Origin of the sequence: Xenorhabdus griffiniae (genome assembly GCF_001028135.1) — a bacterium.
Taxonomy (GTDB): domain Bacteria; phylum Pseudomonadota; class Gammaproteobacteria; order Enterobacterales; family Enterobacteriaceae; genus Xenorhabdus; species Xenorhabdus bakwenae.
This window is the reverse complement of sequence record NZ_LDNM01000004.1, coordinates 1-57,671: the sequence shown is the minus strand read 5'-3', so window position 1 is coordinate 57,671 and position 57,671 is coordinate 1. Positions and strand designations below refer to the sequence as shown.

The window sequence follows — 57,671 nt, the reverse complement described above, 5'->3', positions numbered from 1 at the left end:
GTATCACGCCCATTTTATCGATCATCAAAAGTACGCTGGCATTAGAGCCTAATAGCACTTTTACACTTATTTATGGCAATCGCACCAGTCGCTCTGCCATGTTCAAAGAAGCGCTGGCCGATCTCAAAAATGGCTACCTGAGCCGTTTTCAGGTGCTGTACTTATTCAGTCAGGAAACCACTGATAGCCCATTGTTTAACGGACGTATTGATACTGAGCACCTAAACCACATCGGCAAAACCCTGCTCAATTTTACCCAATTTGACCATGCTTTTCTCTGTGGGCCGGAAGCCATGTTGGATGAGGCCCACTCTGCGCTGGAGCAGGCGGGGATACCGGTTGAACGCATCCATAGTGAACGTTTCAATACCGGACAAGCCACGGTAAATTCCCGCCCTGCCAATCTGGCAGAACGCAGTGAAGCCCGCGTTGAGATCCACCTGGATGGCCGTATCCTCAACATTGCCATGAACGCCGACGATGACAGCATCCTCGATGCCGCATTACGTCAGGGCGCAGATTTGCCCTACGCCTGCAAAGGCGGAGTATGCGCTACCTGTAAATGCCAGCTTAAAGCCGGCGAAGTAGATATGAGGGTGAACTACAGCCTTGAACCCGATCAATTGGCTGCCGGTTATATCTTGAGCTGCCAGTCATGGCCGAAAGGCGATGATGTCGTTGTCGATTTTGATGTCTGAGGAGCCACCATGAGTCAGGAATGGATTTTATGCCACCAGCAGCAAAGGGTGTGCACATTGACCCTAAACCGGCCAGAAGTGCGCAATGCCCTCAGTAATGATTGTCTGGAACAGCTCGTGCAGCAATTGGAACTTGCGGAGGCAGATAACGGTACAGGTGCCATTGTTATGACGGGAGCCGGGCGCTGTTTCGCGGCAGGTGCCGATCTGAGAGAACTACAACAACAAAACGTTGCTACAGCCATGACGGATCGCCGTCCACAGCTATGGCAACGTTTAAATAATATCAGCAAGCCCCTGATCGCGGCCGTCAATGGCTACGCACTTGGCGCTGGCTGCGAACTGGCATTGGCTTGTGATTTGGTGATTTGCGGAGAAAGCGCCCGTTTTGGCCTGCCAGAAATCACATTGGGGCTGATTCCGGGGGCGGGAGGAACACAACGGCTCATCCGCAGCGTCGGCAAAGCATTGGCTTACCAGATGGTCTTGACCGGCGAAGCTATCGATGCCCATCGCGCCTTGAGCGCGGGGCTGGTCAGCGAAGTGTGCCCTGATGCCCTGACACGAGAACGTGCAGAGCAGATCGCGCAGCGCATCAGCGAATTTTCCCCTCTGGCCTTGCGGGCGGCCAAAGCAGCCCTCAAGTCCGCCCAAGAAACCAGCCTGTCACAAGGGCTACTCGCCGAACGCCAGCATTTTGTTACGTTGGCCGGCACAACCGATCGTCAGGAAGGCATCTCCGCCTTTTTGGAAAAACGTAAACCAACATTTAAAGGGTTCTGATCGATGGAAAACATGTCAACGGTACTGACTGATATACAAGCAGGTGTCCTTAGCATTACTCTCAACCGTCCAGAATGCCTCAATAGTTTTAACGAGGAGCTGCACCAACAATTAAGTCAGGCAATGGATATTGCTGAACAGGATGAGTCCGTACGCTGTGTCCGGCTCACCGGAGCCGGACGCGGCTTCTGTGCCGGACAAGATTTAAATGATCGCAATGTCGTTATCTCTGATGGCGGTATCCCTGATCTCGGCCTATCGGTTGAACGCTACTACAACCCGCTAATCCGGCGTATGACTTCTCTGCCTAAGCCCATTATCTGCGCCGTCAACGGTGTCGCGGCGGGGGCTGGTGTCTCCCTTGCTCTGGCCTGTGACATCGTTATCGCTTCCCGTACCGCTAGCTTTATTCAGGCTTTCTGCCGTATTGGCCTGACACCTGATTCTGGCGGTAGCTACTTCCTGCCTCATAAGATTGGGCAGGCGCGGGCGATGGGGATGGCGCTGTTGGGCGACAAAATCAGCGCCGAACAAGCCCTGGATTGGGGAATGATCTGGCAAGTTGTTGAGCCAGAAGAGTTGGAAGATACAACCCAGAAACTCGCCCGACACCTTGCTACCCAACCTACCCTGGCCCTTAGCTGCATCAAGCAAGCCACCTATGCCACCGCAACCAATACGCTGGAACAACAGCTTGCTCTCGAACGAGATTTACAACGCCGGTGCGGGCATAGCGAAGATTTCCGTGAAGGCGTTAATGCATTCATTGAAAAACGCCAGCCAATGTTCAAGGGGAAATGATTATGAACACGCCTCACCTCCACGGTCCCATAGCCGTTATCGGTGCGGGAACAATGGGCATCGGCATTGCCCAGATTGCGGCGCAGGCAGGGCATTCCGTCCTGCTGTTTGACAGCAACGACGAAACAGCCAGTCAGGCGCTGGATAGTTTACGCACCCGCCTGCATCAACGTGTCGCAGCAGGCAAAGCCGAAGCCAGCGCAACAGAAACCCTGTTACAACGCATCACTCAGGCGAATTCGTTACAGGCGTTGGCACCGTGTGGGCTGGTGATTGAAGCCATTATCGAACAACTGGCAGCTAAACAGGATCTCTTCCAGCAACTGGAATCCATTTGTTCACACCAAACCCTGTTTACCAGCAATACTTCATCATTGTCGATTACCGCCATTGCCCGTGTCCTGTCTGCGCCACAGCGCATGGCAGGACTACATTTTTTCAACCCAGCCCCCCTAATGAAGCTGGTGGAAATCGTGCAGGGTCTGGAAACTTCCCCCCAAACCATGGCAACACTCAAAAACTTCGTAACTGGCTGGAAAAAACAACCGGTAATTTGCCATTCTACGCCGGGGTTTATCGTCAATCGCATCGCCCGCCCATTCTATGCTGAAACCCTGCGTGCACTGGAAGAGCAGATTGCGACTCCCGCCACATTAGATGCCGTTCTCAAAGAATCGGGCGGTTTCGCTATGGGACCATTACAACTGATGGATTTGATCGGCCATGATATTAATTACGCCGTGACTGAATCCCTGTTTCATGCTTTCCACTGTGATCCCCGTTTCCAACCTTCACTGCGACAAAAAGAGCTGGTGGATGCCAATCATCTTGGGCGTAAACGCGGTCGTGGTTTTTACGCCTATGACATAACAGGAAGCGGCGGAAAAAAAGAGACCCAGCCGCAACCCAAACTAGAACCGAAACACACCAAAGCACAAAAACAGCCAGTGCGGATCAAGGCGACAGGAAATTGGGCGGCATTGCCACACTTTGTTGCCCTGTTACAACACCCTAAGTTACAGCACTATGGAATCATCTTCGAAGAAAGCAAAAATGACCGATTCCACTCCCCGACCTTGCAGATTGATGACATTCTCTTGATTCTGACCAAAGGGAGAACCTGCGCCCAGATTGCCGATGAAGTCAGGGCACCCGTGGTGCAATTTGACCTTTCCGCCAATCACCAATCGGCTTCTGTCATGACACTCAGTGCTGCTTGCCAGAATACGCCTCAGCAAACCGCAAAGGTGATCGGTTTTCTGCAATCCCTCGGTAAGCAGGTCATTCTCCTGCCGGATTATCCCGCCCTGCTAACCATGCGTACCGTTGCCATGCTGTGCAACGAGGCACTGGATGCCATTAATAAAGGTATCGCCAACGCTGAAGATATCGATCTGGCGATGCGCTACGGTGTGAATTATCCCATCGGCCCGCTGGCATGGAGTGAACAGTTGGGTTGGAAACATATTCTCAGTACGCTGGAAAACTTGCAGAAGTTTTATGGGGAACCCCGTTACCGCCCAGCCCCCTTACTGCGCCAACTCGCGGCAGGGCATACCCAACTCCCCTACCAACAGGCTCAAAAACGCAAGAAAGGGGATGACCATGCAAAATAACGTTAACGCGGCTCGCCATCACATTGAAACTCTTTATGCCCAAGATGTCTGCGCCCAAAATATGGGAATACAGATTGAACATATCGATATCGGGTTGGCCCGACTCAGTATGAAAATCGTGCCTCACATGCTCAACGGTCATCACCGTTGTCACGGTGGTATTCTGTTCAGTCTGGCGGATACGGCTTTCGCCTATGCCTGTAACAGTGAAGGGCTGGCTGCGGTCGCTTCCAGAGGCAGCATTGATTTTATCCGGCCGGCATTAGTGGGTGATCAACTGACCGCCACCGCTTCCGTTCGGCATCAAGGTAAAAATACAGGCCTGTACGACGTGGAGATCATCAACCAGAACGGCAACGTTGTGGCTTTTTTCCGTGGTTACTCCCATCGCCTCAGCCCCCCTATTTCGGACAATACGCTGAAAAAAAACCAGCCAAACCGTCAGGGAGAGTAATCATGAACCATGCATTTATCTGTGATGGTATCCGCACACCTATCGGCCGTTATGGGGGGGCGCTATCCGGCCTGCGGGCTGATGATCTGGCTGCCCTGCCGCTACGGGCATTGATGACGCGTTATCCGGCATTGGATTGGCAACAAATCGATGATGTGATCCTCGGCTGCGCCAATCAGGCAGGAGAAGATAATCGCAACGTCGCACGTATGGCGCTATTGTTAGCGGGATTGCCAAATTCGGTTTCTGGTACAACAGTCAATCGGTTATGTGGCTCAGGCCTTGATGCGTTGGCCTTCGCCGCTCGCAGTATTAAATCCGGCGACGCCCAATTGATATTGGCGGGGGGCGTTGAATCGATGACCCGTGCCCCTTTCGTGGTGGGCAAAGCAGACAGTGCTTTCAGCCGGCAGACGGAGATCTTTGATACCACTCTGGGCTGGCGCTTTATTAACCCCCTGATGCAACAGCAATTCGGCACAGACTCCATGCCAGAAACGGCAGAAAATATTGCCGCCCAGTTTCACATTAGCCGCGATGATCAGGATGCCTTCGCCCTGCGCAGCCAGCAACGTGTCGCCAGAGCGCAACAACGTGGCGTACTGGCCGAGGAAATCATCCCTGTGACTCTGCCTCCCGCCAATAAAAAAGGCGTAGCTACGGTTATTTCACAGGATGAACATCCACGACCAGAAACGACGCTCGAACAATTACAACGGCTCAAAACCCCATTCCGTGCAGACGGCACCATCACCGCCGGTAACGCTTCCGGTGTCAATGATGGTGCGGCAGCAGTGATCATCGCCTCAGAAACAGCAGCCTTGTGCCGGGGGCTGACACCACGGGCACGCATTGTCGCAACGGCAACATGTGGTGTGGAGCCACGCATCATGGGGATCGGGCCACTGTCTGCGACTCGCAAGGTACTGGAACTCACCGGCTTAACCCTGAATCAAATGGATGTTATTGAACTGAATGAGGCTTTCGCTGCACAAGCACTGGCGGTGATACGCCAACTGGGATTACCGGATGACGCAGAACACATCAACCCAAATGGCGGGGCAATTGCACTGGGGCATCCTCTGGGGATGAGCGGTGCCCGCCTTGCGCTGACAGCTGCCCTTGAACTGGAGCGACGGGCCGGACGTTACGCCTTATGCACCATGTGTATTGGCGTCGGGCAAGGCATCGCCATGATTATTGAACGTATTGCATAGCCGCTATTTACCTGACTTAACCAACACCTGCGTATCACGACGTGCACATAACTACATGCAAGTAAATAACCATAAAAAATAACCTGTTACAAACAAATCAACAAAAGGACAGGCAACAATGAGCAACAACGTACAAAACCTGAAGAATCCGCTGGATCCTATCGAATTTGCTTCACGTGATGAGATTCAGGCATGGCAATTTAACCAGTTAAAATGGACCCTCAACCACGCCTATAACAACGTTCCCATGTACCGCCGCAAATTTGATGCAACCGGTATTCATCCGAGTGATTTCAAGCAACTTAGTGATATCGCCCAATTTCCTTACACCACCAAGCAAGATCTGCGGGAACACTATCCTTTTGGTGCTTTTGCTGTCCCAATGGAACAGATAGTTCGCATTCATGCTTCATCCGGCACAACGGGACGCCCAACGGTGGTGGGTTATACCCAACAGGACATCGATAATTGGTCAGAGCTGGTCGCCCGCAGCCTGCGATTTGCCGGGGCAAGTGCCAAAGACAAAGTTCACGTCGCCTACGGTTACGGCCTGTTCACCGGAGGATTGGGTGCGCACTATGGCGCCGAACGACTGGGAGCAACCGTCATTCCGGTATCTGGCGGTAACACCACCAGACAAGCGCAACTGATTGTGGATTTCAAGCCTGACATCATTATGATGACGCCTTCTTACTGCCTGACTTTACTGGATGAGCTGGAGCGCCAAATGGGTGGGGGTGCCAGCACATGCTCCTTACGTGTTGGTATTTTTGGCGCAGAACCGTGGACAACCACCTTACGTACTGAAATTGAAACACGCATGGGTATCAAAGCACTCGACATCTATGGCTTGTCCGAAGTGATGGGTCCAGGCGTTGCCATGGAATCACTGGAATACGCCGACGGCTCTACCATCTGGGAAGATCATTTCTACCCGGAAGTCATTGATCCTGATAACCTAAATAACCTGGCAGATGGCGAAACCGGAGAACTCCTTCTCACTACCTTAAGCAAAGAAGCCATGCCCGTGATCCGCTATCGCACCCGCGACCTGACACGCTTATTGCCCGGTACGGCGCGTAATATGCGTCGCATGGACAGGATCACCGGCCGTTCCGATGACATGCTGATTATTCGTGGCATCAACGTCTTTCCATCACAAATAGAAGAACAGATCATGTGCTTTAAGGCGCTTTCTCCCCACTATCAGTTGGAAGTCAACCGCGAAAGTAACTATGATTGCCTGACAGTCAAAGTTGAACTAAAAGAACCCGATCTGCTGAACCATGAACAACGTTGCAACCTCTGTCATCAGTTGCGCCAGCATATAAAATCAACGGTAGGACTCAGCATCGATGTCAGCATTGTCAACTGTGGTGCTATTCCACGCTCAGAAGGCAAAGCGGTACGGGTGATCGACAACCGGCCACACGAATAACCTTTTGCCACCGCAAGTTAAATGCTATGAAACGGCGGTGGCACCCTTTTTAAGGGTATTTTTCCCAACAGTATGTTGCTCCGAGGGGTTTTCTTTGAGCTTACCGATACAGTTATGACACACTTTTGAGCAGATCACAGAAACTATGGCACATAAACTTGATGATTTTATCCAACACGCTCTCAATGCACAGCCTGTCAGCGGAACATCGCTGATTATCTCCTTATATGGGGATGCCCTGAGTCACCGTGGCGGTGAAGTCTGGCTTGGCAGTTTGAGCCTCTTGCTGGAACCGATGGGGTTTAGTGACCGTTTCGTGAGAACATCCGTATTCAGGCTGCAAAAAGAGGGGTGGCTCACAGTAGAAAAACTCGGGCGACGCAGTTATTACCGCATCGCCGAACGGGGAATGCATCAATTTCGTCATGCCGAGGATAAAATCTACCTCTATGAGCAGCCAGAATGGGATGGCAAGTGGGATCTGCTGCTACTGGAAGGCACTACCAAAAACGAGCGCACCCGCCTGAAAAAAGCGCTGGGCTGGCTCGGATTCGCGCAATTTAACAGTACCCTGATGGCTGCACCAAGCCACTCCCAAAGAGACATTCCCTCTCTGTTGGGCGAACTCAACGCCAGCGATTCTGTCATCTATTTCCGGGCTGATTATCCTTACCCGCGTTCGGAACAGAGCCTGAAAGAACTTGTCTCTCTCAATTGGTCACTGGAGCAGATATCACAGCATTATCACGAATTTATTGTTTCCTTCCGTCCGTTGATGACACTGCTACGGGATTGCCATGAGGCTGACCTGACCCCAGAACGCTGTTTCCAGTTGCGTCTGCTGCTGATCCACTTTTATCGCCGCATCGTCCTGCGCGATCCACTGCTGCCGAATGCATTGCTGCCCGTACAATGGGAAGGGCAAATTGCCCGTAATTTGTGTATCAATATTTATCAGCGCCTTGGCCTGGCTGCGACACGCTACGTCAGTGAACATTGCGAAACAACCATTGGCCAATTACCTCAACCTACCGCCGCGTATTACCAACGTTTTGGCGGGTTATATAATTAAATCAATACCCTATGAAAAACTATTTCGATAGCCCCTTTAAGGGCAAAACATTAGCGGAACAGGTCACCAATCCCAATATTCAGGTTGGCCGTTTCAGTTACTATTCCGGTTACTATCACGGTCATTCATTTGACGAATGCGCCCGTTACTTATCACCTGATTTAACCCATGTCGATAAGCTCATCATCGGCAGCTTCTGTTCCATTGGTACAGGTGTCGCCTTTATGATGGCAGTGTACAAAAATGAGGAAATACTATGTCAAAACTCATCTATTATGTCGCCGCTACAATGGATGGTTACATTGCTACTAAAAACCATGAATTAGGTTGGTTATATGATTGTCCTCCAGGTGATGATGCCACTCCTTATGATGAGTTTTATCAAAATATCGGTGCCACAATTATGGGTGCTGGAACCTATGAGTGGATTATGAAAAACGCCGCAGGTGAATGGCCGTATCAAAATATTCCTTCCTTTATTAATTCATTTTGGTCAAAAATAAAGCTAAAATTATCCCTCCAAGTTGTGACTCAATAGGGTATGGATCTTGCTTTATTTTACCAATCGATAACATAAACCCATAACCCATATCTATTAATTACCAAAAAAACTAAAAATCCGATAATGATAAGCATCACGAATATAAAAAACCCTTTAATTTCAAATCAATGGCCTAAAATGTGATCTAAAACTCAAACAAAACATCTTTTCATATTCAAAATACAAAAATCTGTCTAGGATCAACCTGCTATTATTTCAGTCTATTCATTATCTCATCACGAGCGTAATCATTCTGTTAATCGCAAAACTCCATTATTTATCACTCCTGCCACACCAAGGAGCAAAGGCATGAAGAAAAAACAAATAAATCAAAAGGATATTGATAATCTTATTACCTTGATTGGTGGTAAAGAAAATATCGCTTCCGTCAGTCATTGTATCACCCGCCTCAGATTCGTTCTTAATACACCAGAAAATGCCGATGCCAAAGCCATTGAAGAGTTACCAATGGTCAAGGGATGCTTCACTAATGCCGGACAATTTCAGGTTGTGATTGGGACGAATGTGGATGTCTATTACAAAGCTCTGCTTGAAACCACGGGGAAACAATCCGTTAATAAAGAAGAGGTTAAGCAAGCAGCTCGCCAAAATATGAAATGGTATGAAAATGCAATTTCACATTTTGCTGAGATCTTCTTCCCATTACTCCCAGCCCTGATCAGCGGCGGTTTAATCCTCGGTTTTCGTAACCTGATCGGCGATATCCCGTTTAGTGAAGGCAAATCGCTCGCGCAACTCTACCCTGTCTGGCAGAGTGTCTATGATTTTCTCTGGCTAATTGGTGAAGCGGTATTCTTCTACCTCCCTGTGGGTATCTGTTGGTCTGCCGTCAGAAAAATGGGCGGAACACCCATTCTGGGGATTATTCTCGGCATTACCCTGGTTTCCCCACAATTGATGAATGCTTACCTGCTTGGGCAACAAACGCCCGAAGTCTGGAATTTCGGCTGGTTTACCATTTCTAAAGTCGGTTATCAGGCACAGGTTATTCCTTCCCTATTAGCTGGCCTAACGTTGGGGTGGATTGAAACGCGGCTGAAAAAATGGGTCCCAGACTATCTCTATCTTGTGATTGTCCCTGTGACTTCTCTGATACTGGCCGTCCTCCTTGCCCATGCCCTGATAGGCCCTGCCGGACGTGCTATCGGTGATGGTGTTGCCTGGGTTGTTAAAAGTCTAATGACGGGGAGTTTTGCGCCTATTGGAGCCGCCTTGTTTGGTTTCTTCTATGCCCCGCTGGTGATCACCGGTGTACACCAAACCACCCTGGCAATCGATCTGCAAATGATCCAAAGCACCGGAGGCACCCCTATCTGGCCGATTATTGCGCTATCTAATATCGCTCAAGGTTCTGCCGTTGTCGGCATTGTCTGGGCAAGCAAGAAACAAAAAGAGCGCGAAATTTCTGTTCCTGCGGCGATTTCAGCCTATCTGGGTGTCACCGAACCCGCTATGTATGGAATCAACCTGAAATACCGTTACCCCATGTTCTGTGCGATGATTGGGGCGGCCATAGCCGGGCTGATTTGTGGACTCAACCATGTCACGGCCAATGGTATCGGCGTTGGCGGAATACCGGGAATTCTGTCTATCAAGCCGCAGTTCTGGATGGTTTATCTGCTTGCTATGATCGTCGCAATTATTGTGCCATTCCTGCTGACCGTTCTGGCTTATCGTAGAAATGAACGCAAAGCGACCTTACCCAATGCTGATCTTACCCAATAAACAGGCCAATTAATTTTATAGGTATCTATTTATGACGGAACAAAAACCCTGGTGGATGGATAGCGTTATCTACCAAATTTATCCCAAAAGTTTTCAGGATAGTACCGGTAGTGGCACAGGAGATATCAACGGGATCACCCAGCGGCTGGATTATCTACAGCGACTTGGCGTTGAAGCCATTTGGATCACGCCAATTTATCCCTCTCCACAAGTTGATAATGGTTATGACGTCGCTGATTACTGTGCCATCAATCCTGATTATGGCTCGATGGAGGACTTTGATAATTTGGTGCAAAATGCCCATCGCCGTGGCATTCGCATTATTTTGGATATGGTTTTCAATCACACCTCAACCCAACACCCGTGGTTCCAGGCGGCGCAGGATATTAACAGCCCCTACCGCCAGTTTTATATCTGGCGGGATGGTTCTGAAGGTTCCCTGCCCAATAACTGGAAATCCAAATTCGGTGGTCATGCGTGGCAATGGCATACAGAGAGCCAACAATATTACCTCCATCTGTTTGCGGTTGAACAAGCCGATTTGAATTGGGAGCATGAACCGGTTCGCACTGAGCTGAAGAAAATCTGTGAATTCTGGGCTGATCGTGGCGTTGATGGCTTGCGTCTGGATGTCATTAACCTGGTATCAAAACAGCAAGATTATCCTAGTGATGATCACGGCGATGGCCGCCGATTCTACACCGATGGCCCGCGGATACATGAGTTTCTGCAAGAAATGAGCCGTGATGTTTTCCAGCCCAAGGGATTAATGACCGTTGGTGAAATGTCATCCACCAGCCTTGAGAGCTGCCAACGCTATGCTGCTCTGGACGGAACGACGCTGTCCATGACGTTTAATTTTCACCACCTAAAAGTTGACTACCCAAATGGAGAAAAATGGACTCGGGCAAAACCAGATTATGTTGAACTGAAAAAGATTTTCTCAACCTGGCAGCAGGGTATGCACCAAAAAGCCTGGAATGCGCTTTTTTGGTGTAACCATGATCAACCGCGCATTGTTTCCCGGTTCGGGGATGAACACCAGCACCACAAAACATCCGCTAAAATGCTGGCGATGGTGCTGCATGGTATGCAGGGTACGCCTTATATTTATCAGGGCGAAGAGCTGGGCATGACAAACCCTCACTTTACGCGTATTGAAGATTATCGGGATATCGAGAGCCTGAATATGTATCAAGAGCGCATTGAGAAAGGTATGCAAGCAGAGGATATACTGGCAATTTTGGCGCAGAAATCCCGTGATAACAGCCGAACCCCCATGCAGTGGAATGATTCAGCAAACGCGGGTTTTACCACCGGAACGCCGTGGATTGCGCCTTGCAGTAATTACTCAGAGATCAACGCTGAAACCGTATTACAGGATGAAGATTCCGTCTTCTATTGCTACCACAATTTGATTAAATTGAGAAAGCAACAGCCCATTCTGACCTACGGTGATTACCTGGATTTGCTGCCAGAGCACCCTTCACTGTGGTGCTATCTGCGTCGTTGGCAGGATCAAACCTTGCTGGTTATTGCAAACCTAAGCGATGAAACTCAACTCTGGTCTCCAGAGACTTCACTTGTAAGCACAGAATGGCAGGTATTGATGAGCAATTACTCATCACCAGCAACGGTAGATCATGAGATTAAAATTAAACCTTATGAATCAATATACTTAATATCCAAATGATAATTTTATTGATATATCGTCATTTGACATATTGAATTATTTATAAAATCTTTTAAATAACATACCTCACTAAAAATAAGGTGAGGTATGCTTTTCTTTTTCAAAAAAATAAGAACACCTCATGCTTATTCGATGCAAAAAACATTATTTAAATCCTGCTTAACATTTTACAACCCCATCCGTAATTACAAGATTAATCGATATATCTGTTAACATTAATCTTATCGATAAGTAATCCCAAACGCATACCATAGCAGTATATTAATGGCGCCACCAAAAATTTATGCCATAATTTTTTAATCTCAAACAAGGCGTATACCATTATGTTTTACTCAAGATACTTAACTTATTTGGGGATTATCAGTCTACTATTATCTGCCTTTGCACAAGCATAAGTGCCCTCTCAACAATTATCTCCAAAACCAAAAAAAAAATACCTGCAACGGCAGATTAATAAACAAGTTACAGATAAATCTGCACGACCAACGGTAGAAAACTGGTCAGATACCAAAAAAGTGGCAGAGTTTATTTGTCGTCCTTTTGTTTTTGATACTTTTCCGATACATAAACATCACATAGATAGCCGAACGTCGCAAAATCTGTGACGAGCCTCGCAAATCCTATTTGGGTTTTATCTTTGTACAATCCAAATATCAGGCTGTTTTCAATAGCAGACCGAACTGCTTCGAGATCAACACCTTCCGCCCAACGAGAACGTGTCAGAAATTGATAAATGACGGGGTTATAGCGCGCCTCCAATAATATCTAAACGTTTCCATGACATCACAGATCTCTGACAGAAAAAGAGCCTAATTATTCGCATAAAAGTGCGGCATTAGCATTGAACTCACGATATCTTATCCCCATCTATCGTCAACAACCCATTGGGATGCGGGGCTGGTTTAAGCCTGTACCCAAATATACCTATAAGGCACTCATTATGACTAATCCGTTACTGACATCTTCTGCATTGCCTGAGTTCTCTGCAATCGAACCAAAACATGTCGTGCCTGCTGTGAAAGAGACGTTAGCCAATTACCGCCAGTTAATTGAGAAGATTTTATCCGAAAACACTGCTTTTACCTGGGATAACCTGTGCCAACCCATTTCAGAAGAGAAAGACAGGCTTTCCCGTATGTGGTCGCCAGTCGAACATCTGAATGCGGTTAAGAATAGTCCAGAACTCCGCGAAGCCTATGAGCAAAGCCTGCCCCTGCTCTCTGAATTCGATACCTGGTTGGGGCAACACAAAGGGTTATATCAGGCATATAAATCATTAAAAGAGAGCCAAGCCTTCGAAACCCTTCCCCAGCCACAGCGCAAGGTTATTGAAGATACTTTGCGTGATTTTGAATTGACCGGCATTGGCTTACCAGAAGAGAAACAGAAGCGTTACGGTGAAATTACGGCCCGTTTATCTGAGCTGGGTGCAAAGTTCGGCAATAATTTGCTGGATGCCACCATGGGATGGACCAAGCTGATTACCGACGAGAGCGATCTGGCTGGTCTGCCTGAAAGTGCCAAAGCCGCAGCCAAGGCCACCGCCGAAGCCAAAGGGCTGGATGGGTGGTTGCTGACACTCAATATGCCCAGTTATCTGCCCGTTATGACCTATGGCGATAATCGTGAACTGCGCAAAGAAATGTATTACGCCTATACAACCCGTGCTTCCGATCAAGGGCCAGATGCCGGGAAATGGGATAACAGTGAAATGATGGCGGAACTCCTTGCATTACGTCATGAACTCGCCCAATTACTGGGGTTCAAGAACTATGCTGAAAGTTCCCTGGCAACCAAAATGGCCAAAACACCTCAGCAAGTGCTCGATTTCCTGAACGATCTGGCCAAACGCGCCCATCAACAAGGTCAAGAAGAGTTGGAAACACTCACCGACTTTGCCAAATCTCACCACGGTGTTGATGGGCTGGAAGCGTGGGATCTGGCCTATTACAGCGAGAAGCAAAAGCAGCATGACTTCTCCATTGATGATGAACAACTGCGTCCTTACTTCCCGGAACAACGGGCGCTGGAAGGACTGTTTGAAGTCATTCGCCGCATTTATGGCATCACCGCCAAAGAGCGCCATGATGTCGATACATGGCACCCTGATGTTCGTTTCTTTGACCTGTATGATGATCAGCAGGTATTGCGCGGCAGTTTCTATTTAGATCTTTACGCCCGTGAACATAAACGCGGTGGCGCATGGATGAACAGTTATGTCGGCAGAATGCGTCATGCATCTGGCGAGTTGCAAAACCCAGTCGCTTATCTGACTTGTAACTTCAATAAGCCAGTCGGTGATCAACCCGCCCTGTTTACGCACGATGAAGTGACAACACTCTTCCATGAGTTTGGGCATGGCCTGCACCATATGCTGACCGAAATTGAAGCCCTGGATGTTGCCGGCATCAGTGGCGTGCCGTGGGATGCGGTAGAGTGCCCAAGTCAGTTTATGGAAAACTGGTGCTGGGAGCCGCAAGCATTAACCTTTATCTCCGGTCACTATCAAACGCAGGAACCGCTGCCACAAGAGATGCTGGATAATATGCTGGCAGCCAAAAACTATCAGGCCGCAATGAAAATTCTGCGCCAGCTTGAGTTTGGCCTGTTCGATTTCCGCTTACATGTGGAATATGATCCCGCCAAAGGAGCGCAAATCCTGGAAACGCTGCAATCTGTGAAAAAACAGGTTGCAGTTGCGCCATCACCTGATTGGGGACGCTTCCCGCACTCCTTTAGCCATATCTTTAATGGTGGTTATGCAGCGGGTTATTACAGCTATCTGTGGGCGGATGTGCTGGCAGCCGATGCCTATTCCCGCTTCTCGGAAGAGGGAATTTTCAATCGCGCCACCGGTCAGTCATTCCTCGACAATATTTTGACCCGCGGCGGCTCAGAAGATCCAATGACCCTGTTTGTCCGTTTCCGTGGTCGTGAACCAGAACTGGATGCCATGCTGAAGAGCTACGGCATCGGCGGATAATGACCAGTGAAGATTTGTTTGATTTGTGAAGAAGGCGCTGATCGCAGCGCCTTGTCGTTATTGGCTGAACGTTGGGATCTGATCCACGATGAAGACTCAGTCATGGCACTAGTATTGACTCCCGAGCGATTGGAATTACGCAAGCGCGATGAGCCTAAGCTGGGCGGGATTTATGTCGATTTTGTCAGCGGAACAATGGCACACCGTCGTCGCTTTGGTGGTGGCCGGGGCGAAGCCGTTGCGAAAGCCGTCGGCATCAAGAAAGAGTATTTACCCAATGTTGTGGATGCCACCGCCGGGTTGGGACGCGATGCTTTTGTACTGGCTTCTATCGGCTGTCATGTCAGGATGTTGGAGCGCAACCCCTTGGTAGCCGCTTTGTTGGATGACGGCCTACAGCGTGGCTATCAGGATGAAGAGATTGGTAGCTGGCTGAAAGAACGCATGACACTGATCCATGCCTCAAGCATTACGGCGTTGACAGATATTACACCGCCGCCAGATGTGGTTTACCTTGATCCAATGTATCCACATAAGCAAAAAAGCGCGTTGGTCAAAAAAGAGATGCGGATTTTCCAATCGTTGGTCGGGGCGGATGAGGATGCTGATAGTTTGCTGGAACCTGCCAGAACGCTGGCAAAACGTCGGGTTGTGGTAAAACGGCCTGATTATGCAGAACCACTGGCAGGTGTTAAAGCATCCGCTGCCATTACCACCAAAAACCACCGATTCGATATTTATCCTTGTTAGAAAAAATAAACCCCATGTTCTATTGGGGTTTTTAAATTGCCTGACTACACAATTATTTTATAAATAATTACTTTCCTAAATAATGCCTTGTGACAACATCGCATCCGCCACTTTGACAAAGCCAGCGATATTTGCGCCTTGTACGTAGTTAGTTTGTTGCTCTTCTCCACCATATTCTACGCAAGCCTGATGGATATCGAGCATGATGTGATGTAAGCGAATATCCACTTTTTCCGCTTTCCAACTCAGGCGTGCTGCGTTCTGTGCCATCTCCAGACCCGAAGTTGCCACGCCACCCGCATTAGCCGCCTTACCCGGTGCAAACAAAACGCCTGCATCAAGGAAAGCCGTAGTAGCCTCAATCGTCGCGGGCATATTGGCGCCTTCCGCAACCGCTTTCACACCATTTTTGATCAATGTTTGTGCTGCTTCCAAATCCAGTTCATTCTGCGTCGCACAAGGCAAGGCTATATCCACAGGAATGGACCACGGATCCTGGCCTTTAAGGAAAGTCAGTCCACGCTCTTTGGCATACTCTTCCACACGGCCGTAACGCTGGTTTTTGATCTCTTGAAGATGAGCCAGTTTCTCCGGTGTAAAACCCTCTTCATCCAATACCGTCCCGCCTGAATCCGATACGGTGACGACTTTCGCCCCCAATTCCATACATTTTTCAATGGAATACTGGGAGACATTCCCCGCACCGGACACAGATACTCGCCTGCCTTCAAGTTCCATACCATGACGTTTAAGCATCTCATGGGTGAAATAAACCAGCCCATATCCGGTAGCTTCAGGGCGGATCAGGCTGCCACCAAAAGAAAGGCCCTTACCCGTAAAAACGCACGCCGTATTGTTCGACAGTTTTTTCATCATACCTGCCATAAACCCAACTTCACGGCTGCCTACGCCAATATCCCCGGCCGGCACATCGGTATCTGGTCCCAAATGGCGGTAAAGTTCTGTCATCAATGCCTGACAAAATCGCATAATTTCGCCGTGGCTTTTCCCTTTGGGATCGAAATCAGCCCCCCCTTTTCCGCCGCCCATCGGCAACGTTGTTAACGCATTCTTCAATGTCTGCTCAAAACCTAAAAATTTCAGGATAGAAAGATTAACAGAAGGGTGAAAACGCATTCCGCCTTTAAACGGCCCAATAGCTGAGCTGAACTGAACCCGCCATGCGCGGTTAACCTGTACTTTCCCTTGATCATCCACCCAGCAGACGCGGAATTGGATAACTCTTTCCGGCTCCACCAGACGTTCCAATAACCCTTGCTCACAATATTGTGGGTTTTGTTGCAGAAAAGGCCAGAGAGAAGTCAACACTTCTCGTACTGCCTGTAGGTATTCTGGTTGATGCTGATTACGGGATTGAACCAAATCGAGAAACGAAACTAAAGATAATGAAACATTCATTCGGGCTTCCTTTTTGTCATGCAGATGTGATGACCCCCTGCCATTTTCCATATTATTTTTTTGTCGAAAATGTGAGGTAGTTACGGTTTGCTTTCTGAATATAGCACTGTTCTATGCTTAAATTTCAACAACTATTTTTATGTATTTTCTCAAAAATACCTTTGACAATTTCTAAACCAGTTTCATTATCTTTTCTGCGGATAAAAAAATCGCCTGCATAAGCAGGCGATTTTACGGAATAAAATATCAACCGAAGATTATTCTTCGTCACGCAAAGGAACAATCAACATATCAATATGAACGGTGTTAATAAGCTGGCGTGCTGAAGACATCAACTTACTCCAAAAATCCTGATGGTGGCCGCATACCACCAGATCCATATTGTATTGCTTAATCGCATCGACAAGGACTTGCCCTAAATCACCACTGCCACTCAACGTTTCCTGAACGGGATAATCTGCACTAGCAGAGAGTTCTTTCAGGGAATTACGCGTTTCATCCGCAATACGCTCCTGCATATCGCCAAGGTTTACATCAATCAGGCCGGTATAAAGATCAGAGTAGTTAACATCAACATGGATCAGGGAAATTTTGGCATTGTACGGTTTCGCCAATGATACCGCTTTTTCCACCAAAATCCGGCTTTCCGGGGATAAATCAACCGCAACAAGAATATGTTTGTAAGCCATAAGAACTCCTTCCATAACGTCGTTTAAATGGATAGGCAACATTAAACGCCATGATTCGATGTTTATACTATAACCGCTCAATGTGTCTTTTGAGTGTTGTTGTGATCACAACTTATTGTTTTACTTTCAAACCAGCCACAATAGCGGATTATATGCCTTACGATAATACCTGCTGGACACTGTATTTTTAACTAAGATTCAATATAGTTATTATTCAAATCAAAACGTTTCTTATTGGTTTCTTCTTTTGCTGGCAGTTATTAGCAACCTTTACTGCCACAATCAGGAGGGGGAAGTATGTTCAATACCATTGCACTATTTTGGGCAGTTTGCCTTATCTGCATTATTAACATAATGCGCTACTGTTCTTCGCTCCGTGTACTTCTGTCAATTTTACGTGAATCAGATCCCATGCTGTATCAATCCGTTGATGGGAATGGTTTTTTTAAAGCTAATGGTCAATTTAATAAGCAGATCCGGCTCGTGCGTTATATCAATTCACAAAGTTATCTTAACCATCACGACCCTGATGTCGTCTTGTTATGCGAAAGGATGAGGAAACAATTTATATTGACAGAAATACTCTGTGGCGTTGTTCTGCTTTGCCTGATAGCGATGATGATCTGACGTAAATGTGAGAAACGATGAATTTTACATCCCCCCGATCTAAAGAAGTCGTAGCGAAAAATTTACGTGATGGTTATTGGTTAGAGGCAACAGATTTAAACCTAGATGGAAAAACCGATCGCTTTGGCTATGGTTTGACATTGGGAGAGTTGTATTGGTACGAAAATCCAGTGCAGTCCTGCCAATTGTGTTATTTACCCAGCCGGATGATGTGTTGAATGCAAAAGAATGGCATATGACAGTCATCGACGATAGTACATTCCGTATGATTCATGGCGCAGAAAAGAAAACGGGGTTGATACATGGCTCTTCCCGTGACTCAGTGGTACTAGCCTCTGATAAGGGTGTGTATTTCGATGATGAAACTCGTGACTGGCGGCGAGTATTGATAGGTACAGACGAACTCACTCAGTTTGAAAAAACCGGTTTTAAAGGCAATGGTGATATGGATGTTGGTCGGATAGGTAACGACATCTTCAGTTATGTAGCAGCTACTGAACCATTCCATGGTAATACTGTGGCAGTGTACTACAAAAAGGATGATGCAAAACCTCAGGAAGCAGAATGGCATCGGGTGTTATTGGATATATCGCAATTGCAGATTTTAAAAATCGCGGCAAAATTTATTTTGCGACCATTGCCTACTCGGTTCCTAATTACTATGTCGCAAAAGATGCAAAAATCGTCGTGCACTACAATGAAATGAAACTCCACTGTTAAACCAGTAGTAATCGTTTATTTTCACCACGTTCTAGATTATGTCTCATTACCAAAGAAAGTTCGTGTGACGGTTAATCATTTATACAAACAATTGATAGAGAAAGGGGCTCTGTTAATGCAACAGAGCCGATTATCCTCAGTTGTCTTTATGTGCCAAATTGATACTTATATAAATTACGCCGATTGCAGAGAATGTTAATAAAGAGGCAAATACAGAAATGTATGATAAACTAGGCCCATACTCTATAATAATACCGGCTATCCATGCCCCTATGGCATTCCCTAAGTTAAAGGCGGCTATATTTAGACTGGAAGCAAGACTTTGTCCGGCTCCTTCAGCATTTTTTAATATCCAAGTCTGCAATGGTGAAACTGTAGAAAATGCGGTTATGCCAAGTAAGACAGTAAAAATCAAAGCTGTTGCTTTATAATTCATAGCCCACGTCATGATTATTAATGTTGAACCTAATAGAGCAATTGTCCAAATCAAGGTAGGTAAAATCTTCTTATCTGCTAGCCGTCCACCGGCAATATTTCCTATGACTAAACCAACTCCAAATAATAGCAAAATAGGCGATATCTCTGATAGTTCAAAGCCACTGATTTGAGTTAATATTGGAGAAATAAATGTGAATACAGCAAAAAAACCGGCATAACCTAAAGTAGTAGATAATAATCCAAATATGACAGGTTTTTTTGCCATTGATTTCAAGTCATTACGCCAATTACTGCTATCAGATGGTTTACTTTCAGTAAGGTATGAACATGGCAATAATAGCTAAACAAATAATACCGATAATAGTTATAGCCCAAAAAGTTGCCCTCCATCCTAAATACTGACCAAGCCAAGTACCAAAAGGAACACCAGCGATGTTAGCAACCGTAAGCCCTGTAAACATAGCAGCAATAGCAGATGAACGCTTTTCGGCAAGAACCAGGTTAGTTGCAACTACAGAACCAATCCCAAAAAAAGTGCCATGAGTAAAAGCAGTCAATATACGTGCTGCCATTAGTAACTCATAATTTGGAGCTAAGGCACATGCTGCATTACCACATATAAAAATTACCATAAGCACTAATAATACACGCTTGCGAGGCCAATTATTCATCAAGCTTGTTAAAAATGGTGCTCCAATAACAACACCTAAAGCATATCCTGATATCAGTAACCCTGCGGCAGGTATAGAAATACCTAAATCAGTACTGACTTCTATTAATAATCCCATAATAACAAACTCAGTTACGCCAATTCCAAAAGCGCCAACCGTTAATGCGTATATAGCAAGAGGCATAATTATTACCTTATTAAAAATAATTACTAGGGTAATCAATTTCTTGGTCAACAGAATGAGTAGTAGTTTAAATGCATTGATATATAATCCTAAAAAGATAAAATGGACTATCTCTTTTTCCAAAATAGAACAACTCTATGGCTCTCAGTAACCTTGATGATCTTGTGACTTTTTTAACTGTGATAGACTCTAATAGTTTTTCAGCTGCTGCACGAATAATGAATAAAACGCCTTCAAGCGTCAGTAAGCAGATAGCACGACTGGAAGCTGCCTTAAATGTCAGTTTGTTCGAACGAAATACCCGAATGATAAAAATTACCGATGAGGGAACAGCTATTGCGAAATATGTGCGTACAGCTTTATCACTTTTAGAAAACATCTATACCATAGATAATAAAGGAAATAATAATTTGGAAGGAAACATTAAAATAACAGCGCCAGTCGCATTTGGGGAGAAATATATCACCAAAGAAATCACTTCATTTATAGATAAATATCCCAGAGTCAATTTCGATTTACAGTTGACTGATCGGATAATCGATATATACAGCAATAAATTAGATCTTGCTATACGTTTTGGCCAGTTGGCTGACTCACAGTTAATAGCTACACCACTCGCAGTTAGTGAACGTATTTTAGTTGCTTCACCAAAATATATGCAAGGCGGGACTATATCACATCCTAATGAACTCAAAAACCACAACTGTCTTCTATTCTCTTACCCTGGTCTTTTTCAACACACATGGTCATTAAATAAAGCAAAAGAGCAAATTGAAATTACTGTTTCAGGAAATTTACGTAGCGATAACAGCCATGCCATAAAAGCATGGTGTCTTGCTGGATTAGGTATAGCGCTGAGGGAAAAATGGGATGTAAAAGATGAGATAGCCACAGGTAAATTGGTTAGAGTTCTGCCAGATTGGAAAGAAAAAGAAACAATGATAAGTATAATCAGAGCTCGTAGGGAACCGATTCCTCAAAGGGTAAGAAGCTTTATTGAACACTTAACTTACGAATGGATAAATCCTAAATTTTAAGGGTTCCTTCGCATTAACAGAGAGAGCTCGATCGCAAGTGTATTGATTAATTATCATGCCATTCATTGATAGAAAAAAGTGTCTGGTGAAATCGGACGTCCCAGCTCTTACGGATATTACCCTTTGCGCAACATACTGACCCGTTCAACGCTGGCTAACACAGTCTGAGCCTGCCTGAAATTTTTATACCTCAGCATGGAACGTGTTTGACGTTGCAACGCTCCTGTTCAATCATTTTATTGAGATACTTATTTTTCCGGATGGCCTTATCTTTTGGCTTTCTCTGGCTTAATTCATCCAGTGCGGTTTTATTGGCACCATTTTTATCAAGGATTACCACTTTGGGTACCCATGCTGAAGCATCGAGTCTTTTTTTATCTACTAAAAAATAAAAAAGGGTTGGCTGACAATAACAACCAACCCTTTTTTCTAAGATGTGATTAGATCAGTTTCAGGGCGATCCAATACAGTAAGCCCGACAATGCAATGGAAATCGGCAACGTCAAAACCCACGCCAACATGATATTCTTGATGGTCTTACTCTGCACACCACCACCATCAACCAACATCGTCCCCGCTACCGCAGAAGAAAGCACTTGTGTCGTGGATACCGGCATACCCGTATAGCTGGCTACACCAATAGAAACCGCAGCAGTCACCTGTGCAGAAACACCCTGGGCGTAAGTCATGCCTTTTTTGCCAATCTTCTCACCGATAGTCACAGCAACACGTTTCCAGCCCACCATTGTGCCTAAAGACAGGGCAAGAGCCACGGCAACAATGATCCATAATGGCGCATATTCCACCGTACTGAGCAAATCTTTACGCAGCTTATTCAGGAAACGTGCATCTTCAAGGCTGGTTTCTGGCAGCTTAGCCACAACGTTGGTTGTATCAGCAGCGCACATCAACATACGGCGCATACTGTTACGTTGATCCGGCGTTAACTCGTTGAAGTTTTGAGTACTCGCCAACATGCTTTCAGCCTTATTCAGCACCACTAATGCGCGTGAGCTATCGCAATGGAACGTCAGATCGCGTTGATCTTCAACAGAAGAAGCGGCTGGATTTAGTTCAATCGCATGAGTCAGCGCTGGAGTATGCTGCCCATAATACTGCTGCAAGTGGACAACGGCATCACGAGTGCGAGCAATATCATAACTGGTTGAATTCATATTGACGACAAACCCCGCAGGCGCGACACCAATCAGAACCAGCATAATCAAACCGATACCTTTCTGACCATCATTCGCTCCGTGGGAGAAACTCACACCAACAGCCGAGAGGATCAGGGCAGTACGTGTCCAGAATGGGGGTTTACGTTTGCCATCCTGTTTTTCACGCTCAACAGGCGTCATATGGATACGGCGACGTTTTTTTGTACCACTCCAATAACGACGCAGTAAAAACACCATCGCTCCGGCAATGATCAGGCCAACAAGAGGAGACAGGATCAAGGACATGAAAATCTGTATCATCTTCGGAATATTCAACGCATCAACCACTGAAGAACGGGTCACTATCGCATTAGTCAGGCCGATGCCGATAATAGAACCAATCAACGTATGGGAACTGGATGCAGGAATACCGAAATACCACGTCCCTAAATTCCAGATGATCGCCGCCAGCAGCATGGAAAAAACCATAGCCAAACCGTGAGCTGAACTGACATTTAGCAGAAGATCAGTAGGTAGTAGATGCACAATCGCATAAGCGACACTTAACCCACCAAGGAGAACACCCAAAAAGTTAAAAACCCCTGCCATCACAACAGCAAGCTGTGAACGCATTGCCCGGGTATAAATAACAGTTGCTACTGCGTTTGCGGTATCATGAAACCCATTGATGGCTTCATAGAAAAGCACAAACAACAGAGCAAGCACTAACATAAGGCCGGTATAAAATTCCAGGCCAGTAAACAGATGTAGCATAAACGTTAAGCCAGTTAGTAGGACATGAACGCGCGCATTATCAGTGACAAATGGTAGCGGGAAAAGAGAAATATGACCTTTTTTTGATTTAATGATGGTCAAATGACATAAAAATTCTTGCATTTATTAATAATATCAAATGGTTATTTAATTTTAATATTTTGATATTTTTTTGATGAAAAATAACTTTTTACCGCAGAAAGTTAAACCAAATGCCTATTTTTCTCCGTAGTTCGTGAACAGAACCCTCACAATGCAGTGAATTCCCACAATTAACTCGGCCAAAAGAGACAAATGAGACAAATGAATGGAAAAATTTGATGTAGTGATTATTGGTGCTGGCGCTGCCGGCTTATTCTGTGCTGCACAAGCAGGACAGGCTGGGTTAAACGTTCTGGTACTGGATAATGGCAAAAAAGCAGGTCGCAAGATTTTGATGTCCGGTGGCGGGCGCTGCAATTTCACCAACATGTATACCGAACCAGCAGCATACCTTTCTGCCAATCCCCATTTTTGTAAGTCAGCACTTGCTCGCTATACCCAGTGGGATTTTATTGCTCTTGTACAACGTTATGGGTATCCCTTACCACGAAAAAACATTGGGGCAGCTTTTCTGCGACGACTCAGCCCAACAAATCATAGACCTGCTTTTAAAAGAGTGTGAAAGAGGACAGGTAACGATTCAATTGCGCAGTGAAGTGACTCATGTCGAGAAGAAAACGCAGGGTTTTGTCATTACGGCGGCAGGAAGAAAGGTAAGCGCCCACTCACTTGTTGTGGCATCCGGGGGTTTGTCCATGCCGGGCTTGGGAGCCTCTCCTTTGGGTTACCGTATCGCGGAACAATTTGGACTCAACATCCTGCCTACACGTGCAGCATTAGTTCCCTTTACCCTGCATAAACCACTACAGGAACAACTTCAAACCCTTTCCGGTGTCTCGGTTTCCTCTGTTGTGACCGCAAAAGATGGCACCGTATTCAGGGAAAATATTCTGTTCACCCATCGCGGTCTTTCCGGCCCGGCTATTTTACAGATTTCCAGCTATTGGCAGCCAGGTGAGTATGTGAGTATTAACTTACTTCCTGATACAGATTTCGGGAGTTTTCTGGATAAGGAACGGGAATTTCATCCCAATCAGAGTTTGAAAAACACGCTGGCTAAATTACTGCCCAAACGTCTGGTGGAATGTTTACAGTCCCTGGGGCAATTGCCGGAACTGTCTTTGAAACAACTTAATGGCGCACAGCAAAAAGCGCTAATCACAACCCTGCAATGCTGGCCGGTGCAACCCAATAGTACGGAAGGTTATCGTACAGCAGAAGTGACTCTTGGCGGCGTGGATACTCACGAGTTGTCATCAAAAACGATGGAAGCCCATAAGGTGAAAGGGTTGTACTTTATTGGTGAAGTGGTCGATATAACCGGTTGGCTTGGTGGGTATAACTTCCAGTGGGCATGGAGTTCGGCGTGGGCTTGTGCGCAGGCATTGGTGGTTGTGGAGAGATAATTAAAAGCGATTTGAATTATTATTGTTCTTACATGGCAGCAAGTTCCGCTCATCAAACGGAACTTGATTAATGCAAATCACTGGATAAAAAAACAAATATCCCTTGATGTGAGCGAAAATTTAATACACCGGGCACAAATAAATAATTAACTGTTTTAAAACAAATGGTTAAAGGTAATATTTAATTTTTATTCGGACTTTCTCTTTAAATAAATATTTACCTTCAAATAATTCACCCATTTAAATAAACTAAACTTAAACCAATCATCATATAATACTAAATAATGGAACTGATATATCAAACAATGATTGCATTAAACACAAAATAAGACATAACATTATAAAAACAATTTGATTGTTATCATTTGGTTTGAAATAATGTGCTCCGCAAACACAGGGCTGACGTAACGATAAAAAACACCTGCTTACTATCAATAACCAGCTGTTTTTCATAAAATTTACATATTTTCAGAAACCAACGCATCATCTTCCAACAACGTCTAAAGATTAAATTTAAATAGGCGCCTTATTTATTATATTAATAACACCTATCAAAAATAATTACACCCAACCTAAGAATAAAAAATTAGTTTATCTATATGTTTAATTAATAATTATTTATAGCTGTTACTGAAGAATGAGTGCTGATATGCAAAACTTACCTCACGTCAAAGCACTGTGTGCTATCACACATCCTTACCGTGCTTGTGCCGAATATGATGCGTTATTTAATAACGCCATGTATGAACTGACGCTATATCATTGCGAACATACCCCTGGTTACAAGCAGTGGCTGACAGAGCATGGCTTGGATAAAAAGGCAATAATGACTCTGGATGATTGGTCAGATCTGCCTTTGCTATTTGCCAATTATTTCAAACATAACCTAATACTCAGCGACAGTGCACACGATGCGCTGGAACTGACTTCCTCTGGAACCACCGGACAAAAAAGCCGTATGCGCTATGACGCTGTCAGTATTGCGGCTGCCCAGCATATGGTGGACTGTATTTTTGACTATTATGGCTGGAATACGCCTGATCAACCCTGTAATTACCTGCTGCTGAGCTATGAACCCGCTGGTGCCGTCACTCTGGGCACCGCCTACACCGATCAATTCCTGTGTAAATATGCGCCGGTAAATCGGGCTTATTATGCTTTGCGCCATAACGGACAAGGTAATGAATTTGATCCCTTCGGTACTATTACGGCACTCCAGCAATTTGCCCAAGAAGGATTGCCCGTGCGGATTTTCGGCTTTCCTGCCTTTTTGTGGTTCACCCTGCAAAGAATGGAACAGATGGGACTACCCGCACTGAAATTACATCCTGAATCGCTGGTTTTCCTCGGCGGAGGCTGGAAAACCCATGCCGATAAATCCATTCCTAAAAAAGAACTCTATCAACGGATAACCGAACAATTGGGTATCCCTGATATTCGCTGTCGTGATGGTTATGGTTCGGTTGAACACCCGGTCCCTTATGTTGAATGTTCTCACCATCATTTCCATGTTCCAGTCTATGCCCGTGCCTATGTGCGCCATACCACTAACTTGACCTGCCAACCTTATGGGGAACCGGGTTTTCTGCATCTTACATCCCCTTATATCACTTCCTGCCCAGCCCACAGCATTGTTACCAGCGACCTGGCTGTACTGCATTCCGGTGAAAGCTGTGGTTGTGAGCTTAAAACAGATTGGTTTGAACTGCTTGGCCGCGCTGGCACTAGCAAAAACCGGAGTTGTGCGATTGCCGCTTCAGAATTGATTAAGAGATCTTGATATGTCTTCCGTAAATACTGTTTCTGTAAAAACCATGAATAATCCGATTTCTTCAAAACAATTGGCAGAACAAAAAATCGCGCAATTACGTGAGCGTTTACCTGATCTTCTGGCACGTCCCCATACTTCTGAGCAAGTTCTGGATTGCGCACAACGCTTTGCCGAATATCTTGTCAATCTGAGTGAACATCCCTTGTTTGATGCTCAGACACAGAGATCGCTTATCGCTTTTTGCCAACGTGAAGCGCTGGAAGCCAAACTGGAGCGGGAACTGGGGCAAAATGCTTTTTCACTGCGTCGATTCGATTATAACCAGAACCGATATGAGACCTGGAAACCATTAGGCTTGGTCGTCCATATTACGCCTTCCAATGCTGAACTTTTGCCCTTTATGGCCGTCATAGAGAGTTTGCTGGTGGGGAATATTAACTGGTTACGTCCAAGCAGCAGCGATAACGGGTTTAGTGCTCAACTGCTGGCAGAATTTTTATCCCAGGATATTTCAGGTGATTTAGTTGATCGGGTCGCAGTATTGCCTGTGCCCGTAACACAATTGACAGAGTTGTTCAGTCAGGCGGATGCGGTTTCTGCCTGGGGCAACGATTCTTCCCTGACCTCCATTCGTGCTCAACTCCCCCCCGGTTGCCGCTGGATAGATTGGGGGCACCGTATCAGCATTGCCTGGTTAAGCCCTGACGCCGCCGATGATACCCAATTGGATGCATTAGCTGATGATATCTGTCGTTATGACCAACAAGCCTGTTCCAGTCCGCAATGTTTGCTGGTCGATAGCGATGAACCTGAGGTTTTACACCATATCGGGCAACGAATGGCGGCCGCTTTACAACGCCGTACCGGATTGCATCCAGCCCTGAAACCGGATATTCAGGAAGCAGCTGAAATTACGACGCAAACGGCTTTCCAACAACTCGATTTTGCGTTTACACAGGTTCGCGGTGAAATATGGCAAGCCGACGGCTGGCGAGTGATATGGCGACACGAAAAAGAATTAGCCGCATCTCCTTTGTTCCGCACATTGCAGATACGCCCTGCACCCCGTCAGCATTTGTGTTCTATTTTGCTGCCCTGGCGTCACTATCTACAAAGCTGTGCTTTGATTACCCGTCAAGCGCATATCACCGAAATGAGTCATACCCTGTTTGCTGCGGGCGTCAGCCGAATCACACCGGCGGGACAGATGCATGATGGTTATAGTGGTGAACCACACGATGGCGTCTACGCACTATCGCGCCTTACCAAGCGGGTCTCTGTCAGCCTTGCGCCTGATTTAATGGCAGGTTGTGCCCATCTTGATGTCCCTCCACCACGTCCACGCGGATTAGAAAATCTGCCTGTCATGAATAAGGCAGATTTTCAGGCGCGGGTTCCTAACGATAAGGCACGCCTGTTTTTCCGCAGTGGTGGCAGCAGTGGTACGCCTAAGTTGGCGGCTTATAGCTACCATGATTACCACAGGCAGATGCAGGCCGCAGCCGATGGCGTATTCGCCTCAGGGCTTGAATCTGCAACCGATCGCGTCATGAACCTGTTGTATGGCGGGAAGTTATACGGTGGCATGATGAGCTTCTTCACCATCCTGGATAAATTGGGCGTGGCACAATATCCAATGGGTGGCCCTACTGATAATGACTTTAGTGAAATCGCTGATTTTATCGTACATCAACGCATTAATACGCTGGTGGGTATGCCAAGCACGATACATCGGCTATTTCTAAATGAAGAAACCAAACTACGTCAATATGGCGGCATTCGTAAGCTATTACTGGGGGGCGAACCCCTCAATATAAACCAGCGAAATTTCCTGACCAATTTTGGCGTTACCCTGATACGTTCAACAATTTACGGTTCAGTCGATGCGGGGCCAATGGGTCATGCGTGCGCAGCCAGCGAGGATGGCGTTTTCCATTTAATGGCTGATACTCAATGGCTGGAAATTCTCAATATAGAGAATGATCAACCCGTGGCAGAGGGTGAAACAGGTCGTCTGATATTCACTTCCCGCCACCGTGAAGCCCAACCCGTCCAACGCTACAATTTAGGCGATCTCGGCTGCTGGATTAATCAACCTTGTTGTTGTGGCCTGACTTCACCACGTTTCCGACTTAAAGAACGCCACGGTTCCCTGTTACGTATAGGCAGTATTTTTTTCAATCTTGCTGATTTGTCTGAACAATTGGCATTACCCGTGCAATGGATAATCAACCATAACAATAATGGCGTTGATAGCATTCAGCTATTGGTTGAACATACCGATCCCCTCACTGTGCACCAAAATTTATTAAAAGATCCCAAAATTGCCGAAGTTGTTGAAGGAAACCTGCTGAATTTAGATGTTATTTCCATGTCAAGTACTGAGTTTCACCGCAATGAACATAGTGGGAAAACACCATTATTCATCGACTTGCGTAAATATTAATTGAGTAAAATTAAGATGATGACCAAAACGACATTGACTGATTTGCTCCATCATACACGCGAGCATTCTGCTTATTACCGAGAACTCTATCAGTCCATTCCCGACAATTGGGTTTTGGAAGATTTACCTCTCGTGGAGCCTAACCATTATTGGGCACATTCAAATGACTTACCGGCATGGCCGGTGCTGACTGCCCCGCTGGAAGGCGGTCATGTGTTTAAAACAGGTGGCTCAACCAGCGAAGGGCGTTTATCGGTTTTCAGTCAACAAGAATGGAAAGCCTTCATTTATTCCTTTGGTCAAGGCATTGCCCGCCAATTAAAAGCCGGGGATCGGGTGGCTAACCTGTTTTTTGCTGGCGATCTTTATACCAGCTTTATATTTATCCACGGCGCATTATCGAATTCACCAATCCCGATATTGGAATTTCCTTTCACCTGTAAGGTTGAGGATGAATTACTGATTAACAATATCCGCCTTCACAACATTAATGTGCTGGCCGGCGTCCCGGTGCAGTTAATCCGTTTAGCTCACTATCTGAAAGAGATGGAACAAACATTGCCAATGGTGGAGACCATTCTTTACGGGGGCGAAAGCATATTTGATTCACAGCTCACGATGATAAGACAAGCATTTCCTTGCGCCCGTTTAGGCTCCATCGGTTGTGCCAGTGTCGATGCGGGTTTGATTGGCTTTGCTGATCCCGATTGTAAACAGGGAGAGCATCGCGTATTTTCTGACGAAACGATTATCGAAATTGTCGATGAAATCACTCACCAGCCCATTACTGTGCCAGGGAAACGTGGCTTATTAGTTGTTACTAACCTGCAACGACAACTTATGCCTGTGATCCGCTATCCTACTGGTGATATGGCTTGCTGGTGCGAGCCAGAACAGCCAAGCCGTAAATTTGCCCTGCAAGGACGTGCTAATCAAGGCTATCGTATACGATTTGGCACCCTATCGTTATTCCCTGACGACTTAACGACACAGTTATCACAACAAACAGAGCTTTTGGCCTGGCAATTGGAGCTAAGCCAGAAAGAAGGACAAGATCAAATTCGGTTGTTGGTAGCAAGTCTGCAAACTGTAGATATCGACAGAATACGCCATCGGGTTATGGCCGCATTTCCGGGTTTAGAAGAAGCTTGTATACACCAGAATATGCTGGAGATCGTGCAAACCAATATTGATAGCATGTCTACGCACCCACGATCAGGAAAATTGCAGCGAGTTGTGGATCTACGTCGTTATAGCTAAGGTTGAAATCAATGACTATCTTACAATCCACTCTTCAAATCCGCAGCTATCAGCCAGGAGATGATAAAAAGATCAGCCAATTATTCCGTGAGGTTTACGGCGATTCGTATGTCTATCCTGACATTTATCTACCAAAGCTCATCAATGACTACCAGTCTACAGGGCAATGGTATTCTGCCCTGGCATTCCATCAAGGCCTGCTCATCGGTCATGCGTCTCTGGTTAAAGATACGGTACAGAAAAATCAGGCAGAGCTGGCACTTATTGCGGTGTGTTCCGATTTTCAAGGTCATGGTGTGGCTAAGTCTCTGGGCAATTATTTATGCGGCTATGCGAAAGAGCAAGGCTATAATTTATTGACGATGAAACAGGTATGTTCACACCCTAAAAGCCAGTACATCGCCCAAAATTTGGGGTTTTATTCTACGGCGCTGATGCTGGATTATGTTGATTCGCCATTTGGTTTGCCAGAACCCGAAAGTATCATTCAGGGTATTTTGCCGTTTAAATCATTGCCATTACCTAAGCTGAACTGGCCCCGACCCTGGCAAGGCTGGGTCACTCAAATCAGCCAATATGTTGGCGAATCATCCCAAAGTGAACCATCAGTGTATCGGCACTCTATTCTTTCTGAGCCTATTACCATCAAAAAATCGGGTAGACGTTTGGAAATCACACTATACAAAGTTCAGGCTGACTTTTTATCGGAGGTCATCGATCTTCCCTCTGGACAATTAATCTATTTGAAACTGCCTGCATGTGAAGAAGCGCTGAGGTTGTACTCATTGCTGAAAAAAGGTGGGTTTCGCTTCGCCGGGCTTTGCCCGGACACACATGATGGATGGTTTTTGCTGTGGCTACGAGGCTACCAATTAACGCCCTATCAATTTCATGATATGGGTACTCAACATCTCTATCAGATGGAATTGGAGGGGTAATCATACAACTGATATGTGTCAAAAATCGCATTTTAAACAGTATCTCAAATTTGAAATTTGTTTAAAAAAACACTTTACAAATGATATTGAGAACGATTATCATTATTAGCACTTTCAGTGCACCACCTTCAGGGTCCATGTGAAAGTACGACATTGCTCACATTGCTTCCAGTGTTTACTTTTATAAGCCAACTTTATGTTGGCTTTTTTTTTCGTCTTGTCATTGCCTTATTTTTATTCAAATATTTTGAAATTTAAGGTTAAATTTCCCGTCTTTTCTATTTCATTCCTTCAACTAGACTACAAAAAAAATTTGAGGGATTTTGTAATGATCTACTTACGCCAAGCTTCAGAACGGGGTCATGCCAATCACGGTTGGCTGGACAGTTGGCATACTTTTTCATTCGCCAACTATTATGATGCCAATTTCATGGGATTTTCTGCACTCAGGGTCATTAATGAAGATGTGATTGACGCGGGTCAGGGATTCGGCATGCATCCTCACAAGGATATGGAAATATTGACCTATGTGCTGTCTGGAACGGTGGAACATCAAGACAGTATGGGTAACAAAGGGCAAGTGTCTGAGGGAGAGTTCCAGATTATGAGTGCAGGGACAGGCATCCGCCACTCAGAATATAACCCACAGCATGATAGCCAACTGCATCTCTACCAGATCTGGATCATACCGGAAAAAACAGGACTCACTCCCCGTTATGAACAACACCGTTTTGATACTACAGAAGGTCGCCAATTAATTCTTTCTCCTGATGCCCGTGCTGGCTCCCTGAAAGTTTTTCAGGATATGACATTATGGCGTTGGGCATTAAAAAATGGCAAAGAGGATGAATATAACATGGAGAAAACACGAAATGTCTGGATCCAGGTGGTTCGTGGTGAAGTGATAATCAATGGAACCCGGGCTACCACCAGCGATGGTATTGCTATTTGGGATGAATCCCAACTTCGGCTAACTGCAAATCAAGAAAGTGAGATCCTACTGTTTGACTTACCCTCCAATTGATGTTGAATATTGAAAAAGAACTCTACCCAACTGAATAGAGTTCTTTCATAGAAAACTTAAAATTACACTACAGCTTAGGGCCTGCTTTTACCAATGCAGCACCCGCAGCCGTATCAGTATATTTGTCAAAATTATCGATAAAACGCTCGGCCAGATCTTTTGCCTTCACATCCCATTCAGATTTATCGGCATAGGTATTGCGTGGGTCCAAAATGTGGGTATCTACACCCGGCAATGTCGTTGGTATGGCCAAATCAAAAATCGGCAATTGAAGGGTATCCGCATCTTCAATGTCACCATTGAGGATCGCGTCAATAATGGCACGGGTATCTTTGATGGAGATACGTTTACCCGTGCCATTCCAGCCAGTATTGACCAGATAAGCTTTCGCGCCCGATAACTGCATACGCTTAACCAGAACTTCCGCATATTGTGTCGGATGCAGTGACAAGAATGCCGCTCCAAAGCAAGCAGAGAAAGTAGGTGTTGGTTCTGTCACACCACGTTCTGTTCCTGCCAATTTTGCCGTGAAGCCAGACAGAAAATGATATTGGGTTTGTTCTGGGGTTAAGCGGGAAACCGGAGGCAATACACCGAAAGCATCTGCGGTCAGGAAAATAACCTTGGTCGCATGTCCTGCTTTTGAGCTTGGTTTAACGATATTTTCAATATGGTAAATCGGATAAGAAACACGGGTATTTTCTGTTTTGGAGCCATCATTGAAATCAACCGTACCATCCGCCAGTACAGTGACATTTTCCAGCAGGGCATCACGGCGAATGGCGTGATAAATATCCGGTTCAGCCTCTTTGGATAAATGGATGGTTTTCGCGTAGCAACCACCTTCAAAGTTAAACACGCCGTCATCGTCCCAGCCATGTTCATCATCACCGATTAACTTACGTTTCGGATCAGTGGAAAGCGTGGTTTTCCCTGTTCCAGAAAGACCGAAGAAAATAGCGACATCTCCCGCTTCACCCACGTTGGCGGAACAGTGCATCGAGGCAATACCTTTTAGTGGTAGCAGGTAGTTCATCATTGAGAACATCCCTTTTTTCATTTCACCACCGTACCAAGTCCCCCCGATTAACTGCATACGCTCGGTCAGGTTAAAAGCAACAAAGTTTTCAGAATTCAGCCCCTGCTCTTTCCATTGTGGGTTGGTGCATTTAGCACCGTTCATCACAATAAAATCAGGTGTGAAATCAACTAATTCTTCGTCTGACGGGCGGATAAACATATTTTTCACAAAATGTGCCTGCCACGCCACTTCAGTAATAAAACGCACTTTCAGGCGCGTATCCGTATTGGCTCCACAAAAAGCATCAACCACAAACAAACGTTTGCCTGAAAGCTGCTGAGTAACCAAACCTTTTAGATGAGACCAGGTTTCCTGACTGAGCGGTTTATTATCGTTCTTGCCTTTGCCCTGATCAGCCCACCATACTGTGTCGCGGGTAACATCATCGCGAACAATATATTTATCTTTCGGAGAACGCCCCGTGAAAATACCTGTGTCTACTGCGACAGCACCGAGGTTAGTCAATATGCCACGCTCATACCCTTGTAGCGTGGGTTGAGTTTCTTCAGAGAATAACAGTTCATAACTTGGGTTATAAACAATTTCACTAACACCGTGAATACCATAAACCGCAAGTTCCTGCTCAGTAATGCCTGTAACGCTCATTTGTTGCTCCTGGTCGGTTATACTTTATCTCTGTAGGGGATAATAAATAATTATGACTAATTAACAGCGATTTTTATCAAAAAATTGAAATCACATTACTTTTTTTAAGTTTATATGAGACACAGAACACGGAATGGCTGAATCATTCGTAATAAAAAGGGCGTATATAACGCCCTATGATACCTAATTAGTGCAACCGCTCTGTTTTTGCCGCTTTTATTGCGTTGATATCTTTTTCGTCGAAAACATAATGCATGCCGCAAAATTCACATTGCATGTCAATTTTGCCATCGTTGTGCAAAATTTCCTGTAGATCGGCTTCCGATAATGTCACCAGGGTATCAGCACAACGTTGCTGGGAGCAGGTGCAACGGAATTCCACTTGCTGAGGTTCATATAGCGTGACATCTTCTTCATGATAAAGGCGATGCAAAATCTCTTTCGCATCCAGCGTAAACAACTCTTCTCCCTTAATGGTTGCAGTCAGTTGCACCAAGTGGTCAAGCATGTCTTCGCTACTTTCCTGCGCCCCGGGCAAGATTTGCAATAACATGCCACCGGCTGCTATTTTTCCATCCTGCATCCCTGTACGGATAAACAGACGCGTTGGTAACTGCTCTGACTGTTTGAAATACGCATCCAGGCACTCTGCCAACGTATTGCCTTCCAGCGCCACAACGCCCTGATAACGCTCACCTTCTGTTGGTGTCACCGTGATGACCATATAACCATTGCCGATCATATCGCGCAGGCTACTTGCGGCATTCACTTCACCATCAATGCGAGCCGTGCCACGCATCTGTTGTCGGTTGTTACCATTAATCACCGCCAGTTTGACCGGCCCATCCCCCTGGATCTGTACCGTGATATCCCCGCTGAATTTCAAGGTAGCGGTTAACAGGCTGGTTGCGACCAACAATTCACCCAATAGCTGCTGTATCGGTTGAGGGAAATGATGATTTTCCAGCATCCGTTGGTAAGTTTCACTAACGGAAACAAGTTCCCCCCTGACAGAGTGGCTTGCAAATAAAAAGCGGTGTAATTGGTCATGCTTGGTCATAAATCTCTCTCATTTCACTGAAACGGTTGTCTCCTTCGTCTTTCAAGTTGCCTGTTTTTATTAGGTGCAGCTTAAAATCGATTAAGTATCTTCCGACTCATGATAGTTTTGCGTTCTTGAATTTTATTAGTGTACGCCGTTCTTTTTTGTCTGGACGGCGATCGGGATGCGGCATCGTGAGCGCATTCATTTTACGCGCTAATGCCGTTTTTTCCCGATTGATAATGCTCTCTGCCGTTTCCTGATAAAGTTGCTGGGCTTCGGTAGCACTCCGTCTGTGACTGCACAATGCCAAGATGATCACCGTTTTTTCATCGTTTCCCTGACGCAGTTTAATCTCTGCATTCAACTCAACCAGTTTACCCGGCTTACTCCGTTGCCCATTATAATGGACTTTTCCCCCTTCAATCATTTCACGTGCGATGGAACGGGTTTTATAAAAACGGGCAGCCCACAGCCATTTATCAAGGCGAACAACCTGATCAGTGTCTGAATTCTGCATGGATATTTCTCTCATTAAAACAGTTATTATAGTATTGGGTGATTTGTTGAGGACGTCGTCGGTTCTTCTGCTTTTTCTTGATAATCAATATGACGTTGATGATCAACGTTACCAGCAAAATCGCCAGCAGCAGACAACTTCCCAGATAACGAATAATCGACGTGGAATCTGGTTCACGATGCAGCATGATATGGCGAGTCCCATTCGGATCTTCTGACAATTTTGTCACAATCCCCTCGGTTTCAAATGGTGTCTTCATCAACAGTTCTAAAAGCCCCTGTAATTCCCGCCACCGATCTAACGCTGAGTGTTCGTATATGTAGTGTGTTCGCATCGGGTATTCAACTAAAGTTTTTCCCTCATCACTCAGCAATAAAACGCCTCCCGGAGATGGGCTGTTTATAAGAATGATCATTCTATCGATCTCGCGATAGATAAATGATGCAGTAGTTGAATCAACCAGTTTTTCCAACGCATCGGCACTGACAGAACGCAGCAATACCTTAGTTCCGTCCAGCTTGCCGCTTTCTGCGGCTTTTAACAACTTGTCCCAACTTTTGGCATTTCCCAAATTGACCAATGCATTTTTCAAACGGTCACAATCAGCATCGTTTTGGCACAACTTTTGTGTTTTCAAAATGATTTGTGAAAAATTGTCGAGCAAGGCCATGCCCGATTTGGCAATGGCTGCATTCAGGCCAGGATTACTTTTACGTTCAACTGGATGTAATTGCTCACTAACTGCTGTAATCAGCGCTGAAGCACTTTCGACAACGTCAGATTCCAGCATAGGTAATGGAATTTCACTATTCCAATAGATACCCACACAATCAAATGGGGCGAATATTGTAATATTCGCTTCGGGCATGATATTGGGGGGAACATAGCACATCCCAACACCTTTGACCTTTAATACATCCCCTTCCTTCAACGGCATATTTTGTAGCTCATGAAAGCGGGTAATGACCTTGGTATTACTACCATATAACCAGGCAAAACTAAGCTGCATGGATAAGTTCACCGGCTGGTAAAAGTAAAGCAACAGCATGACAAATACAGAGAAAGCCACCAACATCACATTCTTTCTACTACGCTGATAAGGGTAGTGCTTCTCTTCTTCATGCAAAGAGAGATAGCGCCCCTGCCGCACAACATGGCAGTTGGTATAAATGTCAATATCGGTATTCTGATCAAGATCATGGGAAATATAAGGCTCCCAATGTACGGGATAAACCAGATCAATGCCGCCCAGAGAGATATTCTTTCTTTGCTCCGGCTCAAATTCGCTAAATATTCCCCATCGTTTCGGAATGCCATTGAAACAATGGATATCGGCTAATTTTCGACCGGATGGAAATCGAAAATGTGACCAAAAACTGCCCAGAAGAAACAAAAACGCCACCAGCATTAACCACGGCAACATCGGAATGGGCACAAAAAGAGCCACAAACCACAGTGATAAACCAACACACATCAGGATGCTTCCCTGAATGCCCGTTGGTTTTCGCAAACGATATTCTTCTAACGTCTCCTTGCGGATATGCAGTAATTTAGCACTCGAATTGCCATTTTTTTGAATGGAAGCATGTTCGGTTTTTGCCGTTACTCGCGTGATGAGCAAATCTTGCTGATGATCTTGCAAAAAGTGACCATTAACCGCGATGACTAGCGGTATTGATGAAGTTCGAACAATCTCAATCGTATTCCGCTGCTTGATAAATGGCTCAAACAACACAGGCAGATGTATTTCTGTCTCACCAAGATAATAGCGCCAATAGTGCTCTCCATCCGTTGCAGCAGAAAAACGGCTAATAGGATGTGTGATGGTATAGACATCAGCATGTTTAACAGGTAGTACCGGATGATCAGCCCTGTGTCTACTATTCGGTTTCATCAGAAGACGGGCATTTCGCAAGTAAGATTCTATAGCTTGGTATTCATCAGTACCCAGTTTACGGCTGGCAGTTTTAGTCATTGACTGTAGATAACACGCGTTACCAAGCCGCCTCCATCTGAAAATCAGAAAGGAAGCCATTATAATCAGGCTAATGATAAAAATAGCCAATATAATGACCAATAAGCTCATTTTTTCCCCATGCTCATAACAGCAGTACAGAGATCAGCAGAATAACAACTTCATGGAACACCCATAATCAGGTTATTCCTATTTTTCTCTTCTATTTTTAATTTTATTTACAAAAGGTTATATAATTTTTCTCATACCTTTCCATAAACTAACGTCTTTTTGCAAGAATGAGTAAGATAGCAACAAAAATACATTCAAGCGATAATCGCTATCATTTACTAACATAATCCGCCATATTAAAGCAAAGCTTGAATGCATAACCATTTCATCACAACACTTTAAAAATACAGTAATATTTAAGTTACTTGGCGCATTATTATTTTCAATTATCCAGTATATGACAGCCATCAGGGGAGAACATGATTGATCTAAAAAAACCTAAGATACTGAATATAAATGACGTTGCCCACTCTCGTTTATTCAATATTCAATCAGTTGATCTTGAATTCAGCAATGGTGTAAAACGCGTTTATGAACGAATGAAACCCGCAAATAGTGAAGCAGTTCTAATTATTCCAATTATCGGGGATGAATTAATTCTGATTCACGAATATGCCGTTGGCATCGAACAATATGAATTAGGTTTTCCAAAAGGTGCCATTGATGCTGGCGAAAGTATTTTGGAAGCCGCCAATCGTGAATTGAAGGAAGAAATTGGTTTCGGTGCAGGAAAACTGGAATTGTTGACGAAATTGACGGTGGCACCGTCCTACTTTTCCAGCAAGATGAATATCATGATTGCTCATGATCTTTACCCAGAATGTCTGAAAGGCGATGAACCCGAACCACTCGTGCAGAAACGCTGGCCAATCTCTGACATGATGTCACTATTGGAGCATCCCGATTTCAACGAAGCCAGAAATGTCAGCGCCCTATTTTTTGCTCAACGATACCTGCAAGCAAAAAAATAATAGGAAACATTAATTAATGCATTCTTTAAAAACGGGTATGCAATTGATATCCCAATACCAATTTTATACTCGTTTTAAGTGAAATACGGAGATAAAGAACAAACACCTAAACAGAGTAAGGTTTAATTTGATGCGTGTAATAATTTTAATAATATTTATGAAAAATAACTCAGCTTATTAAAAATAATAAATAAACAAATTAACTACACCTTCAAAATTAATTCGCATCATAATCATATCTTCCCCAGTAAATAACAAAAGGCCTCGCCAGTTCTCCGGCAAGGTCTTTTTATCTTCCATTTCCGTTATGTTGGTTACAGACAGATCAATCAGAATAATTCACGGCTTTCACCATTTTCAGTGATTGTCGTACCCACATCGGGTACAGCATATTCCGTCGGCTGAGTGCCATCAATGAAATACTCTTTACGGGTATTGTTACTACCGTTAGCCAGCTTGCCCGTTGCCCGATCAATTGTGACAGAAACAATGCCGGCAGGGGGTTCCATGGCTTTATCTGGAACGCCTGCCAACGCCACTTTCATAAAATCATCCCAAATTGGTTGAGCCGTTTTCGCGCCACCTTCCCCTTTTAATACCGGAGTACGTCCCAAACTTCGGCTATGTTCATCAAAGCCAATCCAGGCTGTTGCCACCCTATCCGGGCCATAACCAGAGAACCACGCATCTTTTGAGCTGTTGGTTGTCCCGGTTTTGCCACCAATATCACGGCGCTTCAAATCACGGGCAGCACGCCAGCCCGTTCCCATCCAACCCGGCTCACCAAAGATATTCGTCTTTAAGGCATCATGAATAAGGAACGCCAGCGGTGTACTGATCACGTGAGGGGCATACTGTTGATCATCCACATTAACATTTCCCGATACGCTCTCTAACTCCGGTTGAGGCAGTAAATCTGGATTTTGCGGAACCTCAGAATGCGCCACGTTCTCAATGGAATCTTCAGATAATTCGATAGAACGTGCTGTTTCACCATAAATCACCGGAATGTTTTCACATTGAGGACAAGCAATTTTAGGTTTCGCTTCAAACAGCACTTTCCCTTCATCATTTTCAATCTTGCTGATGAAGTAAGGATCAACCAGGTAACCACCGTTTGCCATCACGGCATAACCGCGTACTAACTGTAGCGGAGTAAATGAAGGGGAACCCAGAGCCAAAGATTCTGTGCGTACAACGTTTTCACCCGGTAAGCCAAAGCGCTTCAAGTAATCCGCAGCATAATCAACCCCCATCGCACGCATGGCTCGAACCATCACTACGTTTTTGGATTGTCCCAACCCCTGACGCAAACGAATTGGCCCATCGTAATTCGGTGGTGAGTTTTTCGGACGCCAATCCGTCCCGGCTCCGGCATCCCAACGGCTGATTGGCGCATCATTCATCAATGAAGCCAACGTCAACCCTTTGTCCATTGCGGCGGTATACAGGAATGGCTTGATATTGGAACCGACCTGACGCAACGATTGTGTCACACGGTTAAATTTACTCAATTCAAAATCAAATCCACCGACCAACGCTTCTATTGCACCATTCATCGGATTGATGGAAACCAGCGCTGCATTAACTTCGGGAAGTTGAGCCAACCACCAAGTATCATTGACTTTTCTGATCCAAATTTGTTCGCCTGCCCGAATAACTTCATTGACACTATGTGGTACAGCACCTTGTAAGCTGTCGGTTTTAAATGGACGTGCCCAGCGCACGCCTGCCATTGTCAACTCAACGTTGTTGCCATCCACCCGCATCACTTGTGCCTGGTTAGCGCTGGATTTCGTCACAATGGCTGGCACCAGAGGGCCATATTTAGGTAAGGTTTTCAGCTTATCGATAATCTGCGTTTGGCTCCATGCCGGCTGATTGGCTTTCCATAACACTTCTTGAGGGCCTCGGTAACCGTGACGGACATCATAGTCAATCACATTGGAACGAACCGCGTTCACAGCCGCTAACTGGGATTTACGCGTGATCGTGGTATAGACCTTATAACCCTCTGTATAGGCATTTTCTTCACCATATCGATTGATCATTTCCTGACGAGCCATTTCAGTCAGATAAGACGCAGAAAAAACAATTTGTGGAGCGTGATAACGGGCAACCAATTTTTCTTCTCTGGCTTCCTCATACTGACGCCGGGTGATATATCCCTCTTCCAGCATCCTGCCCAGTACCACATTGCGGCGACTGATCGCGCGATCATAAGAATAAAGTGGGTTAAATGTTGAAGGTGCTTTCGGCAAACCGGCAATCATCGCCATCTCACTTAATGTCAACTCGTTGACGTTTTTACCAAAATAAACATGAGCCGCAGCGCCAACACCATAAGCACGATAGCCGAGATAGATCTTGTTGAGATACAACTCCAGGATTTCATCCTTAGTTAATAATTGCTCGATCTTAATCGCCAAAAATGCCTCTTTCGCTTTACGTATCAATGTCTTCTCTCGGCTAAGAAAAAAGTTTCTCGCAAGCTGCTGAGTGATGGTACTCGCCCCTTGGGAAGCATGGCCGGAAGTGATTACCACAGAAACAGCGCGGATAACCCCGATGGGATCAACACCGTGGTGTTCATAAAAACGGTTATCTTCCGTGGCAATAAAGGCTTTCTCCATTAGGGGAGGTATTTCTGACAAGGTAAGGGGTAAACGGCGTTTTTCACCATATTGGGCTATTAATTCGCCATCAGCACTGAACACCTGCATCGGTGTTTGTAACCGGACATCCTTTAGTGTCGCAACATCAGGAAGCTGTGGCTCGATATATTTGTACAAACCAAAAATCGAGACAACTCCCAATAAAATGCAAACAACAATAAGGATCAAAAAATACTTTATGAACTTCACCTGAAATTTCTCACGCCATGTTAATCGGGCAGTTTATAAACGATCAGTACGTAGTATAAAAGACTTAGTATAAAGGAATTAGTATAAGGGCTGTACAACACTATAGATATCACCTTTACCAATCCCCTTTTCATGTCTCATTAGGTTTTCATTAATTTGATGTTTTCGTTGATAGTAGATAAGGAGATCTCTCTATGTATCCACCTAAATGGTATATCGGATTGGATATCCAGGATCATTACATTCGTGCTCTTGCCGCTATTAAACGCCGTGACGGTTGGCAACTTCGGCATTGCTGGCAATATCACTTATCCAGCGAGATTATTTCAGGAGGACGGCTACAAGATCCTGAAAAATTACGCCACATTTTAATGCAATGGCGAAAAAGACTACCTAAGAATCTTAGCCTAAGATTAGCCCTCCCTGTTCAGCAAACCTTACAGCGCCAGATCGCCTTGCCTGACCATACTGCCTTGCAGGAGCCGGAACTCGGCTGGTTTGTGCACGCCAATGCTGAAAAACAATTTCCTGCCAGTGACCTGGCGTTGGATTATCGTGTTCATGGTCAGCAGATTTGCATTAGTGCAACCCGTCAAAAAGATCTCAACCGCTGGCTGAATTTATTCGCGGAGATCAATTTATCCCTTGATGTTATTGATATTGCCCTCTGTGCATTGCGTTATGTCGCCAAATTTGCGGGAGTGCCTGACGCCAGTTGGCTGCTTCACAAACGTATAACACACTGGCTATGGGTAGCTCCTGCCAACCGACCTTTCGGTTATGGCCTGATATCTTCACAACCGGATTCCCATCTGGCGCAGATCATCAACCAGCTCCCCATCACGTCAGAAACAGAAGATTATGCAATTTATTACAGCGATGAAGAGCAATCGACATCAGTAAAAGCGATATCAGTATCAACAAAATCAGCCAATATTTGGCAACTCTTAATGGCGTTCCGTCATTATCATCCCCCGCTGCCAGATAAAACGAATGCGTTCATTATTGCCGCTGGTTTAGCGCTCAGGCCGAGTGATCAATGATGTATCAAGTCAATTTCTTACCCTGGCGGCAGAATAGGCTGAAACGCCAGTGCCAAATATGGGGAGTACTACTTTGCTTACAACTGACGTTGTGGACAGCTGTATTCGTGTTTATTTCTACGCTACAAACAAACCAGATTAGACAATATCGCGGACAATTAACGGAAATGACTCACTCATTGGCTCAATTACAACAAACTATCAGCGCAACAGACCACGCCGTGCAACAGCACCAACAATTGTCACAACGATTACGGAAAAAACGCATATTCATGGAACAGAATCAACGTTATTTACAACTCTTTCGTCAACTCCCCAATGTGTTACCAGAGAACAGTTGGCTGACTGAATTTAGTGACGACAGTGGGCAATTAATTTTTACCGCCCGCAGTCAAAACTATACCGATATCTCCAATTTGTTGGATAACCTGACTGACGATACTTCGCTTATCAATGTGCAGCTGAGGAAAATGACCACGACAGAAGATCATTTCAAGGTTTTTACCATTGATGCCAATTGGTTGACGGGAGAGTCCGATGAGAAATAATTATCTTGAATGGTTTTATCGGCCTGTCTGGCAACAGCTTGTCTTGCAACAATTGCTCATCATCTCACTGCTGTTAGGGTTCTACTTTTTAGTCTGGCAGAAAAATCGGTATGAAATTCATACCCTACAGAGCAATATTAAGCAGCAGCAACACAATGTGGTGCTATCCCGGCAGAAGCTTGCTGAGCTGCCATCTCTGCCTGAAACGCAACAGCAGATCCAGCATATGGCCACAAGCCTTACCCCAGACGGCCATCTTTCATCCTCAAAAAATAATACGACCATACTCAAACGACTGCATATACCACTAACCCACTCCGGTAGTCAGCTAATGGAATGGCAAATCCACAAAGAAAACGAACACGTTTTCTGGCATATCATGCTGTCGCTAAATTACGGCCAATTTCTCCATTTCTTGAATGAAATTCAAAAATTGCAGCCCCCGTTATTAATTAAGCACATCACAATTACACCTGCCGATGATAACCTAACGGTTCACATGGTTTTTTCAGACACCGCTTTTTCAGATAAGGAGAAATCATGAACCGCCATCCTTTGATTCTCCTAATCTGTCTCTTATTTCCCCTATTCGGTTTTACCGGAGAAGAACCCAATTCTGAAATGCCAATAAGAGATCCGTTCCAGCCTCCAATAATAGAGAATGCAACTGACTTTTCTCCGGCAGAGCAAAATGAGCAAGAACAAGAGATCGAGTATCAGGCTATTACTTTGCAATACGCCGATGCAGGGCAAGTGGCAGAACAATTACAGCAAAATCATCCTGCGCTACTGACAAAATGGGGAAAAGTTGAACATGATCCCTTAACCAACAGTCTGATCCTGGAAGATAAATTTGATGCCATTACTCGTATTAAAAACTGGCTGAAAGAAGTCGATACCCCACAGCAACAAGTACAGATCACTGCCCATATTGTTACCAGCAGTCAGGAAGCACTGCATGAATTGGGGATCCACTGGGGAATAAACGCCGATCCGCATAATCAATCAATAGGCCTAAACCGCTTAAATCTTCATCAACCCGCAGGCAACCAGCGCCATCGGTTGGTACTGAATACCGCCCGCATTCATGCAAACTTACTCGAGCTGGAACTCAGTGCACTAGAGCAGGAAAACCAGCTTGATATCATTGCCAGCCCACGACTAACCGCTTCACACCAGCAAACAGCCAGTATCAAGCAAGGTTCTGATATTCCCTATATTGTTCAGGACAAGGACAAAACTACCGTTCAATTTAAAGAGGCGGTATTGGGCATGGAAGTTACGCCCCATATTTTAAGGCAGGGAAAAATCCGGCTCGCGCTGAAAATTAGTCAGAATGCCCCCGGTTTTCCCATCAACCAAGGCGGAAATGAAAATTTGTCCATCGATAAACAAGAGATAATAACCCACGTTACAATTAAAAATGGGGAGACCTTGATTCTCGGAGGGATCTTTCAACAGAAAAAAACCGCAAGTTTACAAAAAGTTCCTTATTTATCAGATCTTCCCCTATTGGGGGCATTATTTAACCAAAAAGGAGAGCAACATAGCCGCCGGGAACTCGTCATTTTTATCACGCCTCAACTGACCGATATTTAACCAATGAAAAATATAATATAAAAATCAATCAATTAATAACGTAATTGTGTTTTTTCTGTCAAAACACCTACCGTTTTTCTTGGTCTGGCCTGTTTATGGATTTGACGCTGAGAGTAATTTAGCATACAAGGATTAACTAATTGAGTGAGCAGATCTAATATCGCAAGCAAGAGCTTATACCCAATAGATGGCAAATTGCAGCAAAACAGCAAGTTGTAGGATGGAAGGTAGATACAATAGGCTCTCAATTGGCCAGCAAAAGCATGAACCCGATGTTTGAGTTCGTGCGAAATTTATATAGTTGCAATACAGGCTGATGTGCTGAGATAATTTTCATATCTGATCTCACATTATCACTCATGAGGTTTCAGTTTAGGTCCCGTGGCTAATCTGATTGGCGGGGCGGGTTATCATTAACAAACAGTCTTAGTAATACCAAAAACATGGCAGAGAAACGCAATATCTTTCTGGTTGGGCCTATGGGTGCCGGCAAAAGCACTATTGGTCGTCAGTTAGCTCAGCAACTCAATATGGAGTTTTACGACTCTGATCAAGAAATTGAGCGACGTACCGGAGCTGACGTGGGCTGGGTATTTGATGTGGAAGGCGAAGAAGGCTTCCGCGATCGCGAAGAAAAAATAATAAACGAACTGACTGAAAAACAAGGCATCGTATTGGCTACTGGAGGGGGTTCTGTTAAATCAAAAGAAACCCGCAATCGCCTGTCTGCCCGTGGTGTGGTCGTCTATTTAGAAACAACCATCGAAAAACAGTTGGCTCGTACCCAGCGCGATAAAAAACGCCCTTTACTTCAAGTTGATGCACCAGCACGCGAAGTTTTAGAGAATTTGGCTGATGAGCGCAATCCTCTTTATGAGGAAATTGCTGACGTGACTATTCGCACAGATGAGCAAAGCGCCAAAGTCGTCGCTAACCAAATCATTGAACTACTGGAAAAAAACTGATTATAGCGAGTCCGCACAGCGGCAAACGATAAGGCGAAAGCTGATATGGAACAAGTGACTGTTACGTTAGGTGAAAGAAGCTATCCAATTACCATAGCCGAAGGGCTATTTTCTGACAGTGAGGCATTCAAGCCCCTGCAAGCGGGTCAACAGGTCATGATAGTGACCAATGAGACGCTTGCTCCCCTGTATCTCGAACAGGTGAAATCCACATTGCAGAGAATGGATCTTCGGGTAAATGAAGTTATCTTGCCTGACGGTGAACAGCACAAATCACTTTTTGTGCTCAATGACATTTTTTCCGCCTTGCTGGAAAAGAATCATGGCCGTGACACAACGCTTATCGCCCTTGGTGGTGGTGTAATCGGTGATATGACGGGGTTTGCCGCAGCTAGCTATCAACGCGGTGTTCGTTTTATCCAAGTACCCACCACACTGCTCTCTCAGGTTGACTCTTCCGTCGGTGGAAAAACAGGAGTCAACCACCCCCTCGGCAAAAACATGATAGGCGCTTTCTACCAGCCCACTTCGGTTATTGTCGATCTCAATTGCCTGAAAACATTACCGGCTCAAGAGTTACATTCAGGTCTGGCTGAAGTGATTAAATATGGCATTATTCTGGATGGCGAATTCTTTCGCTGGCTTGAAGAGAATATTGAGAAATTACTGGCTCTCGACAGTCAGGTAATGGCTTATTGCATCCGTCGTTGCTGCGAACTCAAAGCGTTGGTTGTTGCGGCTGATGAACAAGAACGCAGTGGAATGCGGGCACTGTTAAACCTCGGTCATACCTTTGGACATGCGATTGAGGCTGAAATGGGTTATGGCGTCTGGCTGCATGGTCATGCTGTTGCGGCGGGTATGGTGATGGCGGCCAGAGCATCTGAACTTGTCGGCACCTTCTCAAAACAGGACACCCAACGGATCATCCGCTTGCTGGAACGAGCAGAATTACCTGTCAATGGCCCTGAAGCAATGTCCCCTGATGCCTATCTACCTCATATGATGCGTGACAAAAAAGTTTCTGCCGGAAAACTGCATCTGGTACTGCCAACCGCGATTGGGGAAGCAAAACTTCGTTCTGATATTGGGAAAGAAGTTATATTGGATGCCGTTCGTCTATCTCAGCCATCCCCTCGTTAGATACTTGATACTCTCTAATTAATCCCAACTTATTGCTCTGGCAGTGAATTTTACTGCCAGGCTGAAATTGGGAAGATGAAGGGAATTTCTGGATATGGCAAAATTTGCGCTGATAATAAAAGCTGAATGATGAATTATCCTCTAGCTGTTATGCTATACAATAGCTAGATTATCAAATAAAGCATCATCGGTTTTAGTTAGGTCAGACTGCCAAACCTCTTCAATAACAATTGGCAGAACTATCTCTGTTGGGAGGGCATGTGGACGAATTAAAATCAGAAAACAAACAAAAAACAGAAAGTGAATTAAAGCCTGATACTTCTGATCGCAATCTTCAGCGCTCCAGAAGCCAGTTCAATCAACCTAAGCTCGCAATATCCCGCCAACAAATAATGATTGGTGTTGGTATTCTGGTACTTTTGCTTCTGATTATTGCTATCAGCTCCGCATTGAAATCACCCACTGAGCATGAAAAACAGCAATCACAGCACAATGCCTCGGAAAAGAGTATTAACCTTTCTGGTTCTGGTTCTTCTTCACTTTCGACCAATTTCCCTGACAGCGAGCAAGAAAACCCGTCAGAACCAACAACTCATGGCGCACGTGAAATCAGTCCACCACCAATTAATAGTACGCCAAGTAAAGATCTTCCTGCCGAAACTGGGACGGGTGGCTACAACCAGCGCATAGAGTTACCCGGTGATATTACTGATGCTTTAAATCAACAACAAAGCACCATTAATCATTCTGTGCAAAACAATCTGACACAACCGCAGGCCAAACCCACTAAACCAACGGTAACATCACCTGTTGAGCCAAGCAAACCAGAGAAGGTTACGCCACCCAAAATAGAGAATAAGGCCAAAGAAGACAATCACGCCAAAGCAGCTGGTCAATATCAGGCCAATAAAAAGAGCGTCGCCGATGCTGGGGGTGATTTGCTGAAAGCACCCGCAAATCGATTCACACTACAATTGAGTAGTGCCGGCCGTTCTGATACCTTAAGCGCCTTCGCGGAAAAAAATAACATTATAAATTACAAGGTTTATGAAACTAAACGCGATGGAAAAACATGGTTTATCTTGATCCACGGTAGTTATCGTTCTGTTTCTGATGCTAAAAGGGCCATTTCCTCACTGCCTGCTGAAGTTCAGGCTAAAAAGCCTTGGGTCAGAAAACTACAACAAGTTCAGCAAGATCTGAAAAAATAAAACTATTTTGATTAGGCGCTGATATGCTGTCCTAAACAGAGTACAATCTGCGGCTCTGAAATTATTGAATAACTAATTTGACGGCATGAAAAAAAAACGCGCTTTCTTAAAATGGGCCGGTGGAAAATACCCCTTAGTAGATGATATTAAACATTATCTACCAGAGGGCGATTGCTTGATTGAGCCATTTGTTGGCGCAGGCTCGGTATTTCTCAATACCGATTATGATTTTTACATTTTGTCAGATATCAATAACGATCTGATCAATCTGTACAATGCCGTAAAATCTCGTGCGGATGAATTTATTAGTCATGTCCGTCCATTATTTTCATCGGAGTTCAACACTGCCGAAAACTTCTATCGCCTGCGAGAAGAGTTTAACAAAAGCAATGATCCCTTTCGCCGCAGTATGCTGTTTCTTTACCTGAATCGCCACTGCTATAACGGCCTTTGTCGCTATAATTCACGAGGTGAATTTAACGTTCCTTTTGGCCGCTATAAAAAGCCTTATTTTCCTGAAAATGAGCTTTACTGGTTTGCTGAAAAGTCCCAAAAGGCAACGTTCATCTGCCAACATTACGAAATAGCATTGAATAATGCTTCAACGGGTTCGGTGGTTTATTGTGATCCTCCGTATGCCCCGCTTTCGGCTACGGCCAATTTTACCGCCTACCATACAAATAGCTTTAACCTTCTCGATCAGGAAAAGCTAGCACATATCGCCTATTATATCTCGTCTCAAAAAGACATTCCGGTGCTCATATCTAACCATGACACACCGATGACACGAGAATGGTATCATCAGGCTTCCCTTTACATTGTTAAAGCCCGCCGGACAATCAGCAGAAATATTCTTGCCCGCAGTAAAGTTGATGAACTTTTGGCGTTATACTGCCAGAAGTGATTAAGGTTCCCAGCCCCTGAAATAATGGGGATAAAACAATGAATTGGAGAAGATAACAATGAAGAAAGACTTTCTGATTGCCCCATCCATTCTATCCGCAGATTTTGCCCGATTAGGTGAAGATACCGCTAAGGTTCTGGCAGCAGGCGCTGATGTTGTGCACTTTGATGTTATGGATAACCATTACGTGCCAAATTTGACGATTGGTTCAATGGTCTGCCAGGCACTGCGCGACTATGGCATTACTGCGCCCATTGATGTTCACCTAATGGTAAAACCGGTTGATCGCATTATTCCTGATTTTGCCAAGGCGGGTGCAACCTATATTACTTTCCATCCCGAAGCGAGTGAGCATGTCGATCGCACACTGCAACTTATCAAGGAACATGGCTGCAAAGCGGGTTTGGTCTTCAACCCAGCAACCCCGCTTAGCTATCTTGATTATGTATTAGATAAGTTGGATGTGATTCTGTTGATGTCTGTTAACCCAGGTTTCGGTGGTCAGTCTTTTATTCCTGAAACACTGAAAAAATTGCATCAGGTACGCAAAATCATTGATGACAGCGGATACGATATCCGTCTTGAAGTTGATGGGGGTATCAAACCCAATAATATTGCTGAGGCGGCTCAAGCTGGCGCAGATATGTTCGTTGCCGGCTCTGCTATTTTCAGTCAGCCAGATTATAAAGCAGTTATTGATGAGATGCGCCGCGAATTATCGAAGGTAGCATAATGAAAAATGACGTCGTAAAAGGAATTCGTGCCATTGCATTTGATTTGGATGGCACACTGGTGGACAGTGCCGGCGGTCTGGCTGATGCTTTGGATCAGGCTCTGATGGCCAAAGGCTTACCCGCTGCGGGCAAAGAACACGTCACCGTCTGGATAGGCAATGGTGCTGATGTCATGGTTGAACGCGCATTAAAATGGGCTGGAGCAGAACTGTCTGCCAAATTGCATAGTGAAACACGCAAGCTGTTTGATGCATTTTATGAAACCAGTGTAACCACAGGCAGCCAACTGTTTCCCCAGGTAAAAGAGACCTTGGCAGAACTGGCAAAACACCATTTGCCGATGGCGATTGTTACGAACAAACCCACCCCTTTTATTGCTCCATTGCTGGAATCATTAGGTATCAGTGAATATTTTTCATTAGTACTGGGTGGTGACGATGTTAAAGAGAAAAAGCCTCATCCCGCACCACTCTATCTAACAATGGGTATGTTTGGTTTGCATAAAGAAGAATTGCTTGTTGTTGGTGATTCCCGTAATGATATTTTGGCGGCACAAGCCGCTGGTTGCCCGTGTATTGGCTTAACCTATGGATATAACTATGGCGAGTCGATAGCATCAAGCCACCCAAATTATGTATTGGACCATTTTTCGGATTTACTCCCAATTATTGGACTATCCACTTTGAACCCGTTATCCAGTCTGAAAATACAGGAAGCTTAATAAAATGAATGAACCCACTGCAATAAAACCAAACTCCCAAAAACCTATTGTATTCAGCGGCGCACAACCCTCCGGTGAATTGACCATCGGTAACTATATGGGGGCGTTACGTCAGTGGGTTAAAATGCAAGATGAATACGATTGCATCTATTGCATCGTTAACCAGCATGCCATTACTGTGCGTCAAGATCCCAATGAACTGAAAAAACGCACGCTGGATACGCTGGCACTTTACCTTGCCTGTGGTATTGATCCAAAGAAAAGCACCATCTTCGTTCAGTCACATGTTCCACAACATTCCCAGTTAAGCTGGGTGCTGAACTGCTACACTTATTTCGGTGAACTTAGCCGCATGACCCAGTTCAAGGATAAATCAGCCCGTCATGCAGAAAATATCAATGCCGGCCTGTTTGATTATCCGGTTCTAATGGCTGCTGATATTTTGCTTTATCAGGCTAATCAGATCCCTGTGGGTATTGACCAAAAGCAACACCTTGAATTAACCCGTGATTTGGCGCTGCGGTTTAACGCTTTATACGGCGATATTTTCACTGTTCCAGAGCCATTCATTCCGACAGGTGGCGCACGCGTAATGTCATTGCAAGATCCGAGCAAGAAAATGTCGAAGTCGGATGATAACCGCAATAACGTCATTGCCCTGCTGGAAGATCCTAAATCCGTCGTCAAGAAAATTAAACGTGCGGTTACCGATTCTGATGAGCCACCTTGCGTACGTTATGATCAGGAAAACAAACCCGGCGTTTCCAACTTACTGGATATCCTCGCGGGTGTAACAGGTAAAACTATTCCTGAATTAGAAGCCGAGTTTACCGGTAAAATGTACGGCCATTTGAAAGGAGCCGTCGCAGAGGCTGTCAGTGAAATGCTGACAGGCTTACAGGAACGTTTCCATCATTTCCGTAACGATGAAGCCTTACTTAACCAAATCATGGCAGAAGGTGCGGCAAAGGCTCAGGCTCGTGCCCAGGCAACCCTGGATAAAGTCTATGAAGCGGTAGGTTTGATTGCTCATCCGTAACAGCTGACCTTAGATGAATGCCAAAGGGGATCCCATTCTCCCCCTTTGGCATATAGATTCCTTAATGACCCAATAAACGACGATTAAAATCCTCGATTTTTCCATGCAATATGCGCTTTTGCATCGTTAGATTCCAACTGGCAGACAGCCCAGCTGCCCCCATTAAACGCCGAAACAGCTCTTCATCAAATGGATTATGAAAAGCAATGGAAATGGCTTCCTTAACAGAAACATCGCTATTACGGCTTAACAGTTTTATCGGTTCACCAGCATTAACCAAACCCGGAGAGATAACACGATATAACCAGCCACAGCGCCCATTATTTTGCATTATCGCAGCAAACTCACTGATATTTGTAATAAAATTGAGTTTATAACAAGGAGAGCGTGGTTGAGTTACTTGAATCAGAGCTTCATCCCATTGGAAAATATCACCAATATAGACATTATCTTCTGTCATTCCTTCTGTGGATATATTCTCACCAAACAAGGGAGAGACAAATAATTCCATCAATTCAGGAAATTGCCTTTTCCAAAATAGGTAATGTTCTCTTGGATAATGGCAAAGTGCACGATCAGCGCCACCATGAAAACGAGTTTCCGCTTGTTCATCGCCTTCTAACCCAAGAGAGGTTAGCTGTAAACGACCATTCACCACCAGTTTATTGATCGCACTGAAATCCAGTGTTTCTGACGATGATATTTTGCCTCTATATATTTGTGGATAATACATTCTTTATTCCCTCTCAATGAGCTGGTGAAGATGAACACGTATTATCCTGGCATAATAGCCAAGATTACAGGCAATAAAAATGCTGGTCACAGCGATGACCAGCATTCTTGTGAAAAAATAATTGAAAGATTATTTCGTTTTTTCTTCGTAACGTTTTGCCGCTTCATCCCAGTTGACTACATGCCAAAATGCTTTGATGTAATCAGGGCGGCGATTCTGATATTTCAGGTAATAAGCATGTTCCCATACATCCAGACCCACAATCGGGTAACCAGAAGCACCGGCTATTTCTTCACCCATCAGTGGGCTATCCTGATTGGCTGTTGAAACAACTGCAAGTTTGCCATCTTCTTTCAGTACCAACCAAGCCCAGCCAGAACCAAAGCGAGTTGCTGCCGCTTGTTCAAATTTTTCCTTGAAACTGTCGATACTGCCAAAATCACGCTCAATCGCGGTTTTCAAGGCACCATCCAAGACTGTACCTAATTTTAAACCCTGCCAAAACAGGCTATGGTTTGAGTGACCACCTGCATTGTTGCGAATAAAAGTGCGTTTATCGGCTGGAATTTTATCAAGCTGCTGAATGAGATCATCAATATCAAGTTTGCTTAATTCCGGGAAGGTTTCCAGAGCAGTATTCGTGTTAGTAACATACGTCTGATGGTGTTTAGTATAGTGAATTTCCATCGTTTGTTTATCGAAATGAGGCTCTAGCGCATCATAGGAGTAAGGTAGAGAAGGCAATGAATGGCTCATATCATATCTCCAGTTGTTTAGAATTTAGAATATATAAAGTTCACACCTTGTGAACAACATGATTATTATAGTGAATTGAACAATAATGAAAATGATTATCAATTCCATGTTATTACTATGGTTTTCTTTATACATTCACGTTTCATGCCTCCTCATAGATAAAAATATCAATAATAAACTTAAATAACAGAATATAAATCCAATAAAAATAATAAACTCATTACTTAGTATTGCTTAATATCTACAGCATTAAATGATCATTCCATAAAATTCATTCTCTTTATTGCGTGATCTTCCGCGCAAAAAAGAAACAAAAACTCTTCTCATACTTTAGTTAACCTTGTTTTGACATAGTATTAACAATTGCAAGGAGATAAAAATATGACTCAAATAATCAAGCATCTTATTCCTGCTGATATTGCAGATACAGCCCTGATAAGCAAGCAACAGTACCTACATGACTATCAAAGGTCATTGCAAGACCCAGAGGGCTTCTGGGGTGAAAAAGGTAAAGTAGTTGACTGGATTAAGCCTTACACCAAGGTCAAAAATACCTCTTTCGATCCTGGGCATATCAGCATCCGTTGGTTTGAAGATGGCACCCTGAACTTAAGTGCCAACTGTCTTGATCGCCATTTGCAAGAGCGAGGTGATCAAACCGCCATTATATGGGAAGGAGATAATCCCGCAGAATCCCGCCATGTTACCTATCGAGAATTACATCATGACGTCTGCCAATTTGCTAATGTGTTGAAAAAGCTGGAGATCAAAAAAGGCGATGTTGTTGCTATCTATATGCCAATGGTGCCAGAAGCCGCCGTCGCAATGTTGGCCTGTGCCCGTATCGGAGCGATCCATTCCGTCATTTTTGGTGGTTTCTCTCCTGATGCCATCGCGGGCCGAGTTATCGATTCCAACGCTAAACTCGTGGTTACCGCAGATGAAGGCTTGCGAGCGGGCCGCACAATCCCATTGAAAAAAAATGTCGATGAGGCTCTGAACCATTCTGACGTGACTAGTGTCACTAATGTGGTTGTTTTCAGACGTACCGGAAATACCAAAAACTGGAATGACAATCGTGATTTATGGTGGCATGAACTGACCGAGAGTGTGAGTGCTGAGTGTCCTGCTGAAGAAATAGGTGCCGAAGATCCATTATTCATTCTTTATACTTCAGGCTCTACAGGTAAACCTAAAGGTGTCCTGCATACGACTGGCGGTTATTTAGTCTACGCGTCTTTAACGTTTAAATACACGTTTGATTATCGACCGGGGGAGATTTACTGGTGTACAGCCGACATAGGCTGGGTAACAGGGCATAGCTACCTGCTATATGGACCTTTGTCTTGTGGTGCCACGACGCTAATGTTTGAAGGTGTCCCCAACTATCCCGATGTTAACCGTCTTTGTCAGGTGGTTGATAAGCATAAAGTGAATATTCTTTATACTGCGCCAACCGCCATCAGGGCATTGATGGCCGAAGGTGATAAAGCCATAGAAGGAACTAAGCGTACGTCATTGCGCATTATGGGTTCTGTGGGCGAACCCATTAACCCAGAAGCATGGGAATGGTACTACAAAAAAATAGGCAACAGTAAATGTCCTATCGTAGATACATGGTGGCAAACCGAAACCGGTGGATTCATGATCACACCGCTACCAGGCGCTACCGATCTCAAAGCAGGCTCCGCCACTCTGCCATTTTTTGGTATTAGTCCGGCCCTGGTTGATAATTCCGGTGAAATTTTAGCGGGTGTGAGTGAAGGCAACCTGGTTATCACGGATTCCTGGCCAGCACAGGCACGAACTTTGTATGGCGATCACGAGCGTTTTGAACAGACTTATTTTTCCACTTTCAAGGGAATGTATTTCAGTGGCGATGGCGCTCGACGTGATGAAGATGGCTATTACTGGATCACTGGCCGTGTTGATGATGTTCTGAATATTTCAGGCCATCGTTTGGGAACCGCAGAAATTGAATCAGCCTTAGTTGCATACCCAAAAATCGCTGAAGCTGCTGTTGTTGGTATCCCTCATCATATCAAAGGACAAGCTATTTACGCCTACGTCACGCTAGTTCATGGTGAAGAGCCTTCCCCTGAATTGTATACCGAGGTCAGAGATTGGGTTCGTAAAGAAATCGGTCCAATTGCAACACCTGATATCCTTCATTGGACAGACTCTCTGCCCAAAACACGTTCCGGGAAAATTATGCGGCGTATTTTGCGCAAGATTGCTTCTGGTGATACCAGTAACTTAGGAGATACCTCCACGCTGGCCGATCCGGGCGTTGTTGAAAAACTGCTGGAAGAAAAGCAATCCATCAATATGTCGTAAAACATATGCGCCGTCGTAAGGCGGCCTGATAACGCATCACCAAAAGTGCCGAGCCGTACAGGGACCTGACTAATAGTCAAATTCCCTCGGATATGGTGGGCTTAAGGTGTGACGTTTAAAATCAACAGGAGATACTCCAATGAGTGACGGCATTTATCAAGAGATTGAAAATAATCCCCGCTTTAAGGAGTTAGTTAAGAAGCGAGGGCGTTTTGCCTGGCAGTTATCCATCATTATGTTAGTGCTTTATGTTAGTTTTATTTTCCTTATTGCTTTTGCTCCTGAATGGCTTGGGACACCACTTCATGAAAACACCAGTATGACACGGGGAATTCCTGTAGGAGTTGGGATTATTTTCATATCTTTCATACTGACCGGAATTTATGTAATCAGGGCGAATAGTGAATTTGATCGTCTGACGTCAACTATTCTCAACGAGGTGAGAAAATGAAAAAAATCGTATTACTATTTTCTTTCCTCTTCCCTATCTTGGCTCAAGCAAATACCATTTCAGGTAATGTAGAAAAACAACCGTTGAATATTCAGGCAATTATCATGTTCCTGTTATTCGTCGGGTTAACGCTTGGTATTACTTACTGGGCTTCAAAGCGGACTATTTCACGTTCAGATTACTATACCGCTGGCGGACGTATTACTGGTTTCCAGAATGGGATGGCAATAGCAGGTGACTATATGTCAGCCGCCTCGTTTCTGGGAATTTCAGCGTTAGTTTATACCTCTGGCTATGATGGGTTGATCTATTCCATTGGCTTTCTCGTTGGCTGGCCAATAATTCTATTCCTCATTGCCGAAAGATTAAGAAATTTGGGGCGTTACACCTTTGCGGATGTCGCTTCTTATCGGCTGAAGCAACGTCCCATCCGTACCTTATCCGCAATGGGTTCGTTAGTTGTTGTTGCGCTATATCTAATAGCTCAGATGGTCGGAGCCGGAAAACTGATCGAGTTACTATTCGGATTAAATTATTACGTCGCTGTTGTCTTGGTCGGTATTTTGATGGTGCTTTATGTCTTATTTGGTGGAATGCTGGCGACAACATGGGTTCAGATTATTAAAGCAATTCTGTTGCTGGCAGGAGCAACATTCATGGCTTTGATGGTCATGAAAGTAGTTAATTTCAATTTTCATACCCTGTTTAAAGAAGCCATTGCGGTACATTCCCTTGGGCCTGCCATTATGAGTCCTGGCGGATTGGTATCAGATCCTATCTCTGCACTCTCTTTAGGATTGGCATTGATGTTCGGTACTGCAGGATTGCCCCATATTGTCATGCGGTTTTTTACCGTCAGTGATGCTAAAGAAGCCCGTAAAAGTGTTTTCTATGCAACAGGCTTTATCGGCTATTTTTATATCCTGACGTTTATTATCGGATTTGGTGCAATTCTATTGGTCAGCGCCAATCCTTCTTTCAAAGACACAACTGGCGCATTAATTGGTGGTACAAATATGGCTGCTGTCCATCTGGCAAATGCCGTTGGCGGTGATTTTTTCCTTGGTTTTATCTCTGCTGTTGCTTTTGCCACTATTTTAGCTGTAGTAGCCGGGTTAACATTAGCAGGTGCTTCCGCAGTATCCCATGATCTCTATGCAAATGTGATTAAACGGGGAAAAGCTAATGAGCGAGATGAGCTAAAAGTCTCCAAAATTACCGTCGTTATTCTGGGAGTGGTTGCCATTAGCTTGGGTATTTTATTCGAAAAACAAAACATTGCCTTTATGGTCGGTTTGGCTTTCTCCATTGCCGCAAGTTGTAATTTCCCTATTATTTTATTGTCTATGTACTGGAGCAAGCTGACTACACGCGGAGCGTTAGTTGGCGGATGGTTGGGGTTACTGACAGCAGTTGTATTAATGATTCTAGGCCCTACGATCTGGGTTAGCATTCTTGGTCATGAGAAGCCAATTTATCCTTATGAATATCCAGCTCTGTTTTCCATGTTTATCGCATTTATCGGAGCATGGTTATCTTCGATTACCGATACTTCGGCACAAGGAATGCAGGAAAGGGAAATGTTTCGCAGTCAGTTTATTCGTTCACAAACGGGTATTGGTATGGAACAAGGAAAAGTGCATTAACTTATGGTTAATTATTTCGGTTTTTCCTAAACGCAAAAAAGCCATCCGGTGACGGATGGCTTTTCTGACTAAATGAATGTCTGGCAGTGTCCTACTCTCACATGGGGAGACCCCACACTACCATCGGCGCTACGGCGTTTCACTGCTGAGTTCGGCATGGGGTCAGGTGGTCCCACCGCGCTATTACCGCCAGACAAATTCTGTCTTCAATCCCGAACAAGCTGTTTTTTATTCTGAAACCCTCTCAAATCCCCAAAACACCTTCGGTGTTGTCAGG

50 protein-coding genes, 1 rRNA gene and 3 pseudogenes (1 of these 54 running past the window's edge) are annotated in these 57,671 nt (G+C 44.9%); 39 read left to right on the top strand and 15 right to left on the bottom strand.

Annotated features, from left to right (window positions below; genetic code table 11):
- From paaE to treC, 12 genes and pseudogenes are all read left to right on the top strand, one after another.
- Nucleotides 1-698, top strand: the 3' portion of a protein-coding gene (paaE, locus tag AAY47_RS01005) for a 1,2-phenylacetyl-CoA epoxidase subunit PaaE (protein ID WP_047766385.1). 391 nt of this gene lie to the left of the window's left edge; the window shows 698 of its 1,089 coding nt (coding positions 392-1,089); its start codon lies off the left edge, out of view; the stop codon is at nt 696-698.
- 9 nt (nt 699-707) lie between these two features.
- The gene (gene paaF, locus AAY47_RS01000) at nt 708-1,481 is read left to right on the top strand and encodes a 2,3-dehydroadipyl-CoA hydratase PaaF (RefSeq protein ID WP_047766384.1); all 774 of its coding nucleotides are present in this window, start codon (nt 708-710) and stop codon (nt 1,479-1,481) included.
- A gap of 3 nt (nt 1,482-1,484) precedes the next feature.
- Nucleotides 1,485-2,282, top strand: coding sequence for a 2-(1,2-epoxy-1,2-dihydrophenyl)acetyl-CoA isomerase PaaG (gene paaG / locus AAY47_RS00995; RefSeq protein ID WP_047766383.1), 798 nt, complete (start codon nt 1,485-1,487; stop codon nt 2,280-2,282).
- Nucleotides 2,283-2,284: 2 nt separating this feature from the next.
- The gene (locus tag AAY47_RS00990; RefSeq protein ID WP_047766382.1) at nt 2,285-3,898 is read left to right on the top strand and encodes a 3-hydroxyacyl-CoA dehydrogenase; all 1,614 of its coding nucleotides are present in this window, start codon (nt 2,285-2,287) and stop codon (nt 3,896-3,898) included.
- A complete protein-coding gene (paaI, locus tag AAY47_RS00985; RefSeq protein ID WP_047766381.1) occupies nt 3,882-4,352 on the top strand; it encodes a hydroxyphenylacetyl-CoA thioesterase PaaI in 471 nt (156 codons plus the stop codon). The genes AAY47_RS00990 and paaI overlap by 17 nt, the downstream gene beginning before the upstream one ends.
- Nucleotides 4,353-4,354: 2 nt before the next feature.
- Nucleotides 4,355-5,569, top strand: coding sequence for a 3-oxoadipyl-CoA thiolase (pcaF, locus tag AAY47_RS00980; protein ID WP_047766380.1), 1,215 nt, complete (start codon nt 4,355-4,357; stop codon nt 5,567-5,569).
- A gap of 118 nt (nt 5,570-5,687) precedes the next feature.
- Nucleotides 5,688-7,007 (top strand): phenylacetate--CoA ligase PaaK, encoded by a 1,320-nt coding sequence (paaK, locus tag AAY47_RS00975; RefSeq protein ID WP_047766379.1) that lies wholly within the window; start codon nt 5,688-5,690, stop codon nt 7,005-7,007.
- A 145-nt stretch (nt 7,008-7,152) separates the two neighbouring features.
- Complete coding sequence (paaX, locus tag AAY47_RS00970; RefSeq protein WP_047766378.1) at nt 7,153-8,079, top strand: phenylacetic acid degradation operon negative regulatory protein PaaX; 927 nt, start codon at nt 7,153-7,155, stop codon at nt 8,077-8,079.
- Nucleotides 8,080-8,090: 11 nt separating this feature from the next.
- Nucleotides 8,091-8,312 (top strand): annotated as a pseudogene (locus tag AAY47_RS20245) (type B chloramphenicol O-acetyltransferase); the annotation flags it as partial.
- A gap of 23 nt (nt 8,313-8,335) precedes the next feature.
- Nucleotides 8,336-8,617 carry a dihydrofolate reductase family protein gene (locus AAY47_RS00965; protein ID WP_200897712.1) on the top strand — a complete coding sequence of 94 codons (282 nt, stop codon included), beginning with the start codon at nt 8,336-8,338 and terminating at the stop codon, nt 8,615-8,617.
- 312 nt (nt 8,618-8,929) lie between these two features.
- Complete coding sequence (gene treB, locus AAY47_RS00960; protein WP_047766377.1) at nt 8,930-10,366, top strand: PTS trehalose transporter subunit IIBC; 1,437 nt, start codon at nt 8,930-8,932, stop codon at nt 10,364-10,366.
- 31 nt (nt 10,367-10,397) lie between these two features.
- Nucleotides 10,398-12,059, top strand: a complete 1,662-nt coding sequence (treC, locus tag AAY47_RS00955; protein ID WP_047766376.1) for an alpha,alpha-phosphotrehalase — start codon at nt 10,398-10,400, stop codon at nt 12,057-12,059.
- A 543-nt stretch (nt 12,060-12,602) separates the two neighbouring features.
- Here treC and AAY47_RS00950 read toward each other — a convergent pair.
- Nucleotides 12,603-12,794 (bottom strand): annotated as a pseudogene (locus AAY47_RS00950) (GNAT family N-acetyltransferase); the annotation flags it as partial.
- Nucleotides 12,795-12,999: 205 nt separating this feature from the next.
- Here AAY47_RS00950 and prlC point away from each other — a divergent pair.
- Both prlC and rsmJ read left to right on the top strand, forming a co-directional pair.
- A complete protein-coding gene (prlC, locus tag AAY47_RS00945) occupies nt 13,000-15,042 on the top strand; it encodes an oligopeptidase A (RefSeq protein WP_047766375.1) in 2,043 nt (680 codons plus the stop codon).
- Nucleotides 15,043-15,048: 6 nt separating this feature from the next.
- On the top strand, nt 15,049-15,792 hold the full coding sequence (gene rsmJ, locus AAY47_RS00940) for a 16S rRNA (guanine(1516)-N(2))-methyltransferase RsmJ (protein ID WP_047766374.1): 744 nt from the start codon (nt 15,049-15,051) through the stop codon (nt 15,790-15,792).
- Nucleotides 15,793-15,867: 75 nt separating this feature from the next.
- On the opposite strand, the gene gdhA is transcribed toward rsmJ, so the two are convergent.
- Both gdhA and uspA read right to left on the bottom strand, forming a co-directional pair.
- Nucleotides 15,868-17,211: an NADP-specific glutamate dehydrogenase gene (gene gdhA, locus AAY47_RS00935; RefSeq protein WP_047766373.1), complete on the bottom strand. Its 1,344-nt coding sequence runs from the start codon at nt 17,209-17,211 to the stop codon at nt 15,868-15,870.
- A gap of 257 nt (nt 17,212-17,468) precedes the next feature.
- Entirely contained in the window at nt 17,469-17,900 is a 432-nt protein-coding gene (gene uspA, locus AAY47_RS00930) for a universal stress protein UspA (RefSeq protein WP_047766372.1), read from the bottom strand.
- A gap of 297 nt (nt 17,901-18,197) precedes the next feature.
- Between uspA and uspB the strand changes: the two genes are divergently transcribed.
- The 3 genes from uspB to AAY47_RS00920 are packed head-to-tail and all read left to right on the top strand — an operon-like array spanning nt 18,198 to nt 19,233.
- Entirely contained in the window at nt 18,198-18,527 is a 330-nt protein-coding gene (uspB, locus tag AAY47_RS00925) for a universal stress protein UspB (RefSeq protein WP_047766371.1), read from the top strand.
- A gap of 17 nt (nt 18,528-18,544) precedes the next feature.
- Nucleotides 18,545-18,745 (top strand): hypothetical protein, encoded by a 201-nt coding sequence (locus AAY47_RS22345; protein WP_200897707.1) that lies wholly within the window; start codon nt 18,545-18,547, stop codon nt 18,743-18,745.
- Nucleotides 18,715-19,233, top strand: coding sequence for a hypothetical protein (locus AAY47_RS00920; protein ID WP_419177425.1), 519 nt, complete (start codon nt 18,715-18,717; stop codon nt 19,231-19,233). The genes AAY47_RS22345 and AAY47_RS00920 overlap by 31 nt, the downstream gene beginning before the upstream one ends.
- A 150-nt stretch (nt 19,234-19,383) precedes the next feature.
- Here AAY47_RS00920 and AAY47_RS22340 read toward each other — a convergent pair whose 3' ends face one another.
- A complete protein-coding gene (locus AAY47_RS22340; protein WP_200897703.1) occupies nt 19,384-19,950 on the bottom strand; it encodes an MFS transporter in 567 nt (188 codons plus the stop codon).
- Nucleotides 19,951-19,996: 46 nt separating this feature from the next.
- Nucleotides 19,997-20,662, bottom strand: coding sequence for an MFS transporter (locus AAY47_RS22335; RefSeq protein WP_200897701.1), 666 nt, complete (start codon nt 20,660-20,662; stop codon nt 19,997-19,999).
- Nucleotides 20,663-20,676: 14 nt separating this feature from the next.
- Between AAY47_RS22335 and AAY47_RS00910 the strand changes: the two genes are divergently transcribed.
- Nucleotides 20,677-21,576, top strand: a complete 900-nt coding sequence (locus tag AAY47_RS00910; RefSeq protein WP_047766369.1) for a LysR family transcriptional regulator — start codon at nt 20,677-20,679, stop codon at nt 21,574-21,576.
- 190 nt (nt 21,577-21,766) lie between these two features.
- Here the strand turns inward: AAY47_RS00910 and AAY47_RS23225 are convergent, their stop codons facing one another.
- Entirely contained in the window at nt 21,767-21,916 is a 150-nt protein-coding gene (locus AAY47_RS23225; protein ID WP_160300186.1) for a hypothetical protein, read from the bottom strand.
- A 100-nt stretch (nt 21,917-22,016) separates the two neighbouring features.
- Nucleotides 22,017-23,507, bottom strand: coding sequence for an inorganic phosphate transporter PitA (gene pitA / locus AAY47_RS00900; protein WP_047766445.1), 1,491 nt, complete (start codon nt 23,505-23,507; stop codon nt 22,017-22,019).
- Between the two features lie 307 nt (nt 23,508-23,814).
- Between pitA and AAY47_RS00895 the strand changes: the two are divergent.
- From AAY47_RS00895 to AAY47_RS00870, 6 genes and pseudogenes are all read left to right on the top strand, one after another.
- Nucleotides 23,815-25,015: pseudogene (locus AAY47_RS00895) on the top strand (NAD(P)/FAD-dependent oxidoreductase).
- A gap of 649 nt (nt 25,016-25,664) precedes the next feature.
- Complete coding sequence (locus tag AAY47_RS00890; protein ID WP_047766368.1) at nt 25,665-26,795, top strand: acyl-protein synthase; 1,131 nt, start codon at nt 25,665-25,667, stop codon at nt 26,793-26,795.
- Between the two features lies 1 nt (nt 26,796).
- A complete protein-coding gene (locus AAY47_RS00885; RefSeq protein WP_047766367.1) occupies nt 26,797-29,232 on the top strand; it encodes an acyl-CoA reductase in 2,436 nt (811 codons plus the stop codon).
- A gap of 15 nt (nt 29,233-29,247) precedes the next feature.
- Nucleotides 29,248-30,492, top strand: coding sequence for a phenylacetate--CoA ligase family protein (locus AAY47_RS00880; RefSeq protein ID WP_047766366.1), 1,245 nt, complete (start codon nt 29,248-29,250; stop codon nt 30,490-30,492).
- Between the two features lie 11 nt (nt 30,493-30,503).
- The gene (locus AAY47_RS00875; protein ID WP_047766365.1) at nt 30,504-31,430 is read left to right on the top strand and encodes a GNAT family N-acetyltransferase; all 927 of its coding nucleotides are present in this window, start codon (nt 30,504-30,506) and stop codon (nt 31,428-31,430) included.
- A gap of 328 nt (nt 31,431-31,758) precedes the next feature.
- Nucleotides 31,759-32,454: a pirin family protein gene (locus tag AAY47_RS00870; RefSeq protein WP_047766364.1), complete on the top strand. Its 696-nt coding sequence runs from the start codon at nt 31,759-31,761 to the stop codon at nt 32,452-32,454.
- Between the two features lie 67 nt (nt 32,455-32,521).
- Here AAY47_RS00870 and pckA read toward each other — a convergent pair whose 3' ends face one another.
- The 4 genes from pckA to AAY47_RS00850 all read right to left on the bottom strand — a co-directional run bounded on the left by pckA (nt 32,522) and on the right by AAY47_RS00850 (nt 37,789).
- Nucleotides 32,522-34,141 (bottom strand): phosphoenolpyruvate carboxykinase (ATP), encoded by a 1,620-nt coding sequence (gene pckA, locus AAY47_RS00865; protein ID WP_047766363.1) that lies wholly within the window; start codon nt 34,139-34,141, stop codon nt 32,522-32,524.
- Between the two features lie 187 nt (nt 34,142-34,328).
- The gene (gene hslO / locus AAY47_RS00860) at nt 34,329-35,201 is read right to left on the bottom strand and encodes an Hsp33 family molecular chaperone HslO (RefSeq protein ID WP_047766362.1); all 873 of its coding nucleotides are present in this window, start codon (nt 35,199-35,201) and stop codon (nt 34,329-34,331) included.
- A gap of 97 nt (nt 35,202-35,298) precedes the next feature.
- On the bottom strand, nt 35,299-35,703 hold the full coding sequence (gene hslR / locus AAY47_RS00855; protein WP_152669738.1) for a ribosome-associated heat shock protein Hsp15: 405 nt from the start codon (nt 35,701-35,703) through the stop codon (nt 35,299-35,301).
- On the bottom strand, nt 35,684-37,789 hold the full coding sequence (locus AAY47_RS00850; protein WP_047766360.1) for an IgaA/UmoB family intracellular growth attenuator: 2,106 nt from the start codon (nt 37,787-37,789) through the stop codon (nt 35,684-35,686). Before AAY47_RS00850 ends, hslR begins: the two co-directional genes overlap by 20 nt.
- 359 nt (nt 37,790-38,148) lie before the next feature.
- Here AAY47_RS00850 and nudE point away from each other — a divergent pair, with 359 nt between their 5' ends.
- Entirely contained in the window at nt 38,149-38,700 is a 552-nt protein-coding gene (nudE, locus tag AAY47_RS00845; RefSeq protein WP_047766359.1) for an ADP compounds hydrolase NudE, read from the top strand.
- A 329-nt stretch (nt 38,701-39,029) separates the two neighbouring features.
- On the opposite strand, the gene mrcA is transcribed toward nudE, so the two are convergent.
- Nucleotides 39,030-41,564, bottom strand: a complete 2,535-nt coding sequence (gene mrcA / locus AAY47_RS00840) for a peptidoglycan glycosyltransferase/peptidoglycan DD-transpeptidase MrcA (RefSeq protein ID WP_047766358.1) — start codon at nt 41,562-41,564, stop codon at nt 39,030-39,032.
- Nucleotides 41,565-41,758: 194 nt separating this feature from the next.
- On the opposite strand from mrcA, the gene pilM reads away from it, so the two are divergent.
- The 11 genes from pilM (at nt 41,759) to trpS (ending at nt 51,471) form a co-directional block, all read left to right on the top strand.
- A complete protein-coding gene (pilM, locus tag AAY47_RS00835) occupies nt 41,759-42,607 on the top strand; it encodes a type IV pilus biogenesis protein PilM (protein WP_047766357.1) in 849 nt (282 codons plus the stop codon).
- Nucleotides 42,604-43,155, top strand: a complete 552-nt coding sequence (locus AAY47_RS00830; RefSeq protein ID WP_047766356.1) for a PilN domain-containing protein — start codon at nt 42,604-42,606, stop codon at nt 43,153-43,155. The genes pilM and AAY47_RS00830 overlap by 4 nt, the downstream gene beginning before the upstream one ends.
- Nucleotides 43,145-43,699 carry a hypothetical protein gene (locus AAY47_RS00825; protein ID WP_047766355.1) on the top strand — a complete coding sequence of 185 codons (555 nt, stop codon included), beginning with the start codon at nt 43,145-43,147 and terminating at the stop codon, nt 43,697-43,699. The genes AAY47_RS00830 and AAY47_RS00825 overlap by 11 nt, the downstream gene beginning before the upstream one ends.
- Nucleotides 43,696-44,754, top strand: a complete 1,059-nt coding sequence (locus AAY47_RS00820) for a secretin N-terminal domain-containing protein (RefSeq protein ID WP_083446757.1) — start codon at nt 43,696-43,698, stop codon at nt 44,752-44,754. The genes AAY47_RS00825 and AAY47_RS00820 overlap by 4 nt, the downstream gene beginning before the upstream one ends.
- 443 nt (nt 44,755-45,197) lie before the next feature.
- The gene (aroK, locus tag AAY47_RS00815) at nt 45,198-45,719 is read left to right on the top strand and encodes a shikimate kinase AroK (RefSeq protein ID WP_038237472.1); all 522 of its coding nucleotides are present in this window, start codon (nt 45,198-45,200) and stop codon (nt 45,717-45,719) included.
- Between the two features lie 45 nt (nt 45,720-45,764).
- Nucleotides 45,765-46,862, top strand: coding sequence for a 3-dehydroquinate synthase (gene aroB / locus AAY47_RS00810; RefSeq protein WP_047766354.1), 1,098 nt, complete (start codon nt 45,765-45,767; stop codon nt 46,860-46,862).
- A gap of 260 nt (nt 46,863-47,122) precedes the next feature.
- Entirely contained in the window at nt 47,123-48,073 is a 951-nt protein-coding gene (locus tag AAY47_RS00805) for an SPOR domain-containing protein (RefSeq protein ID WP_047766353.1), read from the top strand.
- An 85-nt stretch (nt 48,074-48,158) separates the two neighbouring features.
- Nucleotides 48,159-48,977 (top strand): adenine-specific DNA-methyltransferase, encoded by an 819-nt coding sequence (dam, locus tag AAY47_RS00800; RefSeq protein ID WP_047766352.1) that lies wholly within the window; start codon nt 48,159-48,161, stop codon nt 48,975-48,977.
- A 58-nt stretch (nt 48,978-49,035) separates the two neighbouring features.
- A complete protein-coding gene (gene rpe / locus AAY47_RS00795; RefSeq protein ID WP_047766351.1) occupies nt 49,036-49,710 on the top strand; it encodes a ribulose-phosphate 3-epimerase in 675 nt (224 codons plus the stop codon).
- Nucleotides 49,710-50,432, top strand: coding sequence for a phosphoglycolate phosphatase (locus AAY47_RS00790; RefSeq protein ID WP_047766350.1), 723 nt, complete (start codon nt 49,710-49,712; stop codon nt 50,430-50,432). Before rpe ends, AAY47_RS00790 begins: the two co-directional genes overlap by 1 nt.
- Nucleotides 50,433-50,436: 4 nt before the next feature.
- Entirely contained in the window at nt 50,437-51,471 is a 1,035-nt protein-coding gene (trpS, locus tag AAY47_RS00785) for a tryptophan--tRNA ligase (protein WP_047766349.1), read from the top strand.
- Between the two features lie 61 nt (nt 51,472-51,532).
- Here trpS and yiiM read toward each other — a convergent pair whose 3' ends face one another.
- Both yiiM and sodA read right to left on the bottom strand, forming a co-directional pair.
- Nucleotides 51,533-52,204, bottom strand: a complete 672-nt coding sequence (gene yiiM, locus AAY47_RS00780; RefSeq protein WP_047766348.1) for a 6-hydroxyaminopurine reductase — start codon at nt 52,202-52,204, stop codon at nt 51,533-51,535.
- A gap of 129 nt (nt 52,205-52,333) precedes the next feature.
- A complete protein-coding gene (gene sodA / locus AAY47_RS00775) occupies nt 52,334-52,960 on the bottom strand; it encodes a superoxide dismutase [Mn] (protein WP_047766347.1) in 627 nt (208 codons plus the stop codon).
- Nucleotides 52,961-53,341: 381 nt separating this feature from the next.
- Here sodA and acs point away from each other — a divergent pair, with 381 nt between their 5' ends.
- From acs to actP, 3 genes are all read left to right on the top strand, one after another.
- Nucleotides 53,342-55,297: an acetate--CoA ligase gene (gene acs, locus AAY47_RS00770; protein WP_047766346.1), complete on the top strand. Its 1,956-nt coding sequence runs from the start codon at nt 53,342-53,344 to the stop codon at nt 55,295-55,297.
- Nucleotides 55,298-55,436: 139 nt separating this feature from the next.
- A complete protein-coding gene (locus tag AAY47_RS00765; RefSeq protein ID WP_047766345.1) occupies nt 55,437-55,748 on the top strand; it encodes a DUF485 domain-containing protein in 312 nt (103 codons plus the stop codon).
- Nucleotides 55,745-57,394: a cation/acetate symporter ActP gene (gene actP / locus AAY47_RS00760; RefSeq protein WP_047766344.1), complete on the top strand. Its 1,650-nt coding sequence runs from the start codon at nt 55,745-55,747 to the stop codon at nt 57,392-57,394. Before AAY47_RS00765 ends, actP begins: the two co-directional genes overlap by 4 nt.
- Nucleotides 57,395-57,472: 78 nt before the next feature.
- On the opposite strand, the gene rrf is transcribed toward actP, so the two are convergent.
- A 5S ribosomal RNA gene (gene rrf, locus AAY47_RS00755) occupies nt 57,473-57,588 on the bottom strand.
- Nucleotides 57,589-57,671: the final 83 nt, after the last annotated feature.

Excerpts from the sequence above, each read along its gene's own strand:
- AAY47_RS00885 (WP_047766367.1), top strand. The coding sequence starts at position 26,797 with ATGTCTTCCGTAAATACTGTTTCTGTAAAAACCATGAATAATCCGATT.
- AAY47_RS22345 (WP_200897707.1), top strand. The coding sequence starts at position 18,545 with ATGAATTTTACATCCCCCCGATCTAAAGAAGTCGTAGCGAAAAATTTA.
- uspB (WP_047766371.1), top strand. The coding sequence starts at position 18,198 with ATGTTCAATACCATTGCACTATTTTGGGCAGTTTGCCTTATCTGCATT.
- gdhA (WP_047766373.1), bottom strand. The coding sequence starts at position 17,211 with ATGAATGTTTCATTATCTTTAGTTTCGTTTCTCGATTTGGTTCAATCC.
- paaG (WP_047766383.1), top strand. The coding sequence starts at position 1,485 with ATGGAAAACATGTCAACGGTACTGACTGATATACAAGCAGGTGTCCTT.
- AAY47_RS00870 (WP_047766364.1), top strand. The coding sequence starts at position 31,759 with ATGATCTACTTACGCCAAGCTTCAGAACGGGGTCATGCCAATCACGGT.
- AAY47_RS00825 (WP_047766355.1), top strand. The coding sequence starts at position 43,145 with ATGAGAAATAATTATCTTGAATGGTTTTATCGGCCTGTCTGGCAACAG.
- hslO (WP_047766362.1), bottom strand. The coding sequence starts at position 35,201 with ATGACCAAGCATGACCAATTACACCGCTTTTTATTTGCAAGCCACTCT.
- AAY47_RS00820 (WP_083446757.1), top strand. The coding sequence starts at position 43,696 with ATGAACCGCCATCCTTTGATTCTCCTAATCTGTCTCTTATTTCCCCTA.
- AAY47_RS00790 (WP_047766350.1), top strand. The coding sequence starts at position 49,710 with ATGAAAAATGACGTCGTAAAAGGAATTCGTGCCATTGCATTTGATTTG.
- AAY47_RS00910 (WP_047766369.1), top strand. The coding sequence starts at position 20,677 with ATGGCTCTCAGTAACCTTGATGATCTTGTGACTTTTTTAACTGTGATA.
- pcaF (WP_047766380.1), top strand. The coding sequence starts at position 4,355 with ATGAACCATGCATTTATCTGTGATGGTATCCGCACACCTATCGGCCGT.
- yiiM (WP_047766348.1), bottom strand. The coding sequence starts at position 52,204 with ATGTATTATCCACAAATATATAGAGGCAAAATATCATCGTCAGAAACA.
- sodA (WP_047766347.1), bottom strand. The coding sequence starts at position 52,960 with ATGAGCCATTCATTGCCTTCTCTACCTTACTCCTATGATGCGCTAGAG.
- treC (WP_047766376.1), top strand. The coding sequence starts at position 10,398 with ATGACGGAACAAAAACCCTGGTGGATGGATAGCGTTATCTACCAAATT.
- trpS (WP_047766349.1), top strand. The coding sequence starts at position 50,437 with ATGAATGAACCCACTGCAATAAAACCAAACTCCCAAAAACCTATTGTA.
- AAY47_RS22340 (WP_200897703.1), bottom strand. The coding sequence starts at position 19,950 with ATGGCAAAAAAACCTGTCATATTTGGATTATTATCTACTACTTTAGGT.
- acs (WP_047766346.1), top strand. The coding sequence starts at position 53,342 with ATGACTCAAATAATCAAGCATCTTATTCCTGCTGATATTGCAGATACA.
- pilM (WP_047766357.1), top strand. The coding sequence starts at position 41,759 with ATGTATCCACCTAAATGGTATATCGGATTGGATATCCAGGATCATTAC.
- AAY47_RS00765 (WP_047766345.1), top strand. The coding sequence starts at position 55,437 with ATGAGTGACGGCATTTATCAAGAGATTGAAAATAATCCCCGCTTTAAG.
- AAY47_RS00880 (WP_047766366.1), top strand. The coding sequence starts at position 29,248 with ATGATGACCAAAACGACATTGACTGATTTGCTCCATCATACACGCGAG.
- AAY47_RS00875 (WP_047766365.1), top strand. The coding sequence starts at position 30,504 with ATGACTATCTTACAATCCACTCTTCAAATCCGCAGCTATCAGCCAGGA.
- pckA (WP_047766363.1), bottom strand. The coding sequence starts at position 34,141 with ATGAGCGTTACAGGCATTACTGAGCAGGAACTTGCGGTTTATGGTATT.
- AAY47_RS00990 (WP_047766382.1), top strand. The coding sequence starts at position 2,285 with ATGAACACGCCTCACCTCCACGGTCCCATAGCCGTTATCGGTGCGGGA.
- dam (WP_047766352.1), top strand. The coding sequence starts at position 48,159 with ATGAAAAAAAAACGCGCTTTCTTAAAATGGGCCGGTGGAAAATACCCC.
- aroK (WP_038237472.1), top strand. The coding sequence starts at position 45,198 with ATGGCAGAGAAACGCAATATCTTTCTGGTTGGGCCTATGGGTGCCGGC.
- AAY47_RS00850 (WP_047766360.1), bottom strand. The coding sequence starts at position 37,789 with ATGAGCTTATTGGTCATTATATTGGCTATTTTTATCATTAGCCTGATT.
- paaF (WP_047766384.1), top strand. The coding sequence starts at position 708 with ATGAGTCAGGAATGGATTTTATGCCACCAGCAGCAAAGGGTGTGCACA.
- paaK (WP_047766379.1), top strand. The coding sequence starts at position 5,688 with ATGAGCAACAACGTACAAAACCTGAAGAATCCGCTGGATCCTATCGAA.
- treB (WP_047766377.1), top strand. The coding sequence starts at position 8,930 with ATGAAGAAAAAACAAATAAATCAAAAGGATATTGATAATCTTATTACC.
- nudE (WP_047766359.1), top strand. The coding sequence starts at position 38,149 with ATGATTGATCTAAAAAAACCTAAGATACTGAATATAAATGACGTTGCC.
- pitA (WP_047766445.1), bottom strand. The coding sequence starts at position 23,507 with ATGCTACATCTGTTTACTGGCCTGGAATTTTATACCGGCCTTATGTTA.
- AAY47_RS00965 (WP_200897712.1), top strand. The coding sequence starts at position 8,336 with ATGTCAAAACTCATCTATTATGTCGCCGCTACAATGGATGGTTACATT.
- paaX (WP_047766378.1), top strand. The coding sequence starts at position 7,153 with ATGGCACATAAACTTGATGATTTTATCCAACACGCTCTCAATGCACAG.
- uspA (WP_047766372.1), bottom strand. The coding sequence starts at position 17,900 with ATGGCTTACAAACATATTCTTGTTGCGGTTGATTTATCCCCGGAAAGC.
- actP (WP_047766344.1), top strand. The coding sequence starts at position 55,745 with ATGAAAAAAATCGTATTACTATTTTCTTTCCTCTTCCCTATCTTGGCT.
- AAY47_RS00890 (WP_047766368.1), top strand. The coding sequence starts at position 25,665 with ATGCAAAACTTACCTCACGTCAAAGCACTGTGTGCTATCACACATCCT.
- rpe (WP_047766351.1), top strand. The coding sequence starts at position 49,036 with ATGAAGAAAGACTTTCTGATTGCCCCATCCATTCTATCCGCAGATTTT.
- paaI (WP_047766381.1), top strand. The coding sequence starts at position 3,882 with ATGACCATGCAAAATAACGTTAACGCGGCTCGCCATCACATTGAAACT.
- prlC (WP_047766375.1), top strand. The coding sequence starts at position 13,000 with ATGACTAATCCGTTACTGACATCTTCTGCATTGCCTGAGTTCTCTGCA.
- AAY47_RS00830 (WP_047766356.1), top strand. The coding sequence starts at position 42,604 with ATGATGTATCAAGTCAATTTCTTACCCTGGCGGCAGAATAGGCTGAAA.
- hslR (WP_152669738.1), bottom strand. The coding sequence starts at position 35,703 with ATGCAGAATTCAGACACTGATCAGGTTGTTCGCCTTGATAAATGGCTG.
- aroB (WP_047766354.1), top strand. The coding sequence starts at position 45,765 with ATGGAACAAGTGACTGTTACGTTAGGTGAAAGAAGCTATCCAATTACC.